This is a genomic window from Streptomyces physcomitrii (assembly GCF_012273655.1).
Classification (GTDB): Bacteria; Actinomycetota; Actinomycetes; order Streptomycetales; family Streptomycetaceae; genus Streptomyces; species Streptomyces physcomitrii.
Genome location: NZ_JAAWWP010000036.1, coordinates 1 through 41,491 on the forward strand (window position 1 = coordinate 1; position 41,491 = coordinate 41,491).

The following is a 41,491-nucleotide window of genomic DNA, read 5'->3' on the forward strand; positions in this document are numbered from 1 at the left end:
TCATCGACTGGACCGAGACAGGAGCGTCCCCGCCCACCGCCACGGTACCCACCTGGATCTGGCGGCTCTTACGCCGCTCAGCCAGCCTGGTCGGAACGGACGGAATACCGAGAGAAACCGCGGTCATGTGCTGTGCAACCCCAAGGTCTGGATCGAGGTCCCGCATCAGCGGGCTGCGGCCTTTGAGATTACCCGCTGCACGGGCCCCGGCGAGCAGCCGCAGGGGCCCGGCGCGCGGGGGTACGGGTCAGGAGATGCGTACCGGGTTCACCAGGTCGGCGATGAGCACCAGGATCGTGAAGCAGACGAAGATGCCCGCGACCACATAGGCGACCGGCATGAGCTTCGCCACGTCGAAGGGGCCCGGGTCGGGCCGCTTGAAGACGCGTGCCGTGTGGCGGCGTACGGCCTCCCAGAGGGCGCCCGCGATATGGCCGCCGTCCAGCGGCAGCAGCGGGAGCATGTTGAACAGGAAGAGCGAGAGGTTGAAGCCCGCGACCAGGAACAGCATCATCGCGATCTGGTTCTCCGGCGGGATGTCCAGGGTGAAGACCTCGCCGCCGACCCGGGCGGCGCCCACCACGCCCATCGGGGAGTCCTGTTCGCGGTCCCCGTCGCCGAAGGCCGCGTCCCACAGGGCGGGGATCTTGGAGGGCAGCGCTATCAGCGACTCGACGCCGTTCTCCATCATGTCGCCCATGCGGTCCACGGAGTCCCCGAAGCCCTGCTGGACGATGCCGGAGGCGGGCGTGAAGCCGAGGAAGCCCGCGTAGACGTACTTGCCCTCGACGTAGCCGCCGTTGCCGTCGGTCTTGCTCACCTGGTTGCGGATCAGGTGGGCCTGGAGCACCTGCTGCCTGCCGTCGCGCTCGACGGTGAGGGTGACGTCCTTGCCGGGGTTGGCGCGGATCTCGTCCTGGAGGGTGCCCCAGTCGTCGACCTCGCGCCCGTCGAAGGCGACGATCTTGTCGCCCGCCTGGAGACCGGCGGCCTTGGCGGGGGCGGCGGCGTCGCCCTTCTGGCAGGTGGTGCGGTTCTCGCTCTGCTCGATGACGCAGTCGGAGACCTTGCCGACCGAGGTGGTCTGGGTCTGCACCCCGAAGGTCATCATCACGCCGAGGAAGATCGCGACGGCGAGGATCAGGTTCATGAAGGGGCCCGCGAACATCACGATCACGCGCTTCCAGGGCTTGCGCGTGTAGAAGAGGCGGCTCTCGTCGCCGGGCTGCAGTTCCTCGAAGGCGGCCGAGCGGGCGTCCTCGATCATGCCGCGCCAGGGCGAGGTGGAGCGGGCCTCCATCCGGCCGTCGGGCCCCGGCGGGAACATGCCGATCATGCGGATGTAGCCGCCGAGCGGGATGGCCTTGACGCCGTACTCGGTGTCGCCCTTCTTGCGGGAGAAGACCGTCGGCCCGAAGCCGACCATGTACTGCGGCACCCGGATCCCGAACATCTTCGCCGTGGACAGGTGCCCCAGCTCGTGCCAGGCGATGGAGACGAGCAGGCCGATCGCGAAGACGACTATCCCGAGGATCATCATCAGTGCCGTCATACGTGGTCCTCAGCAATCGCCTGCTCGGTCAGTTCGCGGGCCCGCGCCCGCGCCCAGGTCTCCGCTTCGAGGACGTCCCGGACGGTCAGGGAGGTTCCCGCGGCCGGTGCGCCGTGCTCGGCGACGACCTCGGTGACAGTCTCCATGATGCCGTTGAAGGGCAGTGAGCCCTTCAGGAAGGCGTCCACGCACTCCTCGTTCGCCGCGTTGAACACCGCGGGCGCGGTGCCCCCCAGGGAGCCTACGTGCCGGGCGAGACCGACCGCGGGGAAGGCCTCGGTGTCCAGCGGGAAGAACTCCCAGGTCGAGGCGCGGCTCCAGTCGAAGGCGGGGGCGGCGTCGGGCACTCGCTGGGGCCAGCCGAGGCCGATGGCGATGGGGCCGCGCATATCGGGCGGGGTGGCCTGGGCGAGCGTGGAGCCGTCGGTGAACTCGACCATGGAGTGGACGTACGACTGCGGGTGGACGACCACCTCGATCCGCTCGAAGGGGATGTCGTAGAGCAGGTGCGCCTCGATGACCTCCAGGCCCTTGTTGACCAGGGTCGCGGAGTTGACGGTGATGACCGGGCCCATCGCCCAGGTGGGGTGGGCGAGCGCGTCCTTCGGGGTGACATCGGCCAGTTCGGCCTTGCTGCGTCCGCGGAAGGGGCCCCCGGAGGCGGTGACCACGAGCTTGCGCACATCGGCCCGGGTCCCGGCGGCCAGCGCCTGGAAGAGGGCGGCGTGCTCGGAGTCGACGGGGATGATCTGGCCGGGCTTGGCGAGGGCCTTGACCAGCGGCCCGCCGACGATCAGGGATTCCTTGTTGGCGAGCGCCAGGGTGCGGCCCGCCTCCAGGGCGGCCAGGGTCGGCGCGAGGCCGATGGAGCCGGTGATGCCGTTGAGCACCGTGTGGCAGGCGGAGGCGGCGAGTTCGGTGGCCGCCTCGGGCCCGGCGAGGATCTCGGGCAGCGGCTGACCGGCGTACCGCGCGGACAGCGCCTCGCGCAGCGCGGGTACGGCCTCCTCGCGGGCGACGGCGACGGTGCGCACCCGCAGCCGGTGGGCCTGCTCGGCGAGCAGGTCGACCCTGCCGCCCGCGGCCGAGAGCCCGGTGACCCGGAAGAGGTCGGGATTGCGCAGCACGAGGTCGATGGCCTGGGTGCCGATCGAGCCGGTCGAGCCGAGGATGACGATGTCCCGGTGTCCGTCCACGGGGTCGTAGACGAGATGCGGGTCCGCGAGTGAGGCAGGGCTGTCGCTCATGTCTCCATTGTGGCCGGTGGGTCGGCGCGCGGGGACAGCGCTCCCTGGGATGTCACCCTTTCCTGACATTCGGCGGCACAGCTTCAGCCGGGGCCCGCGCCCTTCACCGCTCCCGCGCCCGGCGGTACGGGCCCTCGGCCGCCCGGAGTCCACACGTACGGGGTGGTCGTGGTCACCGCCGTCAGGCCGAGCCGGCCGAGGATGGGGGCGCTGTCCTCGGAGGCGTCGACGTAGAGGTGGCGCACGCCGCGCTCGGCCGCGAGGCGGGCGCGGTGGGCGATCAGCGCGCGGTAGACGCCGCGGCCGCGCCAGGCGGCGAGCGTGGAGCCACCCCACAGCCCGCCGAAGTCGCTGCCGGGGTTCAGGACCAGCCAGGCGGCGCTGACCATCCGGTTCCCGGCCTCGGCGGCGAGTACGGCGATGCTCTCCGGACCGGCGGCGATCCGCCCGGCGAGGTCCTCGGCGAGCCAGCCGAAGTCCTCCTGCCACACCTCGCTCTGCAGGGCGGCGACGCGTTCCAGGTCGGCCCGGTCCTCGACCTGACGGATGCTCAGCTCGGGGCCGAGCCGCACGGTGGTGGCGGCGAGGGCCGCGGACTCGCCGATGACGACCGTCTCGCGCTCCTCGGGTACGAACCCGGCCGCCCGCAGCCGCTCGGGGAGGTCCTCCGGGAGGTCGTGCCCGCGGGTCTTCCACTCCACGGCCTCGCCACGCGCGGCCCAGAACTCCCGCTGCCGGGCGATGAGTTCGTCGAGCGCCGCGCCGCGCAGGCCGAGGTCGCGGGGTCCGGTGATCAGGCCCCGGTGGCCGCCGGTGACCCGGGTGAGCGGGCCGTCGCAGGTCACCTCGCGGCCGGGGCCCGGGGTGCTGACGCCCCGCAGCCGGGCGTCGTAGGCGGCGCGGAGTTCTTCGATGAGTGCGTCGGTCACGCCCTCACCGTCCGCGCCGCCCGCCCGGGGCGCAACGGGTTTTCGCGCCCTCCGCTCAGCGGACCTTGCGGTGGACGTTCTCCTTCTGGGAGGGGCCGGGGGTGGCGTCGGCGATCCAGGGGCCCTCGCCGCTGGGGTCGATCACGCCCTCCTCCAGCCAGGTGTAGGCGCCGCCCATCAGGGACTTGACGAGTTTGCCGTCGATGTCGTCGGTGTTGGTCCACAGCCGGGCGAAGAGCTCGTCGGTGCGGATCCGGGACTGGCGGCAGAAGACGTCGGCGAGCTGGTAGGCCTCCTTGCCGTGCTCCCCGCGGCTGCGCAGGAGTTCGGCGCGTACGCAGGCGGCGCTCATCGCGAAGAGTTCGGCGCCGATGTCCACCACCCGGCCGAGGAAGCCCTGTTTGGTCTCCATCCGGCCCTGCCAGCGGGACATGGCGTAGAAGGTGGAGCGGGCGAGCTTGCGGGAGGCGCGTTCCACGTACCGCAGGTGGTGCGCCAGGTCGGAGTGCCCGCTGGGGTGGAACTCCTGGTAGCTGCTGGGCAGTTGGCCGGGTCCCGCGACCAGCTTGGGCAGCCAGCGGGCGTAGAAGCCGCCCGCCCTGGCGCCCGCCTTCGCCTTGTCGCCGAGGCTCTTCTCCGGGTCGATGAGGTCGCCCGCGACCGAGAGGTGGGCGTCGACGGCCTCCCGGGCGATCAGCAGGTGCATGATCTCGGTGGAGCCCTCGAAGATGCGGTTGATCCGCAGGTCGCGCAGCAACTGCTCGGCGGGGACGGCGCGTTCGCCGCGGGCCGCGAGGGACTCGGCGGTCTCGAAGCCGCGTCCGCCGCGGATCTGGACGAGTTCGTCGGCCATCAGACAGGCCATCTCGGAGCCGTAGAGCTTGGCGAGCGCGGCCTCGATGCGGATGTCGTTGCGGTCCTCGTCGGCCATCTGCGAGGAGAGGTCGAGGACGGCCTCCAGGGCGAAGGTGGTCGCGGCGAGGAAGGACAGCTTCGCGGAGACGGCCTCGTGCCGGGCCACCGGGCGGCCCCACTGCTCGCGCACCCCGGACCACTCGCGGGCGATCTTCAGGGCCCACTTGCCCGCCCCGGCGCACATCGCGGGCAGCGAGAGGCGTCCGGTGTTCAGCGTGGTCAGCGCGATCTTCAGTCCGGCGCCCTCGGGGCCGATGCGGTGGGCGGCCGGGACGCGCACCCGGTGGAAGCGGGTCACGCCGTTCTCCAGGCCGCGCAGGCCCATGAAGGCGTTGCGGTTCTCCACCGTGATGCCCTCGGAGTCGGCCTCGACCACGAAGGCGGTGATGCCGCCCTGGTGGCCCTCGGAGGCGGGCACCCGGGCCATCACCACCAGGAGGTCGGCGATGACGCCGTTGGTGGTCCACAGCTTCACCCCGTCCAGGAGGTAGCCGTCCTCGCCGTCGGGTTCGGCGGTGGTGGCGAGCCGGGCCGGGTCGGAGCCGACGTCCGGTTCGGTGAGCAGGAAGGCGGAGATGTCGGTGCGCGCGCAGCGCGGCAGGAAGGCCTGCTTCTGCTCCTCGGTGCCGAACATCTTCACCGGCTGCGGTACGCCGATGGACTGGTGCGCCGAGAGCAGCGCGCCGACCGCGGGGCTGGCGGAGCCGACCAGGGCGAGCGCCTTGTTGTAGTAGACCTGGGTCAGGCCCAGGCCGCCGTACTCGGGCGAGATCTTCATGCCGAGGGCGCCGAGGTCCTTCAGGCCCGAGAGCACCTCGTCCGGGATGCGGGCCTCGCGCTCGATCCGGGCCGAGTCGATCTTGGTCTCGCAGAACTCCCGCAGCTTGGCGAGGAAGGCCTCGCCGCGGCGGGCGTCCTCCTCGGCGGGTACCGGGTGCGGGTGCACCAGGTCGAGGCGGAAGCGGCCGAGGAAGAGCTCCTTGGCGAAACTGGGCTTGCGCCAGTCCGCCTCGCGGGCGGCCTCGGCCACCTCGCGCGCCTCCCGCTCGGTGACGGTCGGCCCGGTGGCGGACGTGGAGGGGGTAGGAGGTGTGGTTGCTGCGGTCATGCTGGCTCACCTCGCCGCGAGTCGGCTGGCCGGGAGCGGGCCCGGAACGCGGCCGCTCTCCGCTGACGGTGCTACCCCGTCGTATCTACCCCGTGATGCCGGACCTCACCAGATTTGCCGGGGCGTTCGGCCGAGTGGCCCGCGCGGAACAGGCGGCGACGGCGGCGGCCGGACTCCCGGGGGAGGTCCGGCCGCCGCCGTCGTACGGGTCCGTGGGACCGCCTGCTCAGAGGTCGAGGCCCGTCAGGACCATCACCCGCTCGTAGGTGTAGTCGTCCATGGCGAAGCGGACGCCCTCGCGTCCGACGCCGGACTGCTTCACGCCGCCGTAGGGCATCTGGTCGGCGCGGTAGGAGGGGACGTCGCCGATGATCACGCCGCCCACCTCCAGGGCGCGGTGGGCGCGGAAGGCGGCCTGCACGTCATGGGTGAACACCCCTGCCTGGAGGCCGTACTTGGAGTCGTTGACCGCGGCGAAGGCGGCCTCCTCGGAGTCGGCGGACTGGAGGGTGAGCACCGGTCCGAAGGCCTCCTCGCAGGAGAGGGTGACCTCGGCGGGGACCTCGGCGAGCACGGTCGGGGCGTAGCCGGCGCCGTCCCGCTTGCCGCCGGTGAGCAGCTTCGCCCCGGCCGCGATGGCCTCCTCGACCCAGCTCTCGACCCGCTTGGCGGCGTCCTCGCTGACCAGCGGGCCGACGTCGGTGGCGTCGTCCGCGGGGTCGCCGGTGACCTGGGCGGCGACCGCGGCCACGATCCGGGGCACCAGGCGCTCGTAGAGCGAGGCGTCGGCGATGACGCGCTGCACGGAGATGCAGGACTGGCCGCCCTGGTAGTTGGCGAAGGCGGCGATCCGGGTGGCCGCCCAGTCGAGGTCCTGCTCGCTCGCCCAGTCGCCGAGGACGACGGCGGCGCCGTTGCCGCCCAGCTCCAGGGTGCAGTGCTTGCGCGGCACCGAGTCCATGATCTGGAAGCCGACCTTGTCGGAGCCGGTGAAGGAGATGACCGGCAGCCGCTCGTCCTGGACCAGGGCGGGCATCCGCTCGTTGGGCACCGGCAGCACCGACCAGGAGCCGGCGGGCAGTTCGGTCTCGGAGAGCAGTTCGCCGAGCAGCAGTCCGGACAGCGGGGTGGCGGGCGCGGGCTTGAGGATGATCGGGGTGCCGACCGCGAGCGCGGGGGCGATCTTGTGCGCGCACAGGTTCAGCGGGAAGTTGAACGGGGCGATGCCGAGGACCACGCCCTTGGGGAAGCGGCGGGTGAAGGCGAGGCGTCCGGCGCCGCCCGCGTCGGTGTCCAGGCGCTGGGCCTCGCCGCCGTTGAACCGGCGGGCCTCCTCGGCGGCGAAGCGGAAGACCGACACGGCGCGGCCGACCTCGCCGCGGGCCCACTTCATCGGCTTGCCGTTCTCGGCGGAGATCAGCCGGGCGATCTCCTCGGTGCGCTCCACCAGGCGGCGCGAGACATGGTCCAGGGCCGCGGCCCGGACATGCGCCGGGGTGGCGGCGAACTCCTCGCGTACGGCGTAGGCGGCGGCGAGCGCCTCCTCGACCTCGGCCTCGGTGGGCACGGCGGCCCGGCCGACGAGGCGGCCGTCCCAGGGGGAGGTCACCTCGAGGACGTCCTCGCCGGCGGTCCGGCGTCCGGCCAGCCAGAAGGCGTGGGTGGCTGCCTGGTTCTCCATCTCGGACACCGGCCCTTTCCTCAAGTCGTGGTGTCGGTCCGTCCTGCGGTCGGTCCGTGGTGCTGACGGTGCTGACGGTGCGTCGCGCCGGTCGTGCGGTGCTCGCGGTGCGCGCCGCCCGGCCCCGGGGGCGGGGCGGCTGTGCCTCCACCGTAGGGGCGCCGGGAAGTACGGGGGTTTGTCCTGTGCGTAGGAGTGGCCCCCGGCTCTTCGACGGATTGGCAGGGGCGCCCGGCGGGGGCGTACGCGGCGTACGCGCCCCAGGATCCCGGCGGCTCGGCCCCGGGCGGCCGGGCCGTCACTGCTCCGGCGCGGCCGTCGTCTTCAGCGCGAGCCACAGCTCCATCCGCACGTCCGGGTCGTCCAGGGAGCGGCCGAGGATCTCCTCGACCCGGCGCATCCGGTAGCGCAGGGTGTGCCGGTGCACGCCGAGGTCGGCGGCGGCCGCGTCCCACTGCCCGTGCCGGGAGAGCCAGGCGCGCAGCGAGGCGACCAGATCGCCGCGGCCGGTCGCGTCGTGCTCGTGCAGGGCGCGCAGGAGTCCGTCGGCGAAGGCCCGTACGGCGTCGTCGGCGAGCAGCGGCAGGACCGAGCCCGCGGCGACCTCCTCGTGCTCGACCAGGCAGCGGCCCCGGCGGCGGGCGACCGAGAGCGCCTGCTCGGCCTGCTTGTAGGCGGAGGCGGCGGCGATGGGTCCGGCGGGCGCGGAGAGCCCGGCCACCAGGGTCTCCTCCGAGGCGTCCCCCGGGTGCTCGCCCTCGCGGGCGCGGTCGAGCGCCGCGGCGTGGTCGGCGCAGGCGGCGACGGCCGCCCCGCCGTCCACGGTGAGCAGCACCAGGCGCTCCCCCTCGGGCACCACGAGCAGCGACTCCCCGGCGCGAGCCGCGGCGGACTCCATGGTGTCCCGCAGCGCGCTGAGCGGTTCGGTGAGGGGCGCGCCGCCCCGGCGGGCGCCCGCGCGTGCGCTCTCCGCGCGGCCCCCGCTCACCGGCTCGGCGATGATCAGCCGGAAGGGCGCGTCGAGCAGCGAGCCATAGAGGTCCCCCGCGACCGCCCTGGCGTGGTCGGGTTCGCCCGCCAGCAGCATCCGCAGGACCGCCGCGCCGAGCCGCTGCTCGGCCCGGTGCAGCGAGCGGGAGCGCTCGGTGGTGAGGGTGAGCAGGGCGATGGCGGCGTGCACCGCGTAGCGCTCGGCGGTGCCGAGCGTCCCCGCGGTGCCGACGGCGAGCGCGGCGCGCGGCAGCCGCCCGGCGCCCAGGGTGTGCAGTTCGGTGCGGTCCCCGGCGCCGCCGATCACGGCGCTGGCCGGGGCCGGTCGCTCGCGCAGCCGCTCCACGTCGGGGGTGAGCCGGGCCGCGCGCCGCTGCGCCCAGTCGGGGGCGGCGGCGACCACGGTGCCGGCGGCGTCGTAGAGCGCGGCCCAGCCGTCGACCTGGGCGGCGAGGGCGGCGAGCAGCCCCTCGGGGCCGCGCTGCATGGCCTGCTTGGTCAGCTCGCGCTGGGCGGCGAAGCCCGCCGTCACGGCGCGGTACTGGTCGGCGGCGATGGCCGCGGAGACCGCCTTGCTGATCGCCAGGAAGGGGGTGCGCCGGGGCACCGCGAGCAGCGGCAGCCCCTCCTCGGTGGCGGCCTCAAGGAGCGCGGCCGGGATGTCCGCGTAGTGCACCCCGACGGCGAAGCCGAGGCCCGCGACGCGGGCGCCGGTCAGCCGCTTCACGTAACGGCGCATGGCGGCCGGGTCCTCCGCGTCGAGCTTGAGCGCGGTGATCAGGAGCAGTTCACCGCCCTCCATGTACGGGACGGGGTCGGCGAGTTCGCTCGCGTGGGCCCACCGGACGGGGGTGTCGAGGCGGTCCTCGCCGGCGCGCACGGTGAGTTTCAGCGCGGTGTGCTGGACGAGCGAGGCGAGCGTCGGAGGCATAAGCCCTTCTGATCTGTGCTGCGTCGGGGATGAGCAGGCGGCCAGGAGGCATTGCGCCATGAACATTTTGCCGCTGCGTATGAACGACTGCTGTCGATTCTGCCTCACTGTATGAGCACGCGTGTACGTCCCGGTACGGTTTGCTGCCGAGCGCCGGTCCTTCGCTTCCGCACCACAGCCTTCACAGAGCCCTCACCTCGCGCTCCGGGTGCGCGGACTCAGCTCCGCAGGTCCACCAGGAGCGGATCGGCCCGCGTCCCGTCCACGGTGGTGACGGAGAGCACCGCGTGGCCCGGCGGCACCTCCTGCGCCAGCTCGGAGGCGGACCAGTGGTCGCGCTCGACCTGCCGTACGGTCACCGCGTCCGTGGTGACCTCCTTGCCGGTGGCCAGCCTGCGCAGCGCGTGCAGGGCCCGGGTCAGCGGCTGGTCGGCGAAGACGGTGTGCTTGGCGACCTCGCGGGTCTCCACCCACTTGGTGCCCCAGGCGGCGGCGAACCCCCGGCCGTCCCAGGTGGTCACCCCGGAGAAGGCCGCCCGGCAGCCGACCGCCCCGTGCAGCGGACCGTGCAGCGGCTCCGGCACCTCGCTCATGCTGCGCAGGGCGAGGACCACCCCGGCGTGGGCCGCCCGCAGCCGGTGCAGGGCGCCGACGGTGTCCCGGCTCAGGGTCCGGCCGGCGTCGTCGAGGACCAGGCAGGCGAAGTGGCCGGGCGCCGCGCGGTCGGCGGTGACCGCGAGGAACTGCGCGAGGACCAGGCGGGCGAGCAGCCGCGCGGCCTCCTCGTGCGGCCGGCCCGGCAGTTCGATGCGCACCCGCAGCGGATGCCGGGCCACGGCGCGCAGCGACAGCGGCCCGCTGCCGCCGCCGGTGGCGAAGAAGTCGGCGAAGGCCGGGCGGTCGAGCAGGCCGAGCCGGTCGGCGAGGGCGGGCGCCGGGTCGGTGGCACCGCCCGCCTGACGCGACCGGGCCTCCAGCTCGCGCAGCATCGCCTGCTGCCCGGCCGCCGCGAGCGCCTCGCGCAGCGGGTCGAGGGTCCCGGGCAGCCCCTGGAGCAGTTCGCACAGTTCGGGTACGGGCGGGAAGTGGCCGTGCACCGCGCGGTAGGGGCCGAGCAGCTGGGCGAGCGCGGTGGCCGCGCGCCGGGTGTCCACCGACTCCAGGTCGCCGACCAGGCCCTCGGCGAGGAAGGCGGCGGCCTCGTCGGGGTCGGCGGTGCCCGCGTACAGGTCGAGGTCGTGGGCGGAGGCGGGGTTGCCCGGCTTGACCACCACGTCGAAGGCCTCGTCGGGCCCGAGCGGCACCCCGGCCGCGCCGACCGCGATCACCGCGCAGCCGCCGGTCAGCGCCTGCAGGGTGAGCGCCTCGACCACCGGGCGCACCAGGTGCCGGGTCTTGCCCGCGCCGGGCGGCCCGACCGCGAGCAGTGAGGTGCCGAGGACCGCGGGGTCCAGGGCGGCCCCGGCGCCCCGGCTCTGGGCCTCGTTGCGCTCGTCGTCCACGCAGGCGCCGAGGCGCACCTGCCCGGTGAGCAGATCGTGCCGGGCGCTGCGGCCGGGGACGTCGCGGTCGCCGGAGGGGTGGGTGAAGGCGGCGGCGCCCTCGCGCAGCACGGTGTCCGCGAACTCCTTCACCCGCCCCGGGTCCCGCCGCGCCGTGTCCCAGGCCCGCCGGATCCGGGCGCAGTCCACGTCGTTCATCCGCCCGGCGCGCAGCTCCGCGGCGAGGAGTTCGGCGGCCTGGTGCTGACCGGCCTCGCGCAGCTCGGGCCACTCGGCGGCGGCCACCGCGGGCGGGCCGGCGGCGAGCGGCGCGGACCCCGGCTGCCCGCCCCGGGCGGCGAGCGTACGCACCAGCCCCGGCCAGTCCCCCAGCTTCATGAAGGGCCAGAGCACGGCCAGCGTGATGAGCGTGTAGACGCTGTACGTGAGGAACTGCGAGCGGAACATCTCCTCGCCGAAGACCAGGCTCAGCAGGCTGAGCACCGGATACACCAGCGGGATCTCGTAGTTCCAGATCAGCAGCAGCAGACCGGTGGCGAGCAGCGCCGAGGCCAGCGCCCGGCCGGGCTGGGGCCGCTCCTCGACGAAGAACCGCAGGGCGGCACGCCAGTTCCCGATCCGCCCGAAGCCGAAGACGAGGAGCGCGAAGACGGCCCCGCTGTACACGTCCAGGGCGTAGGAGCCGTCGAGGCCGACCGGGGCCGTCGTACCGCTGTGGAACCAGTCGTTCGGCGTGAACACCCGCAGCAGGGCGAACTGGTACGGGATGTCGCCGTCCTGCCAGAGCGACCACAGCAGGGCGCCGGAGAGGAAGGAGATGAGCATGCTGATCAGCAGCGGGCGGCTGAGGCCGGACCGCTCCTCGGCCTTCGGCGCGGGCCGTACGTACCCCTGCCGCCACAGCCCGGGCGCCGCGTCCGGCCGCGGCGCGTCCAGCCACTCCCGGGTCCCGCCGCGGGTCCCGGGCGCCTGTCCGGGGACCGGCGGCGCGGCGGGCGGCGGGGGTGCGGCGGGGGCGGGCGGCGCCGAGGGGGGCGGGCCCGCCGGGCGCGGCACCGGGTGCGGCCGGATGCCGCGCGCGTCCTGTGTGCCGTCACTGCCGTCGGTGTGCATGGCCTGTGCCCCCTGACCAGCCGGTCTCCTGAGTCCGCTGGTCAATCTAGTGCCCGCGGCAAGGGAGTTCACCGCATACGCGGCCGGGGCGCCCGGCGGCAGCCGCCTTCCGGCCATGTCCACGGCGGACAATCGCCCCCGCGAAAAACGCCCCACTGGAGCATGCCCAGGGTGCGGGCCCGGCCCTAGCCTGCGAAGAAAGCAGAGAAAGCCCCCGCAAATCCCCCAGGAGCCCCTCATGACCGCAGTCCCGCAGGAGCGCCGCCTCGTCACCGCCATCCCCGGTCCCAAGTCGCAGGAACTCCAGGCCCGGCGCAGTGCCGCGGTCGCCGCGGGCGTGGGCTCGGTGCTGCCCGTGTTCGCCGCCCGGGCCGCGGGCGGCATCGTCGAGGACGTGGACGGCAACCGCCTCATCGACTTCGGCTCCGGCATCGCCGTCACCTCGGTGGGCTCCAGCGCCGAGGCCGTGGTCCGCCGCGCCTCCGCGCAGCTCAGCGACTTCACCCACACGTGTTTCATGGTCACGCCCTACGAGGGGTACGTGGCCGTCGCCGAGGCCCTCGCGGAGGTGACCCCGGGCGACCACGCGAAGAAGTCGGCCCTGTTCAACTCCGGCGCCGAGGCCGTCGAGAACGCCGTCAAGATCGCCCGCTCGTACACCAAGCGGCAGGCCGTCGTCGTCTTCGACCACGGCTACCACGGCCGGACCAACCTCACGATGGCGCTGACCGCGAAGAACATGCCGTACAAGAACGGCTTCGGTCCCTTCGCCCCGGAGATCTACCGGGTGCCGGTGGCCTACGGCTACCGCTGGCCGACGGGTCCGGAGAACTGCGGGCCGGAGGCGGCCGCGCAGGCCGTCGACCAGATCAGCAAGCAGATCGGCGCGGAGAACGTCGCCGCGCTCGTCATCGAGCCGGTGCTCGGCGAGGGCGGCTTCATCGAGCCCGCGAAGGGCTTCCTGCCGGCGCTGCGGAAGTTCGCCACCGAGAACGGCATCGTCTTCGTCGCCGACGAGATCCAGTCCGGTTTCTGCCGTACCGGCCAGTGGTTCGCCTGCGAGGACGAGGGCATCGTGCCCGACCTGATCACCACCGCCAAGGGCATCGCGGGCGGACTGCCGCTCGCCGCGGTGACCGGCCGCGCCGAGATCATGGACGCCGCGCACTCCGGCGGCCTCGGCGGCACCTACGGCGGCAACCCGGTGGCCTGCGCCGGTGCGCTCGGCGCCATCGAGACCATGAAGGAGCAGGACCTCGCCGCCCGGGCCCGCCGGATCGAGGAGGTCATGAAGGGCCGTCTGGCGGCCATGCAGGAGAAGTTCGAGATCATCGGCGACGTACGCGGCCGGGGCGCGATGCTCGCCGTCGAGCTGGTCGAGGACCGCGAGGGCAAGGAGCCGAACGCCGCCGCGACGGCCGCGCTCGCCAAGGCCTGCCACAACGCCGGACTCCTCGTGCTGACCTGCGGCACCTACGGCAATGTGCTGCGCTTCCTGCCCCCGCTGGTGATCGGCGAGGACCTGCTGGAGGAGGGCCTGGACATCCTCGAAGAGGCGTTCACACAGCTCTGAGCCCTGCGCCCCGACAACCCCCGGGACCTGCGGAAACCGCACCGGACCCGGGGGTTTCGGCTGTCCTCGGGGCGCTCACTCGGGCAGACTTCACCGCACACAGTGTGAAGAAGGTGTGCGAGCAGCATGGCGGCTTTCCGATGCCCCTGTTGCCCGCCCTGACCCTGGCTTAGGTTTATCGCAGATGAGTGAAACACCACGCTCACAGGGGACTGTGGGCGATGCCGGAGCGTGGCCTCCCCAGCTACGAGACGGCCGTGCCTTCGCGCACGCACCCGGGGCCTCGCGTTCCGGAATTCCTCACCGATCGGACCGCCGCCCGCCCCAAACCCCCCGGGGCGCGCGGCACACCGATCAGGACGGCCGCCTCGGAACCATCCCCCCCGTTCCGGGGCGGCCGTACGCACTTCCGCTCCTTCTCGGGCTGTGCGCCCTCGCCTTCGCCCTGCTGACCTGGCAGGTCGTGAGCGAGGGCCCGCTGCTGCGCGCCGACGAACGGCTCAGCGGCGCCCTCGCGGGGCGGCCTCCGGCGGGCGCGGCCGAGTTCTGCGCGGACCTCGGCAACATGGAGGTCGCCCTCCCGGTCCTGCTCCTCTTCCTCGGCGCGGCCGCCTGGCACGCCCGCCGGGCCGGCCGGCGGCGCCGGTGGCTGCCGCCACTGGCCGCGCTCGCCGCCTTCGCCGCCGTCCCGCTGCTGGTGGTCCCGCTGAAGGCCCTGGTGGACCGGCCGGGCCCGCCCGGCGCCGGCCCGGGCGGCTACTACCCCTCCGGGCACACCGCGACGGCCACCGTGGTCTACGGGATCTGCGCCCTGCTCCTGCTGCCGCTGCTGCGCCGGGCCGCGCGCCGGATCGTGATCGCCCTGTGCGTCCTGGTCAACCTCGGCGTGGGCGGCGGCCTGATGCTCCGCGGCTACCACTGGCCGCTCGACGTGGCCGCCAGCTGGCTGCTCTGCCTGCCGCTGCTCGCCGGGTACGGGTGGCTGACGGCGCGCTCGGGCCGCTGAGAGCGCACGCCCCGGCCGGAGCCGTCAGGGCCCGCCGCTCCTGTCCGTCCCGTCCGTCACGCCTGTCCCGTCCGGCCCGCCTGTCCCGTCCGTCCCGCCTGTCGCGTCCGTTCCGTCAGGTCCCGGTGAGGTCCCCCGCCTCGCGCAGCGCCAGTTCGAGCAGGGCCGGGTCGGTGAGGGTGCCCTCGTCGTCGGGGAGGATCAGCCACCGCATCCCGGTGCCGAGCCGCTCGGGGTGCGGCACCGCGATCCAGGTGCCCGCGCCCGCCCCGCGGATCCCCTCGCCGAACCACCGCCCCGAGGTGCCCGGCGGCACGAAGAAGCCGAGGCGGGCGTCGCCGATCCCGGCGAGCACCGGCCCCGGGCGGTCCGTACAGCGCAGCAGCACGTCGAGGGCGGCACGGCCCAGCGCGCCCGGCACGAGCAGCACGTCCCACCGTGCGCCCGCGGGCAGCAGGACGACCCCGTGCGGGTCCTCCTCCCAGGATCTTCCGCTCTCCTCCGGATCCGGCGCCGCGGACAGCAGCCACTCCACCGCCCCCGAACCTGCCTGCGAGCCAGCCATGCCGGGACACCTGCCCTTCCCTGTTCCCCTGTGGTCCTGCCTGCGCGGTCACTGGAGAGAGGGCGAACGGGGCGGAGCATTACGCGAGTTCGGGAATCCGTCGGTGGCGCGGCGGCGCACGGCCGCCGGTGCCGGGCGCCCCGGCCCGCGCCGTCTCGCGCGCGGGGGCGTTGTCAGTGGCGCCTGGCACACTCACGGTCATGGTGAGGATCGAGGACGGGCTGCACTCCCGTGAGGCGCTGGCGCAGGCGGTGCTCTCGGGCGCCGAGGTGGAGTATCTGCACTTCTGGGGGCACCGGCCCACGGCGGACGGCCGCGTCGGGCGCGGCTGCCTGAGCCAGTGGTGGCCCGCGCCGTTCACCGTGGACGGCGTGGCGTACGCGAGTGCCGAGCACTGGATGATGGCGGGCAAGGCGCGCCTGTTCCGGGACGAGGCGGCCGAGCGGGCGGCCCTCGCGGCCGCCTCGCCCGCCGAGGCGAAGACGGCCGGCCGCCGGGTGCGCGGCTTCGACGAGGCGATATGGGCGCGGCACCGCTTCGGCCTGGTGGTGGAGGGGAGTTTCCACAAGTTCGCGGCCCATCCGGAGCTGGCCGCTTTCCTGCTCGCCACCGGCGAGAAGGTGCTCGTGGAGGCGAGCCCGGTCGACCGGGTCTGGGGCATCGGCCTCGCCGCCGCGGACGAGGCCGCGGGGGATCCCGCCCGCTGGCGGGGCGCCAATCTGCTCGGCTTCGCCCTGATGGTGGCCCGCGAGCGACTGCGCCTGACGACCGGTCGGCAGCATCCCTCCCCCGGCTCACCGGACCGCCCCTGACGGGGCTCCCCGACAGGCGGGGCCCGGCGAACGGTACGGGGGTACGGTCGCCGGGCCCCGCCGAGGCCCCGCCCTGTCCTGGACGGGGCCGAAGTGCCGGTGGTGCGGCCTCAGATGGTGAGGCCGTAGGCGCTGAGCGCCTCCGGGACGGGCTGGTAGAAGGAGGTGCCGCCGGTGCTGCAGTTGCCGGAGCCGCCGGAGATCAGTCCGAGCGCGATGGTGCCCGAGAAGACCGGGCTGCCGCTCGAACCGGGCTCCGAGCAGAGCGTGGTCTGCCCGAGGCCGGAAACCACCTCTCCGTTGCCGTAGTTGACGGTGGCGTTCAGCCCGGTGACCGTCCCGCAGTGCACGCCCGTGGTCCGGTCGTTGGTGGTGCACACCTGCTGGCCGACGGTTGCCTGGCCCGCCCCGGTGATCTGGGTGACGACGCCCGTCGCGTTGCGGACGTCGCTCGGGTGCGGCACGGCGGGGTTCTGGTACCGCACGAGCCCGTAGTCGTTGCCGGGGAAGCTGGACCCGGCGGTCGAGCCGATGTAGACGGTGAGCGCGGGGTCGGCGTACCAGTCCTGGGCGGCCTCGGTGCAGTGACCCGCCGTCAGGAAGTAGTAGTCGCTCCCGCTGTGCACATTGAAACCGGCGGTGCAGCGGGCGCCCGCGCCGTAGACACTGCTGCCGCCCGAGACATGCGGGCGCAGGGTGCCGTCGACCCGTTCCAGGCTGACCGCCTGCGCGTACGGGGCGGTCGCGCGCTTCAGCCGGGCCAGTTCGGCGGCGTCCACGGTGGAGTCGGCGGTGAGGGCGAGGGTGCCGGTGGCCGGGTCGAAGGACCAGGCGGTTCCCGGCACATCGGCTTCCAGGACCGCCTCGGCGGCATGGGCGGCGGCCGCCGCGGTGGGCTCCTCGGCGGCCGAGGCGCCGGTGCCCGGGGTGAGGAAGAAGGCGGCGGTCAGGAGACCGGCGGCGGCGAGGGCCTGGCGGCGCAGGGTGCGGCTCCGGCGGGGCGAGGACGAGCGTCTGAGCTTCACAGGGACCTCCGGGAGGAGAGCGGCCGGACCCGCGGGCAGGGTCTCGGGGCCGCGTGGTCCGTGCCGGTGCGGACGCGCTCTGACATGTATGCGACATGTCCTCGGGAGTATCGAAGCCCCGGCCCACCCGCACAAGGGAGGCAACCGGACAGCCTCAGCCCCCATGTCCCGGGCGGGAAGGGCCACTTCGGGCGTACGGGCGCACGCCTTCCGGCGGAGGACGGCCACTGCACGGGAGGCCCCTTCGCGACACGGGCGGCCATGTCCCGGGCGCGGAAGGCCACTTCACCGCACGAGTGGCCATCTCCCGGTCGCGGAGGCCCACTTCCCGGTACGAACGGACCTCTCCCCGGCGGAGGAGCTCACTTCAGCGCGCGCACACCCACGACCCGGGCGCGGGAGCCCGCTTGAGGCGCCGGACACCGGACGCCGGACGCCGAGGAGACGGCAGAGCCCGAAGTCGGCCGGCCGGGCTCCGGAGGCCCAAGTCTCCGGGCAGGGCAAGGGTCGGGACTAAAGCCCTCAGGCCTCATGCCCGAAGCCCCAGACCTCAGACCCCAGGCCCCAGGCCTCTCAGGAGGCGATCATCACGATCGCCAGGATCGCGGACAGCCCCGCGCCCACCGAGCCGCAGATGATCCCGGCGAGCGCCTGCCCGCCGTTGGTCGCCTCTCCCCTGCTGACCTTGCCGCGCTGGACCGTGCCGAAGACGATCGCCATCACCCCGAGCAGGAGCGCCACCGGCCACATGCAGAACCCGGCGGCGGAGACGATCCCGGTGACCAGCGAGGCGACGCCCATGCCATTGCTCGGCATCGGCACCGACCCGTTCCAGCCGTAGGGCGAGGGCGGGTACGGGGTCCCGGTGTAGGGCGGCATGCCGTACGGCGCGGGGGGCGCACCGTACGGCGGCGGCGCGGCGCCCGGATACCCGTACGCCGCGGGTCCGCCCGGCGCCTGGGGCACCGGCGGCACCGCCTGCTCCGGGGCGGCGAAGGGGTTGGGCGCAGCGAAGGGGTCCGGTGAGGCGAAGCCGCCGGTGCTCGGGGCGGCGGGTGCCCCGCCCGGCACCGAGAAGCCGGACGAGCCCGCCCCGGGCCCGGCGAAGCCGCCGCCGGTACCGAAGTGCTGACCCGAGCCGCCGCTCCCGCCGGCCCCGGCCGGTCCGCCGCCGGGGCCCTGACCGGGTGCGGCCGGGGCCTGCCCCGGACCCCCCTGCCCCGGTCCGCGCGCGACAGGTCCCGCGCCCGACTGCTCGGCCGGGCTCTCCCCGAACGGGAAGGACAGCGAGGTCAGGGTCGGCTGGCTGTGCAGGGAGGTGTCCGGCGGCGGGGTGGCGGCCGGTCCGGGGACCGCGTCGCGCGGGCCCTCGGCCACCGGGGCACCGGAGTCGACCGGGGCGCCGGTATCGGCCGGGGAGTTGCCCCCCGAGCCGGGGCTGCCCGGCGGTGCGTCCTGCGGTTCCCCGGCCGGGACGGTGAAGTCCGGCTGGGTGAGCCCCGCTCCGGATGCCGGATGCGCTCCGGAGGCGGGGTCCGCGCCGGGCCCCGGCGAGTCAGCCCCGGCGGCCGGGGCGTCGAGGTACTCGGGCTTCCCGGGTCCCGCACCCTGGCCCTCGGGTTGCTGCGGTTCCACGGCCATCGGCGGTCCCCTCCACGTAGCGTGCCCGTCATGCTACGTGGCGGCACGCCCGTTTCCGGGGCGGCCTACGATGATCCTCGTACCAGCCGATCAGCCGATCACCCGCGCCCCGTGAAGGGCGCCGCACCACGGAGGACCCCGTGACCGACCTGCACGACTTCATCGCCGACCTGCCCAAGGCAGAGCTCCATGTGCACCATGTCGGCTCGGCATCCCCCCGGATCGTCTCCACCCTGGCGGCCCGGCACCCCGACTCGAAGGTCCCGACCGATCCCGAGGCGCTCGCCGACTACTTCACCTTCACCGACTTCGGGCACTTCATCGAGGTCTACCTGTCGGTGGTGGACCTGGTGCGCACCCCGGAGGACGTCCGGCTGCTCACCTTCGAGGTGGCCCGGGACATGGCGCGGCAGCGGATCCGCTACGCGGAGCTGACGGTCACCCCTTGGTCCTCCACCCGGCGCGGGATCGACGAGCACGCCTTCATGGAGGCGATCGAGGACGCCCGCAAGGCGGCCGAGTCCGAGCTGGGTGTCGTCCTCCGCTGGTGCTTCGACATCCCCGGCGAGGCCGGTCTGGAGGCCGCCGAGGAGACCCTGCGGCTCGCGGTCACGGACTCGCTGCGCCCCGAGGGGCTGGTCTCCTTCGGGCTCGGCGGGCCCGAAGAAGGCGTACCGAGGCCGCAGTTCAAGCGGTACTTCGACAAGGCCAGGGCGGCGGGGCTGCGGTCGGTGCCGCACGCCGGGGAGACGACGGGACCGGAGACGGTCTGGGACGCGCTGGAGCACCTCGGCGCCGAGCGGATCGGCCACGGCACGACGAGCGTCCAGGACCGCCGGCTCCTCGCGCACCTCGCCGAGCACGGCATCCCGCTGGAGGTCTGCCCGACCTCGAACATCGCCACCCGCGCGGTGGCCCGCATCGAGGAGCACCCGCTGCCGCGGATGGTGGAGGCGGGCGTAACGGTCACCATCAACTCGGACGACCCGCCGATGTTCGGCACCGACCTGAACAAGGAGTACGCGGTCGCGGCGAAGCTGCTCGGCCTCGACGAGCGCGGGCTCGCGGAGCTGGCGAAGAACGCGGTGCGCGCCTCCTTCCAGGACCGGGCGGGCAAGGAGCGGCTGCTCACCGAGATCGACACGTACACCGCCGGGCGACTGGCCCCCTGAGCTGCGGCCGGGCCCTCGCCCGGCACAATGGCGGCATGCCGACCGTGACTGCCGTGGCCCACCGCGGGGTGCCCTACCTCGCCCGTGAGAACACCCTGGACTCGCTGCGTCTGGCGCTCGAACTGGGCGCCGACGCCGTGGAGTTCGATGTCCGCCTGACCCGTGACGGGCTGCCCGTCGTGCTGCACGACGCGAGCCTGAAGCGGCTGTGGGGGCACGAGCGGGCGCTGAGGTCGCTCACCGCGAAGGAGGTCGCCGAGCTGACCGGCGGCGGGGTGCCGAGCCTGACCGAGGCCCTGGCGGCGACCGGCGGCGCCCGGGTGATGGTGGACGTACCAGGGGCCACGGCCGCCGATGTGCGCCGGATCGTGGCGGCCGTGCAGGAGGCCGGGGCCGCCGACCGCGCGTACTACACCGCGGCCACCGAGCAGATGCTGCGGGTCCGCGCGGCCGATCCGGCGGCGGAGATCGCGCTGACCTGGACCTCGCTCGCGCCGCCGCGCCCGGGGGTGCTGGCCGCGGTCGCCCCGCGCTGGCTCAACTACCGCTTCGGCCTGGTGGACCGGGACCTGGTGCGGCGGGTGCACGACAACGGGCTGCTCGTCTCGGCGTGGACCCCGGACACCCGGCGGAGCATGCGCCGGCTGCTCGCGGCCGGGGTGGACTCGCTCACCACGAACCGCCTCGACGTCCTCCTCGCGCTCCGCGGGGCGGCGGCCCCGGCCTGAGGCCCCGCGAACTTCTGCCGAAGCCTTTCCGAATTCCCGAGGCCGTCCAATACTGAACGGAACACGTGGAGTTGATTCTCCCGGACGTCTGCCGCCCGGGAGAGGTGGCGGCCGGGGCAGGACGGAAGAGGTCCTCAATGCGAATGGAACTGCGCCACCTCAGAATCCTCTCGCAGGTGGAGGCCTCGGGCAGCATACGGAAAGCGGCGCGGGCGCTGTGCCTGGCCCAGCCCGCATTGACCGCCCAGGTGAAACGTATTGAAAAGGAGCTGGGCGGCGCGGTCTTCACCCGCTCCAGAGACGGCGTCCGATTAACGGAACTCGGCAGATATGTGATTGGCAGCGGCCGGGAACTGCTGGCCGATTTCGATCGGCTGGTCGCGGAGACCTCCGCCCTTGCGCGCCGCACCGCCGGGTCCCGGCCGCTGCGGCTCGCCGCCATGGCCGAACTGGACCTGCCCACGATGCTGACCACCCTCGCCGACCTGCTGCCCTCGGTGAGCGTGGCCACCAGCACGGTGCCCACGCTCACCGAGGGGGCCCGGGCGCTCGGCGCCGGAGAGGTGGACGCGGCTTTGCTGTTCGCTTTTCCCGGGGCCGAATGCAAACTGCCCGAAGAGGTGGGATACCTGGACATCGTCCCGGTGGAACCGGCATTCGTGGCCTTTCCCGCCGATCATCCGCTCGCCGACCGGGCGGAGGTTCCGTTGTGCGAACTGGCCGGGGAATCCTGGATTGCGGCCGATGATCCGGAGGAATGCGGGCGTGAGCGCCTCTTCCACCGGGCCTGTGAACGCAGTGGTTTCGTCCCGCGGATCCGGCACCGCGCGCTCTCCTGCGAGATAGTGCTGCCGCTGGTGCGCCGGGGCGAAGGAGTCGCCCTTGTGCATCCTTTGTGCACCCCGCCGCCCGACATTGTTTTCCGGCCGCTGGCCGGTTCTCCGGTGTCCCGCTCGATTTCCCTGTGCTGGCAGCGGAGTTCGGTGGTCGACGCGCGGATTCCCGTCCTGGTGGAACGCCTGGCGGAGGCCTACCACCTGAAGGTCGGCCGCCGCCCGGTCTACCGCGACTGGTGGCTGGCCCACGAGGGCCCGCTGCGGGCGCGGGTCCCGGAGGGCTCGCCCGCGCCGGCGCCCTGCCTCGAACCCCTCGTGGCCCTCGGCGGCTGCCTCTGCTGAGCGCTGAGCTGCCGCGGCGCACGTGGCAGTGCCCTCGAAGGACGGCACTGCCACGTGCGCGGGGGGTGGCTCAGCGGGTGGCGATGGTGGAGTTGATCCAGCTCTGCACCGCGGTGGTGTCGCTGTATATGGAGTTGGTGTTGCCGCAGGTGGACTCGCCGGGGCCGGAGGCGCCGCGGCTGGTCACGCCGACGAGCTTGCCGCCGACGAGGGCGGGGCCGCCGGAGTCGCCGTAGCAGTCGGTGGCGGTGACGGAGGTGTCGAAGCACAGCTCCCAGGAGCCGTTGATGCCGCCGCACTGGGAGTCGGCGACCAGCTTGGTCCCGAGGGACTTCAGCGAGGGGCTCATCCCGCCGCAGCCGTAGGGCGCGCAGGTCTGGCCGTAGCCGTACTCGGTGACGCTGGAGCCGACGGCGGGGCTGCTGGTCGCCATCGCGAGCGGGGCGCCCGAGACGGACGTGGACAGCTTGTAGAGGCCGAAGTCGTAGCCGCTGTTGTACGAGGGGTGCCGCACCCACTTCGAGGTGCTGACCAGGGTGCCGCCGCTGTTGGTCTTCGCGGAGCCGACGCGGACCTGGGTGGCGCCGCTGCAGTGCCCGGCGGTGATCACCCAGTTGCTCTTGATGAGGGCGGCGCTGCACCACATGCCGTCGCTCTGGTCACCGATGACCGCCGCCCAGGAGGGGGCGTTGGTGACCACGCTGCCGCCGACGATCGGCTGCGGGGCGGCGGTGGCCGCGCCCGTGGTGAGGGCGAGCGCCGCGGCGCTGGTGGCACTGAACACCGCGGCCAGGCCCGCAAGTCTCTTCTTCATGTGATTCCTCTCGCCGGGGCGGATCTCCGCCTGGCCGGGCGCGCTGCCCGGCCGGAATCACTGTGCGCACCCGCGCGCGGGACGAGAAGGTACCGGCCCTATATCGCACTGCTGTCACGGGAGTCGACCACGCGGGCCGGGACGGGAGCGTCCGCGAGGTATCGCCGTCCGATATCTGCCCGGAGCCGTCCGGCTCACCGCAGGATCCCCCTGACCGCTCCACCCCCGCTCAGAATCAGGAGCCCCCCATGCGTACTCGCCGTCCCCTGCTGTCCGCCGCGCTCGGCCTCGGCCTCGCCCTCGGCGGCCTCTCCCTGACCGCCTCCCCCGCGGGCGCCGCCCCGGCACCGGTCGCCACCGACTCGGTCGCCGCGTACGCCGGTTCCGCGGAGAACGCAGCCGCGAACAAGGCCTTCTACGAGGCCGTGCAGCGCTCGGTCGCCGAGAAGCGGGCCGCCAACCCGGGCGCCGCCTCGGTCACCGTCATCTACAACACCTCCAGCGCCCCGAGCTTCCGCACGCAGATCGCGCGCAGCACCTCGATCTGGAACGCCGCGGTGCGCAACGTCCAGCTGCGCGAGGGCAGCAACCCGGACTTCAGATACTACGAAGGCAACGACTCCCGCGGCTCCTACGCCTCCACCGACGGCCACGGGCGCGGCTACATCTTCCTGGACTACGCGCAGAACCAGCAGTACGACTCGACCCGGGTGACCGCCCACGAGACGGGCCATGTGCTCGGCCTGCCGGACCACTACTCGGGCCCGTGCAGCGAGCTGATGTCGGGCGGCGGCCCCGGCACCTCCTGCACCAACTCGCAGCCGAACGCGGCGGAGCGGCAGCGGGTGGACCAGCTGTGGGTGAACGGCGTCGCCCCGGTCGGGGTCGCCGCGCGCTGAGCCCGGTGAAGACCGCGGGCCCCGGACGCTTCCCGCGTCCGGGGCCCGTGTTCCGTGCGGCGGGTCAGTCCAGCGAGGTCATCACATGCTTGACGCGGGTGTAGTCCTCGAAGCCGTAGCCGGAGAGGTCCTTGCCGTAGCCGGACTGCTTGAAGCCGCCGTGCGGCATCTCGGCGACCAGCGGGATGTGCGTGTTGATCCAGACGCAGCCGAAGTCGAGCGCCTTCGACAGGCGCATGGCGCGGGCGTGGTCGCGGGTCCAGACCGAGGAGGCGAGCGCGTAGTCGACGCCGTTGGCGTGCGCGATCGCCTCGTCCTCGTCGCGGAAGGACTGGACGGTGATGACCGGGCCGAAGACCTCCTTCTGGATGATCTCGTCGTCCTGCTGGAGACCGGAGACCACGGTCGGCGCGTAGAAGTAGCCCTTGTCGCCGACGCGTTCGCCGCCCGCCTCGACCTTGGCGTGGGCCGGGAGCCGGTCGATGAACCCGGAGACCTGGGCCAGCTGGTTCGCGTTGTTCAGCGGGCCGAACAGCACGTCCTCGTCGTCGGGCTGCCCCGTCTTGGTGTCCCGGGCGGCCTTGGCGAGGGCCTGGACGAACTCGTCGTGCAGGGACTCGTGGACCAGGACCCGGGTGGCGGCGGTGCAGTCCTGGCCGGCGTTGAAGAATCCGGCGACGCTGATGTCCTCGACGGCCTTGGCGAGGTGCTCGCCGCGGACGTCCTCGAAGACCACCACGGGGGCCTTGCCGCCGAGTTCGAGGTGGACGCGCTTGAGGTCCTTGGAGGCGGACTCGGCGACCTGGGAGCCCGCGCGCACCGAGCCGGTGATGGCGGCCATCGCCGGGACGGGGTGCTCGACCATGGCGCGGCCGGTGTCGCGGTCGCCGCAGACCACGTTGAAGACGCCCTTGGGGACGACCGAGCCGATGATCTCGGCCATCAGCACGGTCGAGGCCGGGGTGGTGTCGGAGGGCTTGAGGACCACGGTGTTGCCCGCGGCGAGCGCCGGGGCGAACTTCCACACGGCCATCATCATCGGGTAGTTCCACGGGGTGACCTGGGCGACGACACCGAGCGGCTCGCGCCGCACCAGCGAGGTCAGGCCCTCCATGTACTCCCCGGCCGAGCGGCCCTCCAGCATCCGCGCGGCGCCCGCGAAGAAGCGGATCTGGTCCACCATCGGCGGGATCTCTTCGGTGCGGGTCAGGCCGATCGGCTTGCCGGTGTTCTCCACCTCGGCGGCGATCAGCTCCTCGGCCCGCTCCTCGAAGGCGTCCGCGATCTTGAGCAGCGCCTTCTGCCGCTCGGCGGGGATCAGGTCCCGCCAGGCGGGGAAGGCCTCGGCGGCGGCCTTCATCGCGGCGTCGATGTCCGCGGCCCCGGAGACCGGCGCGGTCGCGTACGCCTCTCCGGTGACGGGGTTGACGACCTCGGAGGTCCGTCCGTCGGCGGCGTCGCGGAACTCGCCGCCGATGTAGTTGCGAAGCTTGCGCAGCCGACCCGGCTCGGTGGTCACTCCGGCCCTCCTGACGGTGTCCAACGGGTGAGATGTCCACCCTAGCCCGCGGCCCCGTTCCGCGACATAGCCCATGGCCGCGGAAACCGCCCCGGGGCGAACATTTTCCTGGCTGCCCCCGCTTTCGGCGCACAAACACCGCCCGCCGCCCGCTTCCCGTGCAAGGTTGCCCGGGCACGGGGAGCACCGCGCGTACCGGCGCCATGACTCCGGGCGGGGCGGACCCGCCCCGGTGCACCACCGCTCCGGATCCGACCGGGCGGCGGCTTCCGGCGTCCGCCGCAGGGAGCCCGTACGAGTCCGCCGAGGCGCCCGTACGAGTCCGGTGGGGCGCCCGCGCGAGGACGCCCCGGCGGGCGCGCGGGACCGAGCGCGGCAACCGGCCGCCGCCTCCTCACCCGTCCGGGGGTGGCCAAACAGACGTGCCCCCGGCGCGGAGGCGTGCGCCCCGGCGGACCGCACCGGGGCCTTGCGCCGCCCCCGCGCCCCTCGGCCGCTGCCCGCCCGTACCACCCGTTCATGTGCTTACACGTTCGGGTGATGAGCGCGGCCGGCTCCGTGTGCACCCCGGTGCCCCGGCGGCGAATACCTACGGTGCCCAGTGACCGATCGGCCCGTGTCTTCGTTCCCCCGGACGGGGGCAGGAATCCGACCAGAACCGAGGTGTTCGCCCATGGCAGCCCCGCCGGACAACGACGTGCTGTGGGCCCGCGCCCTGCACGTGGATCTCAACGGCTCACCCGCACTCGCCGGTGTCTCGCTCGGCGTCCGCGAGGCGGAGATCCTCGCGGTGGCGGGCCCGCGCGGCTGCGGCAAGACGACGCTGCTGCGCTGCCTGTCGGGCCGCCTGGTGCCGCAGGAGGGCGAGGTGTGGTTCAACAGCTCGCCCGTCCACACGATGGGCCCGCTGCTCAGGGAGCGGCTGCGCCGCGACCGCTTCGCCTGGATCGGCCCCGAACCCCGCCTCGTACCCGAGCTGCGCGCCTGGGAGAACGCCGCCCTGCCGCTGATGCTGCGCGGCACCACCCACCGGGCGGCGAAGGCGGCGGCCCTGGAGTGGCTGGAGCGCCTCGACGTCGGCGGCACCGCGCGCAAGCGCCCGCACGCCCTGACCCGTACCGAGCAGCAGCGCGTCGCCATCGCCCGCGCCCTGACCGCGCAGCCCGCGGTGCTCTTCGCGGACGAGCCGACCGCCCCGCTGCACCGCGCGGACCGCACCCACGCGCTGCGCACCCTGACCACCGCGGCCCGCTCGCACGGCATCACGGTCGTCCTCGCCACCCACGACGAGGAGACCGCCGAGGCCGCCGACCGGCTGCTGCTCCTGGAGGACGGCCGCCGCCTCTCCGCGGTGGAGCGGCCGGAGCCCGAGGCGGAAGGCCGGGCGGCGTGCTCGCTCTCCGTCTAGCCCGCGGCGGGCGCCCGCTCGTCCAGCTGCGCCGCCTGCTCCTCGCCGGTGCCTCGGCCGGTACCGGCTTCCTGCTCCTGTGCGCCCTCGGCTGGGCCATGGGCCACCCCGAGGCGCCCGGTGAGTCGGCGCTGCGGCTGCTCTGGTGCCTGGTCCCGCTCGCCGCCACGGTGCAGTTCGCGCTCGCCGTCGGCCGTACCGATCCGGGCGTACGGCCGCGTTCGGCGCTCTCCGCGGCGGGGCTCGGCCCCTCCGGACTCGCCCTGCTCGCCGCCCTGTCCGCGGGCGCGGCCTGCGCGCTCGGCTCGGCGGCGGCGCTGCTCGCCTTCCTGCTGCTCCGCGGCGACCTCGGGCGGCTGCCGGGCGCCGGTACCGCCTCCGGGCTGCTCGCCCAGGGGCAGCCGCTGCCGCTGGCCGGGGTGGTGACCCTGCTCCTGGTGGTGCCCGGCGCGGTGGCCGGTGCCTGCCGGCTGGCGCTGCGCCCGCGGCCCCGCCCCGGGCGGGACGAGGAGGAGCCGGCGGAGGCCCCGGCCCCGCGGCCCGCTCCGGCCGGACTGCCCTGGGGCATCGCCCTGCTCGCCGCGGGCCTGGCCGTCGAGGGCTACGCCCGCCGCTCCGAGGACGCCTCCGCGCTGCTGCCCGGCACACTCGCCGGGAGCCCGGCCGGGGTGCTCGCGGGATGGCTGGTGACCGCGGTCGGGCTGGCTCTCGCGGGGCCCGGGCTCACCTACCAGTGCGGCCGGGTGCTGCAGGCGCTGCGGCCGGGCGCGATGCGGCTGCTCGCCGGGCGGGTGCTGCAGCAGGAGGCCGCGCGCCTCGGCAGGCCGCTGGGCGTGCTGTGCGCGGTGGCTTCGGCGGCCTTCGCCGCGGCCGCCCTGTACGCGGGCCGCGAGCCGCGGCTCGGCCCGCTCGGCACCATCGGCGCCCTGCTCGTCACCGGCTGCGCGGTGGCCACCCTGCTCACCGCGGTCGCCGAGGCCCGGCAGGAGCGGGCGCGCTCCCGCGAGTCGCTGCTCGGCCTCGGCGCCGCCCCGGCCCTGCTGCGCGGCGCGGTGGCGCTGCGCGCCGGGGTCCTGCTGGCCGTGTTCGGCCCGCTGACCTGGCTGGTCGCCGAACTCGCGGCGCTTCCGCTGACGTAGGACCGCAAAGTCGGCCGGCTTTTGGCGGGAGCACGGCGGCGGGGCGGCTCCGGGGCGGTCCCGGACCGGCCGCGAAAAAATCCGGAAAGAAGTCCGCGGGCGACGATGAGTTCCGTGCGGGGCCGCGGTCTATCCCCCTGAACGGCACGAACAGCACGCGCACGGCGTGCGAGGACCGGCACCGCCCCTGAGGAGACCGCAGATGTACCAGCAGATGATCTTCGTGAACCTGCCCGTCGGCGATGTGGAGCGCGCGAAGGAGTTCTTCTCCGCGCTCGGCTTCGCGATCAACGCGCAGTTCTCGACCGAGGACGTCGCCAGCGTGGTCATCAGCGACACCATCGTCGTGATGATGCACAGCCCCGCGCACTACGCGCAGTTCACCAAGAAGGAGATCGCCGACGCGAGAAGCACCAGCGAGGTCCTGGTGGCGCTGAGCGCGGAGAGCCGGGAGAAGGTCGACGAACTCGTCGGCAAGGCCCTCGCGGCGGGCGCCACCGACAACGACCGCACCCAGGACTACGGCTTCATGTACGGCCGTTCCTTCGACGACCTCGACGGCCACACCTGGGAGGTCATGTGGATGGACCCGGCCGCGGTGGAGGGCGAGGCCTGAGCAGGGGGCGCCGGTCCGGGTCCCCTCCCCAGGAGGGGACCACGGCCTAGCATGAGCGGATGACCATATCCGAATCCGCCCGCGCCGCCGGGCAGTTGGGCCGTCCCGAAGCGGCGTACGACGGTGAACCGGCCGCGGACGGGGAGATCGAGTCCCTCGCCGAGTTCGACGCGGTGCTCGCCGCCCGCTCCTCGCTCGCGGGCCTGCGGGTGCAGGCGGTCGACCTGAGCGCGCGCACCCCGGCCCTGCTCGACGTCCCGGTGGAGGGCGCCGTCTTCCTCGGCTGCGCCATGGAGGCCGCCGCGGACAGCCGGGTCCGTGCGGCGGGCGCGCTGGTCTTCCCGCCGGTTCCGGGTCTGCCCTTCGATCCGTACCGCGGATTCCTGTACTCGGCCGAGGAGTTGTTCGCCGGTCTGGACGAGGGCTACGACGCCACGCCGGACGCCCGCTCCTACGCCTGGTTCCAGCGGACGAAGGCCGACGGGGACATCTTCGCCTCGATGCTGCGCGCCGTGCACGACGACTCGGTCTCCGACGCGCTCGACGAACTCCTCACCGGGGCACGGGTGGTGGGGGTGATGGGCGGCCACGCCATGGAGCGCGGTACCGAGGCCTACGCGGGTGCCGCACGGCTCGGCCGCTCGCTGGCCCGGGCCGGTCTCACCGTGGCGACCGGCGGCGGCCCGGGCGCGATGGAGGCGGCGAACCTCGGCGCCTATGCCGCCCCGCTGCCCGAGGAGATGCTGACGGAGTCGCTCGAACTCCTCGGCAAGGCACCCTCGTTCACGCCCTCGGTGACCGACTGGGCGGCGGCGGCCTTCGAGGTCAGGGCGCGCTGGCCGGAAGGCGGCGGCTCGGTCGGCATCCCGACCTGGTTCTACGGGCACGAGCCGCCGAACGCCTTCGCCTCCCATCTGGCGAAGTACTTCGCGAACGCCACCCGCGAGGACGGGCTGCTGGCGCGTTCCACCGCGGGGGTGGTCTTCCTGCCGGGCGCCGCGGGCACCGTGCAGGAGATCTTCGACAACGCCACCCCCAACTACTACGGCTCCCGGGGCCTGCCCACCCCGATGGTCCTCGTCGACCGCGCGCACTGGACCGAGCGGCTGCCCGCCTGGCCGCTGCTGCGGGCGCTGGCCGGGGAGCGCCCGATGGCGGCGCGGATCGCCCTGGTCGACTCGGTGGACCAGGCGCCCGAGGCCCTGGCGCGGCTGACCGAGGCGGGCGGCTGAGGGCTCGGCTGACCGGCCGCGCGCCCGGTCAGCCGAAGGAGGCGCGGGCGAGCCAGAAGTCGAGGAGTTCCCGGTCGCCGAGGACCTCCAGGCCGCCCGAGTCGGGGGTCCGGCGCCGGTAGAAGGCGAGCAGCAGGGCGGTGAGGGGGCCGCGCAGGGCGACGGTGGCCTTGCCGTGCGCGCGCTCCCAGGTGAAGCCGTCCTCGTGGAAGGTGATCAGCCACTCGGCGTCGAGGCCCTCGGGGGCGTCGGTGGCGTGCAGATGGATGCTGCGTCCGGCGCCGCGCAGTTCGCCCGCCTCGTCCCCGGGCTGCGTGCGCTGGGCGAAGCCGACGATCTCCAGCCATTCGTCGAGGGCGTCCGCCGCGACCTCCGGGTCGACCTGGTAGTCGAGTCCGGCGGCGAGGGTGGCGTCGGCGCGGTGCACGGCCAGTTCATGGGTCATCCGCCGGGCCCAGAATCCGGCGTCCTGCCGCCAGGCCCAGGTCCACACCGGCGCCTCGGGTCCGGCCTCGCGCAGTGCCTCGGCCAGCCGGCGGCCGGAGTCGTCGAGCCAGTCGGCCAGGGCGGTGGCCGTCTGCTCCGCGGGCCCGGCGGACCGGGGCACCTTCTCCTCGGGGATGTCCTCGGCGGCGCGGGTACGGACCAGTTCGGCGGACCAGCGCAGGGCGCCGCCGGTGTGCCGGAGCAGTTCGTCCAGGGTCCACTCGGGACAGGTCGGGACGCGCGTGCCGAGGGCGGCTCCGGAGGCGAGGACCCCGCGCAGTGCCTCGGTCTGCGCGAGGATCTCCTGGCAGTACCGCTCATGGGTGAGTGTGCTCATGGGGCGCACTCTAGGCAGCGTCCTCCGCGGGCAGCACCACGATTTCGCCGTCCTGCGGGGGCGCGAAGGCGACGGTGACCTTGTCGCCGGGGGCGGGCGCGGAGTGCAGGGGGCAGAGGGCTTCGAGGCGCGGCGCCCCCTCGGGCTGGAGGTGGACGGCGACCTGGCCGCCGAGGAAGGTCCGGGCGGTGACCCGGCAGTCCAGGCCCGCGCCGGAGTCCGTCAGGCGCACCCCGGTGGGCCGTACCAGCACGGTCGCGGCGCCCTGCCGGGAGCCCGCGGGGACACCGATGCCGCCCCAGGCGGTCTCGGCGGCCTCGCCCCGTACCGTCGCCGCGGTGAGGTTGTGGAAGCCGAGGAAGCGGGCGACGAAGGCGTCGGCGGGGTGCTGCCAGACCTCCATCGGGGTGCCGGTCTGGGCGAGGCGGCCCTCGCGCATCACGACGACCCGGTCGGCGAGGGTGAAGGCCTCCTGCTGGTCGTGGGTGACGGCGAGCACGGTGGTGCCCAACTCCTGGAAGAGTTCGCGCAGTTCGAGTACGAGCCGTTCGCGCAGGGAGCGGTCGAGCTGGCCGAGGGGTTCGTCCAGCATGAGCAGCCGGGGATTCGGGGCGAGGGCACGGGCGAGGGCGACGCGCTGCTGCTCCCCGCCGGAGAGTTCGCCGACGGGCCGCGGGGCGGCGTCCGCGAGGCCGACCAGGTCGAGCAGCTCGGCGACCCGGGAGCGCTGCCGGTCCCGTCCGGCGCCGTGCATACGCAGCCCGAAGGCGATGTTGCCGCCGACGTCGCGCTGCGGGAAGAGCTGGTGGTCCTGGAACATCAGGCCCACCCCGCGGCGGTGGGCGGGGACGCCGCGCTGGTCCTTCCCGCCGAGCAGGACCCGTCCGGCGTCGAGTTCCTGGAGCCCGGCGACGGCGCGCAGCAGGGTGGACTTGCCGCTGCCGCTGGGCCCGAGCACGCAGACGCTCTCGTGCGTGGCGACGTCGAGGCTGACCTCGTCGAGGGCCGGGCGGTGGCCGAAGTGCACGGTGGCGCGGTCGAGTTGGAGCATGGTCACATCTCTCCGGTGGGTGCAGCCGGGCCGCCGGCCGCGCCGCCGGTACGGGGCCTGAGGCGTTCGAGGAGCAGCAGGGACAGCGTGCACACCGCCATCAGGATCACCGAAAGGGCCATCGCCTGCCCGTAGTTGAGCTCTCCGGCGCGGCCGAGGAGGCGGGCGACGGCGACCGGCAGGGTCGGGTTGTCGGGCCGGGCGATGAAGACGGTGGCGCCGAACTCGCCGAGCGAGACGGCGAAGGCGAACCCGGCGGCGACCAGCAGGGCCCGCCGGACCAGCGGCAGGTCGACCTCCCGCCACACCCGCAGCGGGGACGCGCCGAGCACCGCGGCGGCCTCCCGCAGCCGGGTGTCCAGGGCGCGCAGCACCGGCAGCATGGTGCGCACCACGAAGGGCACCCCGACCAGGGCCTGGGCGAGCGGCACCAGGATCCAGGAGGCCCTCAGGTCGAGCGGGGGCTCGTCGAGGCTGATGAGGAAGCCGAAGCCGACGGTGACCGCGGAGACCCCGAGCGGCAGCATCAGCAGGGCGTCGAAGCCGCGGACCAGGCGGCCGGCGCGTCCCGGGCGGGTGAGCGCGGCGGCGGCCAGGGTGCCGATGACCAGGGCGATGCCGGTGGCGGCGAGGGCGTACGTCAGCGAGTTGCCGACGGCGTCGATCGGCGGGACCAGGAAGACATTGCTGTCCGCGGAGGTCAGCGCCCGGTAGTAACCGAGCCCGTATCCGGCGGCGGTGTCGAAGGAGCGCTGGACGAGCACCGCGAGCGGCAGCAGGAGCAGCAGCAGGACGCTGAGCAGGACCCCGGCGAGCAGCGCCCACTGCCCGGCCCCGCGCGGCGCGCGCGCCGTGGACTCGGGCGCGAGCAGGCGCAGCGTGCTCTCCCTGCGGCGCACGGTCCAGGCGTGCACGGCGAGGATCAGCGCGACCGCGGTGAGTTGCACCAGGGTCAGTACGGCCGCGGTCGGCAGGTCGAAGACATCCGCGGTCTGCCGGTAGATCTCCACTTCGAGGGTGGCGTACGCGGGGCCGCCGAGGATGGTGACGACGCCGAAGGAGGTGAAGGTGAACAGGAAGACCATCAGCGCCGCGGCGGCGACGGCCGGGCCGAGCGCGGGCAGGGTGACGGTGCGCCAGGCGGCGGCCCGGGAGGCGCCGAGCATCCGCGCGGCCTCCTCCTGCCGGGGGTCGAGCTGGGACCAGAGCCCGCCGACGGTGCGGACCACGACCGCGTAGTTGAAGAAGACATGGGCGAGCAGGATGGCCCAGACGGTGGTGTCCAGGCGCACCCCCCACAGGTCGTCGAGGAGTCCGCCGCGGCCGAGGAGGGCCAGGAAGGCGGTGCCCGCGACGACGGTGGGGAGCACGAAAGGCACGGTGACCAGGGCCCGCAGCAGGCTCTTGCCGGGGAAGTCGAGCCGGGCGAGCACATAGGCGCCGGGCAGCGCGATCAGCAGGGTGAGCGCGGTGGAGGCGAGCGCCTGCCAGGTGGTGAACCACAGCACCTGCCGGATCCCGGCGTCGCCGAGCACCTCCGTCAGGCGCCCGAACTGCCAGTGGCCGCCGTCCCGCAGGCCGCGCCCGACGATCGCGGCGACCGGGTAGGCGAAGAACAGCGCGAAGAACACGGCGGGCACGGCCATCAGGCCGAGCCGCGCCGCGCTCCGGCGCCGCTGCCGCCGGCGCGGCACCCGGGGCGGGGCCGTCGCGCCGGTACGCGTCACATCGGTGCTCGTCACGTCGGTGCTCGTCACGTCGATGTGCTCACTTCAGCACGAGCGAGGTCCACGACTTGACCCAGTCGTCGCGCTTCTCGGCGATCTTCCCGGGGGCCATGGTGTGCGGGTCCCTGACCGCGGTGCCGTGCTCGGTGAAGACGGCCGGGACCTTCGCGCCCGCGCGCACCGGGTTGACGAACATGTTCAGCGGCATGTCCTCCTGGAAGGCCTTGGAGGCGAAGAAGTCGACGAGCGCCTTGCCGCCCTCGGTGTTGCGGGCGCCCGCGAGCAGTCCGGCGAACTCGATCTGCCGGAAGCAGGTCCGGGTGGCGACCCCGGTGGGCGCGGTCTTCGGCCGCGGGTCGGCGAAGACCACCTCGGCGGGCGGCGAGGAGGCGTACGAGACGACCAGCGGACGCTCGCCGCCCGCCTTGCGGCCGCCCGCGGAGCCGGAGAACTCCTCGTTGTAGGCCTGGTCCCAGCCGTCGACGACCTTGATCCCGTTGGCCTTCAGCTTCTTCCAGTAGCCCTGCCAGCCCTGGTCCCCGTACTCGGCTGCGCTGGCGAGCAGGAAGCCGAGCCCGGGCGAGGAACTGCCCGCGTTCTCGGTGACGAGCAGGTCCTTGTACGCGGGCTTCGCGAGGTCGGCGAAGCTCTTCGGCGGCTCCAGCTTCCTCTCGCTGAAGAACTTCTTGTCGTAGTTGACGCAGATGTCACCGGTGTCGACGGGCGTGACCCGGTGCTTCGGGTCGAGCCGGGTGTCCGCGTCCAGCGAGGACAGCGCGGGGCTCTTGTAGGGCTGGAAGAGACCGCCGTCCAGGGCACGGGACAGCAGGGTGTTGTCGACGCCGAAGAAGACGTCGCCCTGCGGGTTGTCCTTGGTGAGCAGGGCCTTGTTGACGGCGCGCCCGGCGTCGCCGTCCTTGAGGACGCGCACCTTGTAGCCGGACGTGCGCTCGAACTCCCTCAGGACGTCCTTGGAGACGGCGAAGGAGCTGTGGGTGACCAGGGTGACGTTCTCGGAGTCGCCGCCGGAGTCCCCGGAGTCCCCGCAGGCGGTCAGCGTGCCGAGGCCGAGCCCCGCCGCGAGGACGGCGGCCAGGCAGTTCTTGGTGGTGCTCACTGGATTCCTCCTGGGCTGACCAGGAAGAGACGCGGCCCTGCCCGCGACGGGTGGCCGCGGGCAGGGCGCAACAGCTGGAGAAGTGTCCGAACTCCCTACCCGGAATGACCCGGGCGAGGTTCAGAGGGTCTGCGGCCACCGGCCCGGTCGCCCGGTCCGTGCCGCACTCTCAGCGCTGTGGCGCTCCCCTGTCGGAATATGTGTGCCGGCACGGTGGGTGCCGGTGTGGGTATGTCGGTCGGTGTACAGCGGAATACGTGTCGCGAAGTGGTGCTGGTGCGTCGGTACGCCGCCCAGGGTACCGCCGTCGCTTTCCGGACCGTCGACGCCTGTGGACAACCGCCCCCGGACGCCCTCAGCGCTCGGCGGCGGCGAGCTGCCCGCAGGCCCCGTCGATCTCCTGGCCCCGGGTGTCCCGCACGGTCACCGGGACGCCGTGCGCCGCGATGGCGTCGACGAAGGCCCGCTCGTCCTCGGGGCGCGAGGCGGTCCACTTGGAGCCCGGCGTCGGGTTGAGCGGGATCAGGTTGACGTGCACCCGCTTGCCCTTGAGCAGCCTGCCGAGCAGGTCGCCGCGCCAGGCCTGGTCGTTGATGTCGCGGATCAGCGCGTACTCGATGGAGACCCGCCGCCCCGACTTGGCCGCGTACTCCCAGGCGGCGTCGAGGACTTCGCGTACCTTCCAGCGGGTGTTGACGGGCACCAGGGTGTCGCGCAGCTCGTCGTCGGGGGCGTGCAGGGAGAGCGCGAGGCGGCACTTGAGGCCCTCGTCGGCGAAGCGGTGCATGGCGGGCACCAGGCCCACGGTGGAGACGGTGATGCCGCGCTGGGAGAGCCCGAGGCCGTCCGGCTCGGGGTCGGTGAGGCGGCGGATGGCCCCGATGACGCGCTTGTAGTTGGCGAGCGGCTCGCCCATGCCCATGAAGACGATGTTGGACAGCCGCGCGGGCCCGCCGGGGATCTCCCCGTCCCGCAGCGCCCGCATCCCGTCGACGATCTGGTGCACGATCTCCGCGGTGGACAGGTTCCGGTCCAGGCCCGCCTGACCGGTCGCGCAGAACGGGCAGTTCATGCCGCAGCCGGCCTGCGAGGAGATGCACATGGTGACCCGGTCCGGGTAGCGCATCAGCACCGACTCGACGAGGGTGCCGTCGAAGAGCCGCCACAGGGTCTTGCGGGTGGTGTCGTCGTCGCAGGAGATGTGCCGCACCACGTCCATCAGCTCCGGGAGCAGCGCCTCCTGGAGCCTGCCGCGCGCCGCGGCGGGGATGTCGGTCCACTGCGCCGGGTCGTGCGCGTACCGCGCGAAGTAGTGCTGCGAGAGCTGCTTGGCCCTGAACGGCTTCTCGCCGATCCCGGCGACCGCCTCCTTCCGCTCGGCGGGCGTGAGGTCGGCGAGGTGCCGCGGCGGCTTCTTGGCTCCGCGCGGGGCGACGAATGTGAGTTCTCCGGGTGCAGGCATAACCTCACCAGTGTGGCAGATCATCCGGACGGGTCCGCCGCCCCGCGGACGGCGGACCAGCCGGGCGTACGCGCGGGGATCTCGCCCGTGCCCGGACGGTCAGCCCGAGCCGACGAAGAGCACCATCAGGAGCCACACCACGGGCGCGGTCGGCAGCAGGGAGTCCAGGCGGTCCATGATGCCGCCGTGGCCGGGCAGCAGGGTGCCCATGTCCTTGATGCCGAGGTCGCGTTTGATCATGGACTCGCCGAGGTCGCCGACGGTCGCGCTGACCGCCACGGCCAGGCCCAGCAGCAGGCCCTGCCACCAGGCGCCGTCACTGATCAGGAACTGCATGCACAGCGCGCCCGCCACCATCGCGAACAGCACCGCGCCGGCCAGTCCCTCCCGGGTCTTTCCGGGGCTGATGCGCGGTGCCAGCTTCGTGCGGCCGAAGCGCCAGCCGATCGCGTACGCCCCGGTGTCGCTGACGATGGTGAGCACCAGGAAGGTCAGCACCCGGCGCGGGCCGTCGTCGGCGGCGAGCATCAGCGAGACGAAGGTGGCGAGGAAGGGGACGTAGAAGGCGGCGAAGGTGCCCGCGGTGACGTCCTTCAGATAGCCCTCGGGCGGCTGCGCCATGCGCCAGACGAGGACCGCGAGCGCGGTCAGCGCCATCGCGATCCAGGCGCCCTCGGCACCCCGCACATACCCGGAGACCACCATCGCGGCGCCGCCGAGCGCCAGCGGCACCAGCGGGGCGTGGATGTCCTTGCGCTCCTTCAGGCGGGAGGTCAGCTCCCACAGGCCGACGACGACGGCCGCCACGACCACGCCGACGAAGACGGCCTTCACGATGAACAGGGAGGCCACGATCACCGCGCCGAGGCCGAGACCGACCCCTATCGCCGCGCCGAGGTCCCGGCCCGCGGTCTTCTTCTGCGGGGCGGGCGCGGAGGGGCTCGCGGTGGACATGTGCTCCTGCGGCTCGTACGTGGTCGGGCGCGGCGGCGGTGTGCCGTCGCGGAAGGGGTCGGGTGGTCCGGCCGGGAACAGCGGGCCGCCGAGCGGGGCGGCCCCCTGTTCGCGTTCCCGGTCTCCGCCGTTCTCGGGCACCTCGGGCACGGTGGGCATGGGCCGAGTCTGCGCGGCCGGATGCCCTTCGTACGAGGGACCCGCCGGGGCGGCCCCCCAGGGGGCGTCGTGCCCGGGGCCCGGCCGCACCCGGGAGGAGCCGGTCCGCGGCGGCGCGCCCCAAGGAGAGTCGTTCATCAGACCTCGAGCAGCTCGGCTTCCTTGTGCTTCAGCAGCTCGTCCACCTGGGCCACGTACTTGGCGGTGGTGTCGTCGAGCTCCTTCTCCGCACGGCGGCCCTCGTCCTCGCCGACGTCGCCGTCCTTGATGAGCTTGTCGATGGACTCCTTCGCCTTGCGGCGCACGGAGCGGATCGAGATCTTCGCGTCCTCGCCCTTGGTCTTGGCGACCTTGATGTACTCCTTGCGGCGCTCCTCGGTCAGCTCGGGGAACGTCACCCGGATGATGCTGCCGTCGTTGCTCGGGTTGACGCCGAGGTCCGAATCGCGGATCGCCTGCTCGATGTTGCGCAGCGCGCTCTTGTCGAACGGGGTCACCACGGCCATCCGGGGCTCCGGCACCGAGAACGAGGCGAGCTGGTTGATCGGCGTCAGCGCGCCGTAGTAGTCGGCCACGATCTTGTTGAACATCGCCGGGTGCGCACGGCCTGTGCGGATCGCGGCGAAGTCCTCCTTGGCGACCACGACGGCCTTCTCCATCTTCTCCTCGGCCTCGAGGAGGCTCTCTTCGATCACCACTTGCTCCTGCGTGTCTTGAGTGGGTCCGCCGTCCACTGGGCGGCAGGCTGCGTCGCGTCTGTTCCCTGCACGGTGTCCGACCGGCAGGGGGTTGTCCACCCCCGGCCGGTCAGCTCCGGGTGCTCCGGTCCCCGACAAGGGTGCCGATCTTCTCACCCTTCACGGCCCGCGCGATATTGCCCTCGGTCAGAAGCTCGAAGACCAGGATCGGCAGGCTGTTGTCGCGGCACAGGGTGATGGCCGTGGCGTCGGCGACCTTCAGATCGCGGGTGATGACCTCGCCGTAGCCGAGCGCGTCGAACTTCACCGCATCGGGGTTGGTCTTGGGGTCCGAGTCGTAGACACCGTCCACGCCGTTCTTGCCCATGAGGAGGGCCTGCGCGTCGATCTCCAGGGCGCGCTGCGCGGCGGTGGTGTCGGTGGAGAAGTACGGCATGCCCATACCGGCGCCGAAGATCACCACTCGGCCCTTCTCCAGGTGCCGCACCGCGCGCAGCGGGATGTACGGCTCCGCGACCTGCCCCATGGTGATGGCGGTCTGGACGCGGGAGTCGATGCCCTCGCGCTCCAGGAAGTCCTGGAGGGCGAGGCAGTTCATGACGGTGCCGAGCATGCCCATGTAGTCGGAGCGGGCGCGGTCCATGCCCCGCTGCTGCAGCTCGGCGCCGCGGAAGAAGTTGCCGCCGCCGATGACGACGGCGATCTGCGCACCGTCCCGGACGACCGCCGCGATCTCCTTGGCGATGGCGTGCACCACGTCGGGATCCACTCCGAGGGCGCCGCCGCCGGCGAACGCCTCACCCGAAAGCTTCAGCAGAAAACGGCCGCCGGCCTTGCCCTCGGTGTTCTCGCCCTTGTCGGCCTTGCTCATGGAGTTCTCCTCGTGGTGCGCATACGAAGAAGGCCACTGCCGGTGGGGAGTTGTTCGCAACCCATGCGCGGCAATGGCCTCCTCGTCAGATCTGCGGTCGTCCTTCGCGTACGGGCCGTACGGGGCCCGGTACGCGGGCGACTCCCCAGAACCCTAGCCGGGTCCGGGAGCAATCGCCGCCAGGACTCAGATGCCGACCTTGATGCGCGAGAAGCGCTTCAGGGTGACACCGGCCTCGGCGAGGACCTTCTCGACGTTCTTCTTGTTGTCGAGCGCGTACGGCTGGCCGAGGAGCGTGGCCTCCTTGAAGAAGCCGTTGACGCGACCCTCGACGATCTTGGGCAGCGCGGCCTCGGGCTTGCCCTCGGCGCGGGTGGTCTCCTCGGCGACGCGGCGCTCGGACTCGACGACCTCGGCCGGGACGTCCTCGCGGGAGAGGTACTTCGGCGCGAAGGCGGCGATGTGCTGCGCGATGCCCTTGGCGACCTCGGCGTCCGCCTTGTCCAGCTCCACGAGCACACCGATCTGCGGGGGCAGGTCGGGCATGGTGCGGTGCATGTACGCGGTGACGTAGCCGCCGGTGAACTGGGCGAAGCGGTCCAGGACGATCTTCTCGCCGAGGTTGGCGTTGGCCTCGTCGACGTACGCCTGGACGGTCTTGCCGGGCTCGATCTCGGAGGCGAGGAGCGCGGTGAGGTCGGCCGGGGAGGTCTTGGCGACGTGGGCGGCCAGCGCGTTCGCGACGGCCTGGAACTTCTCGCCCTTGGCGACGAAGTCGGTCTCGCACTTCAGCTCGACGAGGACACCGGAGGTGTTGTCGTCGGCGATCAGGGAGACCACGGCGCCGTTCTCGGCGGAACGGCCCTCGCGCTTGGCGACGCCCTTCTGGCCCTTGATACGGAGCGCCTCGACGGCCTTGTCGACGTTGCCCTCGGCCTCGTCCAGCGCCTTCTTGCAGTCCATCATGCCGGCGCCGGTGAGCTCGCGGAGCTTCTTGACGTCAGCGGCGGTGTAGTTCGCCATGATTGAAGAGAATCTTTCCTCGAAGTCTGGAAGATCGAGATCCGCGCGATCCACGCGGATCCACGGGGCGACGGCGGGAGCCCCCTTGTGGGGCGGCCCCCGCCGTCGGCTACCGAACCTGTGCGGTCAGGCCTGCTCGTCCGTGGCCGGCTTCTCCGCGGCGGCCTCGGTCTCGGCCGGCTTCTCGTCCGCGGCCTCGGCCGGCTTCTCGTCAGCCGCAGCCTCGGCGGGCTTCTCCGCGGCCTCGTCGGCCGGCTTCTCGTCAGCCTTCTTCTCACCCTCGAGCAGGTCGCGCTCCCACTCGGCGAGCGGCTCGCCCGCGGCCTTCTCGCCCTCGGCCGCCTTGCCGGCGCCGGAACGGGCGATGAGGCCCTCGGCGACAGCGTCGGCGATCACACGGGTGAGCAGGGTGACGGAGCGGATCGCGTCGTCGTTGCCCGGGATCTTGTAGTCGACCTCGTCCGGGTCGCAGTTGGTGTCGAGGATGGCGACGACCGGGATGTTCAGCTTGCGCGCCTCGCCGACGGCGATGTGCTCCTTCTTGGTGTCCACGATCCAGACGGCGCTGGGCACCTTCTGCATCTCGCGGATACCGCCGAGGGTCTTCTCCAGCTTGGCCTTCTCGCGGGAGAGGACCAGGAGCTCCTTCTTGGTGAGGCCGGAGGCGGCCACATCCTCGAAGTCGATCTGCTCGAGCTCCTTCAGGCGCTGCAGGCGCTTGTAGACGGTCGAGAAGTTGGTGAGCATGCCGCCCAGCCAGCGCTGGTTGACGTACGGCATGCCGACGCGGGTCGCCTGCTCGGCGATGGCCTCCTGCGCCTGCTTCTTCGTACCGACGAACATGACCGTGCCGCCGTGGGCGACGGTCTCCTTGACGAACTCGTAGGCGCGGTCGATGTACGACAGCGACTGGAGCAGGTCGATGATGTAGATGCCGTTGCGCTCCGTGAAGATGAAACGCTTCATCTTCGGGTTCCAACGGCGGGTCTGGTGACCGAAGTGGACGCCGCTCTCCAGCAGCTCCCGCATCGTGACGACGGCCATGGCCGTGTTCTCCTATGTGCTCGGTTGTCGCACCTGCCGGACGGCCGGCGCGCCTGACGCCCCGGCGCGCTGTGCCACAAGGGACCGAGGAGCGCGGACACCGCCACAAAGGCTGAATGTCGGGGCGTGCGAAGTCGACCCGGTGACCCGGATCGCCAGAGGAAGTGTACGGGACCCGGGAGGCAGCGGGTGACGCCGTTGTCCACAACCCGCCAGTAGTCCACAGATCCCCACCAAGATCCTCTTTGCCCCACTCCCCCACGGCATCCTCTCCCCATGCGCACCACCACCCGCCCCGGCCCCTGGACCAGGGCCCTCCTCGGCCTCACCCTCACGGGAGCCCTCGGCGCCCCGGCCCTCGCGGCGGGGGTGGCGGCGGGGCCTGCCGTCTTCATGGATCCTCGGGCCGCTGGCACCGGGGGCAGGCAGCAGAGCGCGGGCCAGGAACAGCGGGCCCCGGAGCACGGGCTACGGGGCGGAGGCCAAGGGCAGGGCCAGAGCCAGAGCCCGCAAGGCGTCGGCTCGGCGGGGCTTGCGGGGAACGCTCGCGGGTTTTCCGGTGAGGTCGGCTGCGGCAGCGGGCGGGTGGCGGTGCGGGAAGTGCGGACCGGGACGGAGAGACAGCGGGCGGCAGCGAAAGGCCAGGCCGGAAACACACGGTCGGCGGGAACGCGCGCGCCAGGAGGCGGCGATATGCACGGGGGCGGATGCAGGGGCGGGCCGAGGGGCGGTGCGGGTGCGGGTGCGGGTGCGGAGAGTGAAGGTCGTGAAGGGGTGAGCCCGGGGCCCGTTCCGAGGGTCGGTCGGGTCTGGCCGATCGGCGTACGCCCCGCCCTCCTCCGGGGCTGGGAACCTCCCGCCACGCCCTATGGACGCGGCCATCGCGGAGTGGACCTGGCCGGTGCGCCCGGGGTGCCGGTGCGGACCATCGCGGAGGGCACGGTCACCTTCGCCGGTCAGGTCGCCGGACGAGGCGTCGTCGCGGTGGACCTCAAGGGCACCGGCGACCCACCGGTACGCACCACGTACGAACCGGTGACCGCACAAGTGAGAAAAGGGGACCAGGTGAGAGCGGGCCAGCGGCTCGGCGTACTGCAACCCCCGGGAGGGCACTGCGGCGGAGTGAGCTGCCTGCACTGGGGTGCCCGGATCGGCGAGGAGTACCTCGACCCGCGATCGCTGCTGCCCCCGTGGCTGTTGAGGCGGGGGGCGTCACGGCTGCTGCCGGTTTGGGGGGTGGAGTAGGGCCTGGGGGGGTGTGGGGGTG

Annotated in this window: 34 protein-coding genes and 1 pseudogene; 12 read left to right on the plus strand and 23 right to left on the minus strand. The window is 73.2% G+C overall.

Annotated features, from left to right (window positions below):
* From HFV08_RS30305 to HFV08_RS30340, 8 genes and pseudogenes are all read right to left on the minus strand, one after another.
* A pseudogene (locus HFV08_RS30305) lies at window positions 1-127 on the minus strand (flavodoxin-dependent (E)-4-hydroxy-3-methylbut-2-enyl-diphosphate synthase); the annotation flags it as partial.
* 120 nt (window positions 128-247) lie between these two features.
* Complete coding sequence (locus HFV08_RS30310) at window positions 248-1,552, minus strand: M50 family metallopeptidase (protein ID WP_168543771.1); 1,305 nt, start codon at window positions 1,550-1,552, stop codon at window positions 248-250.
* Window positions 1,549-2,799, minus strand: coding sequence for a 1-deoxy-D-xylulose-5-phosphate reductoisomerase (dxr, locus tag HFV08_RS30315; RefSeq protein WP_040247668.1), 1,251 nt, complete (start codon window positions 2,797-2,799; stop codon window positions 1,549-1,551). Before dxr ends, HFV08_RS30310 begins: the two co-directional genes overlap by 4 nt.
* Window positions 2,800-2,882: 83 nt before the next feature.
* Window positions 2,883-3,728, minus strand: a complete 846-nt coding sequence (locus HFV08_RS30320; RefSeq protein WP_168543772.1) for a GNAT family N-acetyltransferase — start codon at window positions 3,726-3,728, stop codon at window positions 2,883-2,885.
* 55 nt (window positions 3,729-3,783) lie between these two features.
* Window positions 3,784-5,751, minus strand: coding sequence for an acyl-CoA dehydrogenase family protein (locus HFV08_RS30325; protein ID WP_168543773.1), 1,968 nt, complete (start codon window positions 5,749-5,751; stop codon window positions 3,784-3,786).
* A 226-nt stretch (window positions 5,752-5,977) separates the two neighbouring features.
* Entirely contained in the window at window positions 5,978-7,432 is a 1,455-nt protein-coding gene (locus HFV08_RS30330) for an aldehyde dehydrogenase family protein (RefSeq protein WP_168543798.1), read from the minus strand.
* Between the two features lie 298 nt (window positions 7,433-7,730).
* Complete coding sequence (locus tag HFV08_RS30335; RefSeq protein ID WP_168543774.1) at window positions 7,731-9,353, minus strand: PucR family transcriptional regulator; 1,623 nt, start codon at window positions 9,351-9,353, stop codon at window positions 7,731-7,733.
* A gap of 218 nt (window positions 9,354-9,571) precedes the next feature.
* The gene (locus tag HFV08_RS30340) at window positions 9,572-11,968 is read right to left on the minus strand and encodes a type IV secretory system conjugative DNA transfer family protein (protein ID WP_168543775.1); all 2,397 of its coding nucleotides are present in this window, start codon (window positions 11,966-11,968) and stop codon (window positions 9,572-9,574) included.
* A 238-nt stretch (window positions 11,969-12,206) separates the two neighbouring features.
* Here HFV08_RS30340 and gabT point away from each other — a divergent pair, with 238 nt between their 5' ends.
* On the plus strand, window positions 12,207-13,541 hold the full coding sequence (gene gabT, locus HFV08_RS30345) for a 4-aminobutyrate--2-oxoglutarate transaminase (RefSeq protein ID WP_168543776.1): 1,335 nt from the start codon (window positions 12,207-12,209) through the stop codon (window positions 13,539-13,541).
* Window positions 13,542-14,004: 463 nt separating this feature from the next.
* Window positions 14,005-14,547, plus strand: a complete 543-nt coding sequence (locus HFV08_RS32010; RefSeq protein WP_312885892.1) for a phosphatase PAP2 family protein — start codon at window positions 14,005-14,007, stop codon at window positions 14,545-14,547.
* Between the two features lie 115 nt (window positions 14,548-14,662).
* Here the strand turns inward: HFV08_RS32010 and HFV08_RS30355 are convergent, their stop codons facing one another.
* On the minus strand, window positions 14,663-15,112 hold the full coding sequence (locus tag HFV08_RS30355) for a hypothetical protein (RefSeq protein WP_168543778.1): 450 nt from the start codon (window positions 15,110-15,112) through the stop codon (window positions 14,663-14,665).
* Between the two features lie 200 nt (window positions 15,113-15,312).
* Between HFV08_RS30355 and ybiA the strand changes: the two genes are divergently transcribed.
* A complete protein-coding gene (gene ybiA, locus HFV08_RS30360; protein ID WP_168543779.1) occupies window positions 15,313-15,924 on the plus strand; it encodes a riboflavin biosynthesis intermediates N-glycosidase in 612 nt (203 codons plus the stop codon).
* A gap of 110 nt (window positions 15,925-16,034) precedes the next feature.
* Here ybiA and HFV08_RS30365 read toward each other — a convergent pair whose 3' ends face one another.
* Window positions 16,035-16,949: a S1 family peptidase gene (locus HFV08_RS30365; protein ID WP_312885893.1), complete on the minus strand. Its 915-nt coding sequence runs from the start codon at window positions 16,947-16,949 to the stop codon at window positions 16,035-16,037.
* Between the two features lie 573 nt (window positions 16,950-17,522).
* Window positions 17,523-18,590: a DUF4190 domain-containing protein gene (locus tag HFV08_RS31235; protein ID WP_246342198.1), complete on the minus strand. Its 1,068-nt coding sequence runs from the start codon at window positions 18,588-18,590 to the stop codon at window positions 17,523-17,525.
* A 140-nt stretch (window positions 18,591-18,730) separates the two neighbouring features.
* Here HFV08_RS31235 and HFV08_RS30380 point away from each other — a divergent pair, with 140 nt between their 5' ends.
* From HFV08_RS30380 to HFV08_RS30390, 3 genes are all read left to right on the plus strand, one after another.
* Window positions 18,731-19,762 carry an adenosine deaminase gene (locus HFV08_RS30380; RefSeq protein WP_168543780.1) on the plus strand — a complete coding sequence of 344 codons (1,032 nt, stop codon included), beginning with the start codon at window positions 18,731-18,733 and terminating at the stop codon, window positions 19,760-19,762.
* A 35-nt stretch (window positions 19,763-19,797) separates the two neighbouring features.
* Window positions 19,798-20,490 carry a glycerophosphodiester phosphodiesterase gene (locus tag HFV08_RS30385; protein ID WP_168543781.1) on the plus strand — a complete coding sequence of 231 codons (693 nt, stop codon included), beginning with the start codon at window positions 19,798-19,800 and terminating at the stop codon, window positions 20,488-20,490.
* A 143-nt stretch (window positions 20,491-20,633) separates the two neighbouring features.
* The gene (locus tag HFV08_RS30390) at window positions 20,634-21,668 is read left to right on the plus strand and encodes a LysR family transcriptional regulator (RefSeq protein WP_168543782.1); all 1,035 of its coding nucleotides are present in this window, start codon (window positions 20,634-20,636) and stop codon (window positions 21,666-21,668) included.
* Window positions 21,669-21,738: 70 nt separating this feature from the next.
* On the opposite strand, the gene HFV08_RS30395 is transcribed toward HFV08_RS30390, so the two are convergent.
* Entirely contained in the window at window positions 21,739-22,482 is a 744-nt protein-coding gene (locus tag HFV08_RS30395; protein ID WP_168543783.1) for a S1 family peptidase, read from the minus strand.
* Window positions 22,483-22,730: 248 nt separating this feature from the next.
* On the opposite strand from HFV08_RS30395, the gene snpA reads away from it, so the two are divergent.
* Window positions 22,731-23,381 (plus strand): snapalysin, encoded by a 651-nt coding sequence (snpA, locus tag HFV08_RS30400; RefSeq protein ID WP_168543784.1) that lies wholly within the window; start codon window positions 22,731-22,733, stop codon window positions 23,379-23,381.
* Between the two features lie 64 nt (window positions 23,382-23,445).
* Here the strand turns inward: snpA and HFV08_RS30405 are convergent, their stop codons facing one another.
* Window positions 23,446-24,900, minus strand: a complete 1,455-nt coding sequence (locus tag HFV08_RS30405; RefSeq protein WP_168543785.1) for a gamma-aminobutyraldehyde dehydrogenase — start codon at window positions 24,898-24,900, stop codon at window positions 23,446-23,448.
* Between the two features lie 673 nt (window positions 24,901-25,573).
* On the opposite strand from HFV08_RS30405, the gene HFV08_RS30410 reads away from it, so the two are divergent.
* From HFV08_RS30410 to HFV08_RS30425, 4 genes are all read left to right on the plus strand, one after another.
* Window positions 25,574-26,308: an ABC transporter ATP-binding protein gene (locus HFV08_RS30410; protein ID WP_168543786.1), complete on the plus strand. Its 735-nt coding sequence runs from the start codon at window positions 25,574-25,576 to the stop codon at window positions 26,306-26,308.
* Window positions 26,290-27,447: a hypothetical protein gene (locus HFV08_RS30415; protein WP_168543787.1), complete on the plus strand. Its 1,158-nt coding sequence runs from the start codon at window positions 26,290-26,292 to the stop codon at window positions 27,445-27,447. Before HFV08_RS30410 ends, HFV08_RS30415 begins: the two co-directional genes overlap by 19 nt.
* A 202-nt stretch (window positions 27,448-27,649) precedes the next feature.
* Window positions 27,650-28,063 (plus strand): VOC family protein, encoded by a 414-nt coding sequence (locus tag HFV08_RS30420; RefSeq protein ID WP_168543788.1) that lies wholly within the window; start codon window positions 27,650-27,652, stop codon window positions 28,061-28,063.
* A gap of 59 nt (window positions 28,064-28,122) precedes the next feature.
* On the plus strand, window positions 28,123-29,295 hold the full coding sequence (locus HFV08_RS30425) for an LOG family protein (RefSeq protein WP_168543789.1): 1,173 nt from the start codon (window positions 28,123-28,125) through the stop codon (window positions 29,293-29,295).
* Window positions 29,296-29,323: 28 nt separating this feature from the next.
* Here HFV08_RS30425 and HFV08_RS30430 read toward each other — a convergent pair whose 3' ends face one another.
* The 10 genes from HFV08_RS30430 to rpsB all read right to left on the minus strand — a co-directional run bounded on the left by HFV08_RS30430 (window position 29,324) and on the right by rpsB (window position 40,224).
* Window positions 29,324-30,118, minus strand: coding sequence for a maleylpyruvate isomerase family mycothiol-dependent enzyme (locus HFV08_RS30430; protein WP_168543790.1), 795 nt, complete (start codon window positions 30,116-30,118; stop codon window positions 29,324-29,326).
* Between the two features lie 10 nt (window positions 30,119-30,128).
* Window positions 30,129-31,169, minus strand: coding sequence for an ABC transporter ATP-binding protein (locus HFV08_RS30435; protein ID WP_168543791.1), 1,041 nt, complete (start codon window positions 31,167-31,169; stop codon window positions 30,129-30,131).
* Between the two features lie 2 nt (window positions 31,170-31,171).
* Window positions 31,172-32,815 (minus strand): ABC transporter permease, encoded by a 1,644-nt coding sequence (locus HFV08_RS30440; RefSeq protein WP_168543801.1) that lies wholly within the window; start codon window positions 32,813-32,815, stop codon window positions 31,172-31,174.
* 121 nt (window positions 32,816-32,936) lie between these two features.
* On the minus strand, window positions 32,937-34,013 hold the full coding sequence (locus HFV08_RS30445) for a thiamine ABC transporter substrate-binding protein (protein ID WP_168543792.1): 1,077 nt from the start codon (window positions 34,011-34,013) through the stop codon (window positions 32,937-32,939).
* A 355-nt stretch (window positions 34,014-34,368) separates the two neighbouring features.
* Window positions 34,369-35,475: a dual-specificity RNA methyltransferase RlmN gene (gene rlmN, locus HFV08_RS30450; RefSeq protein WP_168543793.1), complete on the minus strand. Its 1,107-nt coding sequence runs from the start codon at window positions 35,473-35,475 to the stop codon at window positions 34,369-34,371.
* A 99-nt stretch (window positions 35,476-35,574) separates the two neighbouring features.
* Window positions 35,575-36,726, minus strand: coding sequence for a phosphatidate cytidylyltransferase (locus HFV08_RS30455; RefSeq protein ID WP_168543794.1), 1,152 nt, complete (start codon window positions 36,724-36,726; stop codon window positions 35,575-35,577).
* Window positions 36,726-37,283, minus strand: a complete 558-nt coding sequence (gene frr, locus HFV08_RS30460; RefSeq protein ID WP_168543795.1) for a ribosome recycling factor — start codon at window positions 37,281-37,283, stop codon at window positions 36,726-36,728. Before frr ends, HFV08_RS30455 begins: the two co-directional genes overlap by 1 nt.
* A gap of 112 nt (window positions 37,284-37,395) precedes the next feature.
* A complete protein-coding gene (gene pyrH, locus HFV08_RS30465) occupies window positions 37,396-38,157 on the minus strand; it encodes a UMP kinase (protein WP_040247726.1) in 762 nt (253 codons plus the stop codon).
* A gap of 186 nt (window positions 38,158-38,343) precedes the next feature.
* Window positions 38,344-39,180 (minus strand): translation elongation factor Ts, encoded by an 837-nt coding sequence (tsf, locus tag HFV08_RS30470; RefSeq protein WP_040247729.1) that lies wholly within the window; start codon window positions 39,178-39,180, stop codon window positions 38,344-38,346.
* 126 nt (window positions 39,181-39,306) lie between these two features.
* The gene (gene rpsB / locus HFV08_RS30475) at window positions 39,307-40,224 is read right to left on the minus strand and encodes a 30S ribosomal protein S2 (RefSeq protein WP_168543796.1); all 918 of its coding nucleotides are present in this window, start codon (window positions 40,222-40,224) and stop codon (window positions 39,307-39,309) included.
* Between the two features lie 693 nt (window positions 40,225-40,917).
* Here rpsB and HFV08_RS30480 point away from each other — a divergent pair.
* Complete coding sequence (locus HFV08_RS30480; RefSeq protein ID WP_168543797.1) at window positions 40,918-41,469, plus strand: murein hydrolase activator EnvC family protein; 552 nt, start codon at window positions 40,918-40,920, stop codon at window positions 41,467-41,469.
* The last annotated feature ends 22 nt before the right edge of the window (window positions 41,470-41,491 follow it).

What these genes read in the sequence shown, in the direction of transcription:
- HFV08_RS30310 (WP_168543771.1), bottom strand. Translation starts at nt 1,552, where the DNA reads ATGACGGCACTGATGATGATCCTCGGGATAGTCGTCTTCGCGATCGGC.
- dxr (WP_040247668.1), bottom strand. Translation starts at nt 2,799, where the DNA reads ATGAGCGACAGCCCTGCCTCACTCGCGGACCCGCATCTCGTCTACGAC.
- HFV08_RS30325 (WP_168543773.1), bottom strand. Translation starts at nt 5,751, where the DNA reads ATGACCGCAGCAACCACACCTCCTACCCCCTCCACGTCCGCCACCGGG.
- HFV08_RS30330 (WP_168543798.1), bottom strand. Translation starts at nt 7,432, where the DNA reads ATGGAGAACCAGGCAGCCACCCACGCCTTCTGGCTGGCCGGACGCCGG.
- HFV08_RS30335 (WP_168543774.1), bottom strand. Translation starts at nt 9,353, where the DNA reads ATGCCTCCGACGCTCGCCTCGCTCGTCCAGCACACCGCGCTGAAACTC.
- HFV08_RS30340 (WP_168543775.1), bottom strand. Translation starts at nt 11,968, where the DNA reads ATGCACACCGACGGCAGTGACGGCACACAGGACGCGCGCGGCATCCGG.
- gabT (WP_168543776.1), top strand. Translation starts at nt 12,207, where the DNA reads ATGACCGCAGTCCCGCAGGAGCGCCGCCTCGTCACCGCCATCCCCGGT.
- HFV08_RS30355 (WP_168543778.1), bottom strand. Translation starts at nt 15,112, where the DNA reads ATGGCTGGCTCGCAGGCAGGTTCGGGGGCGGTGGAGTGGCTGCTGTCC.
- ybiA (WP_168543779.1), top strand. Translation starts at nt 15,313, where the DNA reads ATGGTGAGGATCGAGGACGGGCTGCACTCCCGTGAGGCGCTGGCGCAG.
- HFV08_RS31235 (WP_246342198.1), bottom strand. Translation starts at nt 18,590, where the DNA reads ATGGCCGTGGAACCGCAGCAACCCGAGGGCCAGGGTGCGGGACCCGGG.
- HFV08_RS30385 (WP_168543781.1), top strand. Translation starts at nt 19,798, where the DNA reads ATGCCGACCGTGACTGCCGTGGCCCACCGCGGGGTGCCCTACCTCGCC.
- HFV08_RS30390 (WP_168543782.1), top strand. Translation starts at nt 20,634, where the DNA reads ATGGAACTGCGCCACCTCAGAATCCTCTCGCAGGTGGAGGCCTCGGGC.
- HFV08_RS30395 (WP_168543783.1), bottom strand. Translation starts at nt 22,482, where the DNA reads ATGAAGAAGAGACTTGCGGGCCTGGCCGCGGTGTTCAGTGCCACCAGC.
- snpA (WP_168543784.1), top strand. Translation starts at nt 22,731, where the DNA reads ATGCGTACTCGCCGTCCCCTGCTGTCCGCCGCGCTCGGCCTCGGCCTC.
- HFV08_RS30410 (WP_168543786.1), top strand. Translation starts at nt 25,574, where the DNA reads ATGGCAGCCCCGCCGGACAACGACGTGCTGTGGGCCCGCGCCCTGCAC.
- HFV08_RS30420 (WP_168543788.1), top strand. Translation starts at nt 27,650, where the DNA reads ATGTACCAGCAGATGATCTTCGTGAACCTGCCCGTCGGCGATGTGGAG.
- HFV08_RS30425 (WP_168543789.1), top strand. Translation starts at nt 28,123, where the DNA reads ATGACCATATCCGAATCCGCCCGCGCCGCCGGGCAGTTGGGCCGTCCC.
- HFV08_RS30430 (WP_168543790.1), bottom strand. Translation starts at nt 30,118, where the DNA reads ATGAGCACACTCACCCATGAGCGGTACTGCCAGGAGATCCTCGCGCAG.
- HFV08_RS30435 (WP_168543791.1), bottom strand. Translation starts at nt 31,169, where the DNA reads ATGCTCCAACTCGACCGCGCCACCGTGCACTTCGGCCACCGCCCGGCC.
- HFV08_RS30440 (WP_168543801.1), bottom strand. Translation starts at nt 32,815, where the DNA reads ATGGCCGTGCCCGCCGTGTTCTTCGCGCTGTTCTTCGCCTACCCGGTC.
- rlmN (WP_168543793.1), bottom strand. Translation starts at nt 35,475, where the DNA reads ATGCCTGCACCCGGAGAACTCACATTCGTCGCCCCGCGCGGAGCCAAG.
- HFV08_RS30455 (WP_168543794.1), bottom strand. Translation starts at nt 36,726, where the DNA reads ATGAACGACTCTCCTTGGGGCGCGCCGCCGCGGACCGGCTCCTCCCGG.
- pyrH (WP_040247726.1), bottom strand. Translation starts at nt 38,157, where the DNA reads ATGAGCAAGGCCGACAAGGGCGAGAACACCGAGGGCAAGGCCGGCGGC.
- tsf (WP_040247729.1), bottom strand. Translation starts at nt 39,180, where the DNA reads ATGGCGAACTACACCGCCGCTGACGTCAAGAAGCTCCGCGAGCTCACC.
- rpsB (WP_168543796.1), bottom strand. Translation starts at nt 40,224, where the DNA reads ATGGCCGTCGTCACGATGCGGGAGCTGCTGGAGAGCGGCGTCCACTTC.
- HFV08_RS30480 (WP_168543797.1), top strand. Translation starts at nt 40,918, where the DNA reads ATGCACGGGGGCGGATGCAGGGGCGGGCCGAGGGGCGGTGCGGGTGCG.